The 55,687-nt window shown below is 67.9% G+C and carries 54 protein-coding genes and 1 tRNA gene (2 of these 55 cut by a window edge); 34 read left to right on the top strand and 21 right to left on the bottom strand.

What is annotated here, in order from left to right:
• Window positions 1-1,058 (top strand): IS3 family transposase gene (locus tag BM070_RS08970; RefSeq protein ID WP_245785156.1). Its coding sequence is split into 2 segments (ribosomal slippage): window positions 1-178 and window positions 178-1,058, totalling 1,359 coding nucleotides; it begins 300 nt to the left of the window's first position; the frame shifts between segments, so codons are not numbered across the junction.
• Between the two features lie 229 nt (window positions 1,059-1,287).
• Here the strand turns inward: BM070_RS08970 and BM070_RS08965 are convergent.
• The 4 genes from BM070_RS08965 to BM070_RS08950 form a co-directional block, all read right to left on the bottom strand.
• Entirely contained in the window at window positions 1,288-2,142 is an 855-nt protein-coding gene (locus BM070_RS08965) for an alpha/beta hydrolase (protein WP_092939232.1), read from the bottom strand.
• Window positions 2,143-2,187: 45 nt separating this feature from the next.
• Window positions 2,188-3,347 (bottom strand): IS3 family transposase gene (locus tag BM070_RS08960; RefSeq protein WP_245785155.1). Its coding sequence is split into 2 segments (ribosomal slippage): window positions 2,188-3,086 and window positions 3,086-3,347, totalling 1,161 coding nucleotides; the frame shifts between segments, so codons are not numbered across the junction.
• Window positions 3,348-3,534: 187 nt separating this feature from the next.
• Window positions 3,535-3,611, bottom strand: a tRNA-Pro gene (locus BM070_RS08955).
• A gap of 21 nt (window positions 3,612-3,632) precedes the next feature.
• On the bottom strand, window positions 3,633-4,616 hold the full coding sequence (locus BM070_RS08950) for a polyprenyl synthetase family protein (RefSeq protein WP_092939231.1): 984 nt from the start codon (window positions 4,614-4,616) through the stop codon (window positions 3,633-3,635).
• Window positions 4,617-4,851: 235 nt separating this feature from the next.
• Between BM070_RS08950 and rplU the strand changes: the two genes are divergently transcribed.
• The 4 genes from rplU to proB all read left to right on the top strand — a co-directional run bounded on the left by rplU (window position 4,852) and on the right by proB (window position 7,956).
• On the top strand, window positions 4,852-5,163 hold the full coding sequence (gene rplU, locus BM070_RS08945) for a 50S ribosomal protein L21 (RefSeq protein ID WP_092939230.1): 312 nt from the start codon (window positions 4,852-4,854) through the stop codon (window positions 5,161-5,163).
• Window positions 5,164-5,177: 14 nt separating this feature from the next.
• Window positions 5,178-5,435 (top strand): 50S ribosomal protein L27, encoded by a 258-nt coding sequence (gene rpmA / locus BM070_RS08940; RefSeq protein ID WP_092939229.1) that lies wholly within the window; start codon window positions 5,178-5,180, stop codon window positions 5,433-5,435.
• A gap of 163 nt (window positions 5,436-5,598) precedes the next feature.
• On the top strand, window positions 5,599-6,669 hold the full coding sequence (gene cgtA / locus BM070_RS08935) for an Obg family GTPase CgtA (RefSeq protein ID WP_092939228.1): 1,071 nt from the start codon (window positions 5,599-5,601) through the stop codon (window positions 6,667-6,669).
• Between the two features lie 105 nt (window positions 6,670-6,774).
• Window positions 6,775-7,956 carry a glutamate 5-kinase gene (gene proB, locus BM070_RS08930; RefSeq protein WP_092939258.1) on the top strand — a complete coding sequence of 394 codons (1,182 nt, stop codon included), beginning with the start codon at window positions 6,775-6,777 and terminating at the stop codon, window positions 7,954-7,956.
• A gap of 129 nt (window positions 7,957-8,085) precedes the next feature.
• On the opposite strand, the gene BM070_RS08925 is transcribed toward proB, so the two are convergent.
• Complete coding sequence (locus BM070_RS08925; protein ID WP_092939227.1) at window positions 8,086-8,727, bottom strand: RNA pyrophosphohydrolase; 642 nt, start codon at window positions 8,725-8,727, stop codon at window positions 8,086-8,088.
• Between the two features lie 90 nt (window positions 8,728-8,817).
• On the opposite strand from BM070_RS08925, the gene BM070_RS08920 reads away from it, so the two are divergent.
• Window positions 8,818-10,563, top strand: coding sequence for a proline--tRNA ligase (locus tag BM070_RS08920; RefSeq protein ID WP_092939226.1), 1,746 nt, complete (start codon window positions 8,818-8,820; stop codon window positions 10,561-10,563).
• A gap of 47 nt (window positions 10,564-10,610) precedes the next feature.
• Entirely contained in the window at window positions 10,611-11,267 is a 657-nt protein-coding gene (locus BM070_RS08915; protein WP_092939225.1) for a lytic transglycosylase domain-containing protein, read from the top strand.
• Between the two features lie 45 nt (window positions 11,268-11,312).
• Here BM070_RS08915 and paeA read toward each other — a convergent pair whose 3' ends face one another.
• The 7 genes from paeA to BM070_RS08880 form a co-directional block, all read right to left on the bottom strand.
• Window positions 11,313-12,629, bottom strand: a complete 1,317-nt coding sequence (gene paeA / locus BM070_RS08910) for a polyamine export protein PaeA (RefSeq protein ID WP_092939224.1) — start codon at window positions 12,627-12,629, stop codon at window positions 11,313-11,315.
• A gap of 91 nt (window positions 12,630-12,720) precedes the next feature.
• Window positions 12,721-13,749 carry an AAA family ATPase gene (locus tag BM070_RS08905; RefSeq protein ID WP_092939223.1) on the bottom strand — a complete coding sequence of 343 codons (1,029 nt, stop codon included), beginning with the start codon at window positions 13,747-13,749 and terminating at the stop codon, window positions 12,721-12,723.
• 292 nt (window positions 13,750-14,041) lie between these two features.
• Complete coding sequence (grxD, locus tag BM070_RS08900) at window positions 14,042-14,365, bottom strand: Grx4 family monothiol glutaredoxin (RefSeq protein WP_092939222.1); 324 nt, start codon at window positions 14,363-14,365, stop codon at window positions 14,042-14,044.
• Between the two features lie 105 nt (window positions 14,366-14,470).
• On the bottom strand, window positions 14,471-15,316 hold the full coding sequence (prmC, locus tag BM070_RS08895) for a peptide chain release factor N(5)-glutamine methyltransferase (protein WP_245785154.1): 846 nt from the start codon (window positions 15,314-15,316) through the stop codon (window positions 14,471-14,473).
• Window positions 15,317-15,398: 82 nt separating this feature from the next.
• Entirely contained in the window at window positions 15,399-16,307 is a 909-nt protein-coding gene (locus tag BM070_RS08890) for a prolyl hydroxylase family protein (RefSeq protein WP_092939220.1), read from the bottom strand.
• Window positions 16,308-16,361: 54 nt separating this feature from the next.
• Complete coding sequence (gene yaaA, locus BM070_RS08885; protein ID WP_092939219.1) at window positions 16,362-17,141, bottom strand: peroxide stress protein YaaA; 780 nt, start codon at window positions 17,139-17,141, stop codon at window positions 16,362-16,364.
• Window positions 17,142-17,331: 190 nt separating this feature from the next.
• On the bottom strand, window positions 17,332-20,676 hold the full coding sequence (locus BM070_RS08880) for an Rne/Rng family ribonuclease (RefSeq protein ID WP_092939218.1): 3,345 nt from the start codon (window positions 20,674-20,676) through the stop codon (window positions 17,332-17,334).
• A gap of 601 nt (window positions 20,677-21,277) precedes the next feature.
• On the opposite strand from BM070_RS08880, the gene BM070_RS08870 reads away from it, so the two are divergent.
• The 4 genes from BM070_RS08870 (at window position 21,278) to BM070_RS08855 (ending at window position 24,482) form a co-directional block, all read left to right on the top strand.
• A complete protein-coding gene (locus BM070_RS08870) occupies window positions 21,278-22,291 on the top strand; it encodes an RluA family pseudouridine synthase (protein ID WP_092939216.1) in 1,014 nt (337 codons plus the stop codon).
• Window positions 22,291-22,959, top strand: a complete 669-nt coding sequence (locus BM070_RS08865) for an HAD-IA family hydrolase (protein WP_092939215.1) — start codon at window positions 22,291-22,293, stop codon at window positions 22,957-22,959. Before BM070_RS08870 ends, BM070_RS08865 begins: the two co-directional genes overlap by 1 nt.
• A 74-nt stretch (window positions 22,960-23,033) precedes the next feature.
• On the top strand, window positions 23,034-23,432 hold the full coding sequence (locus tag BM070_RS08860) for a Rieske (2Fe-2S) protein (RefSeq protein ID WP_092939257.1): 399 nt from the start codon (window positions 23,034-23,036) through the stop codon (window positions 23,430-23,432).
• Window positions 23,433-23,435: 3 nt separating this feature from the next.
• Window positions 23,436-24,482: a S49 family peptidase gene (locus BM070_RS08855; protein WP_092939214.1), complete on the top strand. Its 1,047-nt coding sequence runs from the start codon at window positions 23,436-23,438 to the stop codon at window positions 24,480-24,482.
• A gap of 107 nt (window positions 24,483-24,589) precedes the next feature.
• Here the strand turns inward: BM070_RS08855 and BM070_RS08850 are convergent, their stop codons facing one another.
• Both BM070_RS08850 and BM070_RS08845 read right to left on the bottom strand, forming a co-directional pair.
• The gene (locus tag BM070_RS08850) at window positions 24,590-25,393 is read right to left on the bottom strand and encodes an SAM-dependent methyltransferase (protein ID WP_092939213.1); all 804 of its coding nucleotides are present in this window, start codon (window positions 25,391-25,393) and stop codon (window positions 24,590-24,592) included.
• A complete protein-coding gene (locus tag BM070_RS08845) occupies window positions 25,390-25,989 on the bottom strand; it encodes a Maf family nucleotide pyrophosphatase (protein ID WP_092939212.1) in 600 nt (199 codons plus the stop codon). The genes BM070_RS08850 and BM070_RS08845 overlap by 4 nt, the downstream gene beginning before the upstream one ends.
• 26 nt (window positions 25,990-26,015) lie before the next feature.
• Here BM070_RS08845 and BM070_RS08840 point away from each other — a divergent pair, with 26 nt between their 5' ends.
• From BM070_RS08840 to BM070_RS25020, 22 genes are all read left to right on the top strand, one after another.
• Window positions 26,016-26,567: a YceD family protein gene (locus tag BM070_RS08840; RefSeq protein ID WP_092939211.1), complete on the top strand. Its 552-nt coding sequence runs from the start codon at window positions 26,016-26,018 to the stop codon at window positions 26,565-26,567.
• A 136-nt stretch (window positions 26,568-26,703) separates the two neighbouring features.
• The gene (rpmF, locus tag BM070_RS08835) at window positions 26,704-26,886 is read left to right on the top strand and encodes a 50S ribosomal protein L32 (RefSeq protein WP_092939210.1); all 183 of its coding nucleotides are present in this window, start codon (window positions 26,704-26,706) and stop codon (window positions 26,884-26,886) included.
• 126 nt (window positions 26,887-27,012) lie between these two features.
• Window positions 27,013-28,065: a phosphate acyltransferase PlsX gene (gene plsX / locus BM070_RS08830; protein WP_092939209.1), complete on the top strand. Its 1,053-nt coding sequence runs from the start codon at window positions 27,013-27,015 to the stop codon at window positions 28,063-28,065.
• On the top strand, window positions 28,065-29,042 hold the full coding sequence (locus BM070_RS08825; protein ID WP_092939208.1) for a beta-ketoacyl-ACP synthase III: 978 nt from the start codon (window positions 28,065-28,067) through the stop codon (window positions 29,040-29,042). Before plsX ends, BM070_RS08825 begins: the two co-directional genes overlap by 1 nt.
• 61 nt (window positions 29,043-29,103) lie before the next feature.
• The gene (gene fabD, locus BM070_RS08820) at window positions 29,104-30,057 is read left to right on the top strand and encodes an ACP S-malonyltransferase (RefSeq protein ID WP_092939207.1); all 954 of its coding nucleotides are present in this window, start codon (window positions 29,104-29,106) and stop codon (window positions 30,055-30,057) included.
• Window positions 30,054-30,806, top strand: coding sequence for a 3-oxoacyl-ACP reductase FabG (gene fabG / locus BM070_RS08815; protein WP_092939206.1), 753 nt, complete (start codon window positions 30,054-30,056; stop codon window positions 30,804-30,806). The genes fabD and fabG overlap by 4 nt, the downstream gene beginning before the upstream one ends.
• A gap of 103 nt (window positions 30,807-30,909) precedes the next feature.
• Window positions 30,910-31,149: an acyl carrier protein gene (gene acpP, locus BM070_RS08810; RefSeq protein ID WP_003058049.1), complete on the top strand. Its 240-nt coding sequence runs from the start codon at window positions 30,910-30,912 to the stop codon at window positions 31,147-31,149.
• Window positions 31,150-31,207: 58 nt separating this feature from the next.
• A complete protein-coding gene (fabF, locus tag BM070_RS08805) occupies window positions 31,208-32,452 on the top strand; it encodes a beta-ketoacyl-ACP synthase II (protein WP_092939205.1) in 1,245 nt (414 codons plus the stop codon).
• Window positions 32,453-32,525: 73 nt separating this feature from the next.
• Window positions 32,526-33,032, top strand: a complete 507-nt coding sequence (locus tag BM070_RS08800; RefSeq protein WP_092939204.1) for a hypothetical protein — start codon at window positions 32,526-32,528, stop codon at window positions 33,030-33,032.
• Window positions 33,033-33,165: 133 nt separating this feature from the next.
• Entirely contained in the window at window positions 33,166-33,795 is a 630-nt protein-coding gene (gene rpoE, locus BM070_RS08795) for an RNA polymerase sigma factor RpoE (protein WP_092939203.1), read from the top strand.
• A 70-nt stretch (window positions 33,796-33,865) separates the two neighbouring features.
• A complete protein-coding gene (locus tag BM070_RS08790; RefSeq protein ID WP_092939256.1) occupies window positions 33,866-34,480 on the top strand; it encodes a sigma-E factor negative regulatory protein in 615 nt (204 codons plus the stop codon).
• Between the two features lie 274 nt (window positions 34,481-34,754).
• Entirely contained in the window at window positions 34,755-36,230 is a 1,476-nt protein-coding gene (locus BM070_RS08785) for a Do family serine endopeptidase (protein WP_092939202.1), read from the top strand.
• A gap of 503 nt (window positions 36,231-36,733) precedes the next feature.
• Window positions 36,734-38,542: a translation elongation factor 4 gene (gene lepA / locus BM070_RS08780; RefSeq protein ID WP_092939201.1), complete on the top strand. Its 1,809-nt coding sequence runs from the start codon at window positions 36,734-36,736 to the stop codon at window positions 38,540-38,542.
• 11 nt (window positions 38,543-38,553) lie between these two features.
• A complete protein-coding gene (gene lepB, locus BM070_RS08775; RefSeq protein ID WP_092939200.1) occupies window positions 38,554-39,519 on the top strand; it encodes a signal peptidase I in 966 nt (321 codons plus the stop codon).
• Window positions 39,520-39,662: 143 nt separating this feature from the next.
• Entirely contained in the window at window positions 39,663-40,049 is a 387-nt protein-coding gene (locus BM070_RS08770; RefSeq protein WP_245785153.1) for a DUF4845 domain-containing protein, read from the top strand.
• Between the two features lie 153 nt (window positions 40,050-40,202).
• Window positions 40,203-40,892, top strand: a complete 690-nt coding sequence (rnc, locus tag BM070_RS08765; RefSeq protein WP_092939254.1) for a ribonuclease III — start codon at window positions 40,203-40,205, stop codon at window positions 40,890-40,892.
• A complete protein-coding gene (gene era, locus BM070_RS08760; protein ID WP_092939199.1) occupies window positions 40,889-41,947 on the top strand; it encodes a GTPase Era in 1,059 nt (352 codons plus the stop codon). Before rnc ends, era begins: the two co-directional genes overlap by 4 nt.
• Before the next feature lie 250 nt (window positions 41,948-42,197).
• Window positions 42,198-42,983: a DNA repair protein RecO gene (gene recO / locus BM070_RS08755; RefSeq protein ID WP_092939198.1), complete on the top strand. Its 786-nt coding sequence runs from the start codon at window positions 42,198-42,200 to the stop codon at window positions 42,981-42,983.
• Window positions 42,980-43,777, top strand: a complete 798-nt coding sequence (locus BM070_RS08750; protein WP_092939197.1) for a pyridoxine 5'-phosphate synthase — start codon at window positions 42,980-42,982, stop codon at window positions 43,775-43,777. The genes recO and BM070_RS08750 overlap by 4 nt, the downstream gene beginning before the upstream one ends.
• Window positions 43,778-43,895: 118 nt before the next feature.
• A complete protein-coding gene (acpS, locus tag BM070_RS08745) occupies window positions 43,896-44,291 on the top strand; it encodes a holo-ACP synthase (RefSeq protein WP_092939196.1) in 396 nt (131 codons plus the stop codon).
• A gap of 86 nt (window positions 44,292-44,377) precedes the next feature.
• The gene (nagZ, locus tag BM070_RS08740) at window positions 44,378-45,469 is read left to right on the top strand and encodes a beta-N-acetylhexosaminidase (protein ID WP_092939195.1); all 1,092 of its coding nucleotides are present in this window, start codon (window positions 44,378-44,380) and stop codon (window positions 45,467-45,469) included.
• Between the two features lie 247 nt (window positions 45,470-45,716).
• Window positions 45,717-47,762 carry a DUF3300 domain-containing protein gene (locus BM070_RS25020; protein ID WP_217648938.1) on the top strand — a complete coding sequence of 682 codons (2,046 nt, stop codon included), beginning with the start codon at window positions 45,717-45,719 and terminating at the stop codon, window positions 47,760-47,762.
• A gap of 86 nt (window positions 47,763-47,848) precedes the next feature.
• On the opposite strand, the gene BM070_RS08730 is transcribed toward BM070_RS25020, so the two are convergent.
• The 4 genes from BM070_RS08730 to BM070_RS08715 all read right to left on the bottom strand — a co-directional run bounded on the left by BM070_RS08730 (window position 47,849) and on the right by BM070_RS08715 (window position 52,057).
• The gene (locus BM070_RS08730; RefSeq protein WP_092939194.1) at window positions 47,849-48,541 is read right to left on the bottom strand and encodes a mechanosensitive ion channel family protein; all 693 of its coding nucleotides are present in this window, start codon (window positions 48,539-48,541) and stop codon (window positions 47,849-47,851) included.
• 46 nt (window positions 48,542-48,587) lie between these two features.
• A complete protein-coding gene (locus BM070_RS08725) occupies window positions 48,588-49,622 on the bottom strand; it encodes a GGDEF domain-containing response regulator (protein WP_092939193.1) in 1,035 nt (344 codons plus the stop codon).
• Between the two features lie 93 nt (window positions 49,623-49,715).
• Window positions 49,716-51,260 carry a lysine--tRNA ligase gene (lysS, locus tag BM070_RS08720; protein ID WP_092939192.1) on the bottom strand — a complete coding sequence of 515 codons (1,545 nt, stop codon included), beginning with the start codon at window positions 51,258-51,260 and terminating at the stop codon, window positions 49,716-49,718.
• A gap of 164 nt (window positions 51,261-51,424) precedes the next feature.
• On the bottom strand, window positions 51,425-52,057 hold the full coding sequence (locus BM070_RS08715) for an LON peptidase substrate-binding domain-containing protein (RefSeq protein ID WP_092939191.1): 633 nt from the start codon (window positions 52,055-52,057) through the stop codon (window positions 51,425-51,427).
• A gap of 88 nt (window positions 52,058-52,145) precedes the next feature.
• On the opposite strand from BM070_RS08715, the gene BM070_RS08710 reads away from it, so the two are divergent.
• Window positions 52,146-52,694, top strand: a complete 549-nt coding sequence (locus BM070_RS08710) for a YggT family protein (RefSeq protein WP_092939190.1) — start codon at window positions 52,146-52,148, stop codon at window positions 52,692-52,694.
• Window positions 52,695-52,811: 117 nt separating this feature from the next.
• Here the strand turns inward: BM070_RS08710 and accD are convergent, their stop codons facing one another.
• The 3 genes from accD to trpB all read right to left on the bottom strand — a co-directional run.
• Window positions 52,812-53,684 carry an acetyl-CoA carboxylase, carboxyltransferase subunit beta gene (accD, locus tag BM070_RS08705; RefSeq protein WP_092939189.1) on the bottom strand — a complete coding sequence of 291 codons (873 nt, stop codon included), beginning with the start codon at window positions 53,682-53,684 and terminating at the stop codon, window positions 52,812-52,814.
• Window positions 53,685-53,862: 178 nt separating this feature from the next.
• Window positions 53,863-54,741 carry a tryptophan synthase subunit alpha gene (trpA, locus tag BM070_RS08700; protein ID WP_434803179.1) on the bottom strand — a complete coding sequence of 293 codons (879 nt, stop codon included), beginning with the start codon at window positions 54,739-54,741 and terminating at the stop codon, window positions 53,863-53,865.
• Window positions 54,738-55,687: the 3' portion of a tryptophan synthase subunit beta gene (gene trpB, locus BM070_RS08695; RefSeq protein WP_092939188.1), read on the bottom strand. 319 nt of this gene lie beyond the right edge of the window; the window shows 950 of its 1,269 coding nt (coding positions 320-1,269); its start codon lies off the right edge, out of view; it ends in the stop codon at window positions 54,738-54,740. Before trpB ends, trpA begins: the two co-directional genes overlap by 4 nt.

The following is a 55,687-nucleotide window of genomic DNA, read 5'->3' as shown; positions in this document are numbered from 1 at the left end:
GATCAAGGCCGCTGGCAAGCGCGCGAGAGGGGGAAAGAAGAGCAGCCCAAGATGAAGCCAGAACGGCGCTCTGCAGCACCGTCGAGCACGGTCGTTGCCGATGCGGAGAGAACCTTGCGGGAAGAGAACGAACGACTGCGCGCGGAGGTCGCGTACCTAAAAAAATTGCAGGCCTTAATTCGGTCGAAGAGGTCAGCTGCGCCGACAAAGCGCGCCTGATTGCCGGGTTGAGGCATGACCATAAGTTGGCGGACCTGTTGCACATAGCGGGCCTGCCGCGCAGCACGTTCTACTACCAATGCCAGGCGACCCAGCACGCCGACCAGCAACGCGCAGTGGAAGCCAGAATCCGCACCATTTACGACGAGCACAAGGGCCGCTACGGATACCGACGCATCACTGCGGTGCTGTGCAATTCAATGGCAGAACCGGTCAACCACAAGTGCGTGCAGCGTCTGATGCAGAAGATGGGGCTGCGCGCGTTGATTCGGGCGAAGAAGAGATCTCGGCATGTTCCGGGCATGAGCGATGAGCACGTGCCCAACGTTCTGCAGCGCGACTTCTGTGCGACCGCCCCGAACCAGAAGTGGGCGACCGATGTCACCGAGTTCAATGTGAGCGGCCACAAGCTCTACCTGTCGGCCTGTATGGACCTGTACAACGGCGAGATCGTCGCGTACCGCATGGCAAGGCGTCCGGTCTTCGAGATGGTTTCCAGCATGCTTGAAGCCGCGCTCTCACGGGCCAGTTGCGTCACCAACCTGATCGTGCACTCCGACCAAGGCTGGCACTACAAGATGCAGCCCTACCGAGCAATGCTCGCGCGACGCGGAGTCAAGCAAAGCATGAGCCGCAAAGGCAACTGCCTCGACAACGCGGCAATTGAAAGCTTCTTCGGCACTCTGAAGGCCGAGTATTTCCATCTCGAAAGGCCCGACAGCGTTGATGCGCTCGAAGCGGGCGTGCATGATTACGTCAACTACTACAACCACGAGCGCATCAAGCTCGGGCTGCAGGGGCTCAGTCCGGTGGGGTACCGATTGAGAAGCTCCGCCTGATCGGCGGAATCGTGACCGTCCAACTTCTGGGGGGCAGTTCAATGCCGGGGCGATTCATCCTGAGGTGCAGCCGTGGGACGGCCACCTGCCCTCAGGTTGTGCCTCACCCACGACCTGTGGCTTGCCGGGCAGGTATCTCACAACCCTTAACGAAAGCCTTCGACAGCAGACTTCCGAGATCGGCCGCCGAAATCCGAAGCAGCTTTTCACGCCAGCGATGCTACGGACGTCATTGCCATATCTCTCGAAGAAAACTGGCTTGACGCTCCAGGATGTTGTCGCGTGTGGGCCTGTCAAGCACGTGCCCCTGGCCTTCAAAGGTCACAAGGTCGCACCGACTTCCCAAACCCCGCGCTCGCTCGCAGAACAGCCTACTCCGCTCAATAGGCGTGGTTTTGTCTGCGTCACCCTGCGTGATGAGAGTGGGAACAATACTTTTTGATAAGGTGTGTGCGGGGGACAATGAAGCAGGTGCTGCATGCCCTTTCATCAGATCACGGAACAGGCCGTCTGAGACAGCGTCAACTACGGGTGAGACAAGCAGCAATGCGTCAGGGCCGCCATTGCCGGAGCTACCCTCTGCCGAACCGCATCCAACCGTCGCCGCAGACGTCACGAGTTGCCCACTGGAGGAAATTCCCCACAGTGCAATCCGTGATGGTGCGAGACCAAGCTTTTTCGCATTGCTTCTCAGGAACGATAGAGCGTTGCAAACGTCCGAGAATGATTCGACTGGAGAGTTTGTTTTATCCACCAACCTGTACTCAAGCACCACAGAAACAAAACCTTTGTCAGCGAATAGACGCGCGGGCCTGAAAAGCTGCTCAGGTCTGCCGCGCGACCATGCGCCGCCTTGCACAAAGAGAATCGCGGGCCGCGCGTTACCCGAGGCTCCTGAAGGAGCAAACTCAAAAATGCGAAGATCGCGGCCCGCAACGCTACGGTACACCGAAGAAATCTGTGCCGCAGTTTTATCCAGGGGATCTTCAGCAGTCTGTGCGAAACTTAATGCGGCTAAGGAACCAAAGAACACAGCGCAGAGTTTGCGAAGTGCGCGCGATGTACCTGGGCAGCTCACACTCATCGAATCTCTCCTATAGGGATAGCCTGCTCCCAATTGCCGTACCACTCATTGCGAGGGAGTCCTGGGGGTCAAGGGTATCGCCAGTGCGGCGGTTGAAGTTGAACCTTCATCGCCAGCATGCTGGCGATGAAGGCGTGCGAAGCACCTGGGTGGCATGCGGCCCATGCTCAAATGCGGCCGCACCTCGTTGTAGTCCTGCACCCAGTCCCGGATCACGACGCGGGCCTGCGCCAGTGTCTCGAACCAGTGCTCGTTGAGGCACTCGTCGCGGAACTTGCCGTTGAAGCTCTCGATGTAGCCGTTCTGCGTTGGCGCGCCCGGCTCGATGAGGATGTGCTTGATGCCGTGCCGCTGGGCACAGCCAAGGAAGGCTCGGCTGGTGAACTCCGGCCCGTTGTCGGTGCGCACCGCCTGCGGGTAGCCCCGGAACCGCGCCGCCTGGTCCAGCAGCCGCGTGACGTATTCGCCACCGATGCCGAAGTCCACCGCGATGTCCACGCACTCGTGGCTGAAGTCGTCGGCCACCGTCAGGCACTTCAGCCGGCGGCCATTGCACAGGCTATCCGAGACGAAGTCCATGCTCCAGGTGGCGTTGACGTGGCTGGCCGCCACCAACGGCGTGCGCGCCCCCACCGGGCGCTTGGCCTTGGCGCGCTTGCGCACGGCCAAGTCTGCCGCGCGGTATAGCCGGTACACGCGCTTGTGATTGACGCCGGGGTGGGTGGTGCGCAGCAGGTCGTGCACGCGCCGGTAGCCGAAGCCGCGGCGCTGCAGCGCGATGGTCTTGATGGCTTCGGTCAAGGTCTGGTTCTCCGTGTTCACCACGGGTGGGTGGCGATAGGCATCTCGGCTCAGCCCCACAAGGCGGCAGGCGCGGCGCTCGCTGAGGTGGTGTTCGTCCACCATGCGACGCGCGGCGTCCCGGCGCACTTGCGGGGCTAGCGCTTTACGCCCAGCACGCTCTTGAGCGCGTGCATGTCCAGGTGTGCCTCGGCCAGCAGCTTCTTGAGCTTGCCGTTCTCCGCCTCAAGCTCGCGCAGCCGCACCGCCTCGCTGACCTGCAGGCCGCCGTACTTGGCCCGCCACTTGTAAAACGTGGCCTCGCTGAAGCCTTCCTTGCGGCACAGCTCCTTGATGCCCATCCCGGCCGTGGCCTGGTTCAGCAAGCCAATGATCTGCTGCTCGCTGTACTTGCTGGTTCTCATGTCCGTCATTCTCCAAAAGGACGGACTCGCTCTCGTTTAGGTTGGTACGGCAGGGAGGGAGCGGGTCACCGACGTGGGCCATTCTTGGGCCATCGAGGACCAAGATTTACTCCGAATCGTCATTCATGACGACCAAAAGCAAAAAAGCCCAAGTGCTTGATTCACTTGGGCTTTTTGCATGGATTCCTGGTCGGGGTGAGAGGATTCGAACCTCCGGCCTCTACGTCCCGAACGTAGCGCTCTACCAGGCTAAGCTACACCCCGATGGTCTGGAGCGCGTGCGTGTCAGACGCGGCGCTCAAGCAGCTGAGACGCCAATTGTAGCAGCGCTTCAGAGTAATTATTGACTGGCAGGCGTCTTGCCGCGTCGATGGCCTGCTGGGCCTGCTCTGCCGCGGCCTGCCTGGTGGCCTGCAGCGCGCCGGTTTGCCGCACGATGTCGATGACTTTGGACAGCTCGTCGGTCGCGCCGGCCTCGATGGCCTGGCGGATCAGTTCGCGCTGTTCCTGCGAGCCGCGCTGCATGGCGATGATCAGCGGCAGCGTCACCTTGCCTTCGCGCAGGTCGTCGCCCAGGTTCTTGCCCATCTCGCCGGCGTCGCCGTCGTAGTCGAGCACGTCGTCGATCACCTGGAAGGCCGTGCCCAGGGCCTGGCCGTAGTCGGCGCACGCGGCTTCGATTTCCGGCGTGTTCTGCGAGAGCACGGCGGCCAGGCGCGTGCTGGCCTCGAAGAGCTTGGCCGTCTTGGAGCGGATCACCTGCAGGTAGCCTGCTTCGCTCAGCGAGGCGTCATGGGTGTTCATGAGCTGCTGCACCTCGCCCTCAGCGATGATGTTCGTGGCCTCGGACAGGATCTGCATGATGCGCATGTCGTCGGCATCCACCATCATCTGGAAGGCGCGCGAGTGCAGGAAGTCGCCCACGAGCACGCTGGCCGGGTTGCCGAAGCTTTCGTTGGCGGTGGGGCGGCCGCGACGCAGCGTGGATTCGTCCACCACGTCGTCGTGCAGCAGCGTGGCCGTGTGGATGAATTCGATCACCGCTGCGATGTTGAAGCGCTGCGCTCCCTGGTAGCCGAGGGCGCCGCAGGCCAGCAGCAGCAGCGCCGGCCTGAGCCGTTTGCCCCCGGCGGAGATGATGTACCGGGCGACCTGGCCCACCAGGGGGACAGAGGAGTCGAGCCTTTGGGCAATCACTTCGTCCACTTGCGACATGTCGTCGGCAATGAGTGCAAGGGCGGATGCGGTGCTGTGTGAGTTGGCGGCCAAAGCGTTCGATGGGTTCTGGAGGTAAGCGGCGATTATAGAAAGAGCAGGAGGCTTCGTCGGGGCGGGGACGCATGGGCCCTGCGCCAGATCGCATTGAGCGGTGGGTGCAAGGCTGCGCCGATGGCCTGCTGCCGGCATGTGGCGGAGCGCGGGGCCTTGCCTCTATCCAGGGATCGTGCTACATTCGCCGGCTCTGCAAAAATTCGTTTGCGGGACTCACACTCAAGAGGTTTACATGTACGCGGTCATAAAAACCGGTGGCAAGCAATATCGCGTTGCTGCTGGCGAAAAAATTAAAGTAGAACAGATTGCTGCGGACGTAGGCCAGGAGATCGTGATCGACCAGGTTCTGGCAGTCGGCAACGGCGCTGAACTCAAGGTTGGCACTCCCCTGGTGTCCGGCGCTACGGTGACGGCTACGGTCGTCGCCCACGGCAAGCACGACAAGGTGCACATCTTCAAGATGCGCCGTCGCAAGCACTATCAGAAACGCCAAGGCCATCGCCAGCAGTTCACCGAACTGCAAATCGGTGCGATCGCCGGTTAACAGGAGCTGATCTCATGGCACAGAAAAAAGGCGGCGGCTCTACGCGAAACGGGCGCGATTCCAAGCCCAAGATGCTCGGTGTGAAGGCTTTCGGCGGTGAACTGATCAGCGCCGGCTCCATCATCGTGCGCCAGCGCGGCACGCGCTTCCACCCCGGCACGAACGTCGGCGTGGGCAAGGACCACACGCTGTTCGCCCTGGTGGACGGCCACGTTTCCTTCGGCACGAAGGGTGCGATGTCCAAGCACACGGTCAACGTGACTGCCGCCTGAGCGCAAGTCATCTGACGCTGTACAAAGCCCCGCAGGTCGGGGCTTTGTCGTTTTCGGGAATGCCGGGGTGTACCTCGCCGGCGTTCCTCGATGCCCCGCGCTGCGGGGCTCTTGCGTTTTCGGCATGTGACTGCCCGAAGGCGCCTTTTGTAAACTGGATGCCATGAAGTTCGTTGACGAAGCCTTTATCGACATTGCTGCCGGAGACGGCGGCAATGGCTGTGTCTCGTTCCGCCACGAGAAGTACAAGGAATTCGGAGGGCCGAATGGTGGCGATGGCGGGCGGGGCGGCCACGTCTTCGCGGTCGCCGATCCCAACCTCAATACCCTGGTGGATTTCCGCTATTCGCGCCGGCACGAAGCCAAGCGCGGAGAGCACGGCATGGGCTCGGACATGTTCGGCGCCGCGGGCGACGACATCACGCTCAAGATGCCGGTGGGCACCATCATTTCCGATGCCGAGACGGGCGAGGTGCTGTATGAACTGCTCAACCCGGGCGATGTGATCACCATCGCCAAGGGCGGCGACGGCGGCTTCGGCAACATGCGGTTCAAGAGCGCCATCAACCGCGCTCCGCGCCAGAAGACGCCCGGCTGGCCCGGCGAGCGCAAGAGCCTGAAGCTCGAATTGAAGGTGCTGGCGGACGTGGGCCTGCTGGGCATGCCCAATGCCGGCAAGTCCACCCTCATCTCGGCCGTGTCGAATGCGCGCCCGAAGATCGCCGACTACCCGTTCACGACCCTGCACCCCAATCTGGGCGTGGTGCGCGTAGGCCCCGAGCAGAGCTTCGTGATTGCGGATATCCCCGGCCTGATCGAAGGCGCCTCCGAGGGTGCCGGCCTGGGCCATCAGTTCCTGCGCCATCTGCAGCGCACCCGCCTCTTGCTGCATGTCATCGACATGGCGCCTTTCGACGACTCTGTGGACCCGGTGGCGCAGGCCAAGGCCATCGTGGAAGAGCTGCGCAAGTACGACGCCGAACTGCACGCCAAGCCGCGCTGGCTGGTGCTCAACAAGCTTGACATGGTGCCGGAGCAGGAGCGTGCCGCGCGCGTCAAGGATTTCGTCAAGCGCTTCAAGTGGAAGGGCCCGGTGTTCGAGATCTCCGCGCTGACCCGCGAAGGCTGCGAGGCGCTGATCCATGCCATCTACAAGCATGTGCGTGCGGAACAGCAGGCGCTGATGGCGCCGGTCGAGATCGACCCCCGGTTCGCGGGCGACGCGCCCGAGTAGGGCGGAAGGCGGAGGGCGATCCCTCCGCGCTCTTGATGTTTGCTATCAAAAAGATAGCTATATGCGCTTGTCTTGCAAGCGCCAGATGCCTGGATGACCCTGAAAATGCTGCCCAATGTATTGCGTGATGCCCGCCGGATTGTGGTCAAGGTGGGTTCCAGCCTGGTGACCAACGAGGGCCGGGGGCTCGACGAGCAGGCGATCGGCGAATGGAGCCGGCAGCTCGCCGCGCTGGTGCGGGGCGACGGCGCCACCCGCCGCGAGGTGGTGATGGTCTCCAGCGGCGCGATCGCCGAAGGCATGAAGCGCCTGGGCTGGACCGCACGCCCGAGCGAGATCCACGAACTGCAGGCCGCGGCCGCCGTCGGCCAGATGGGGCTGGCGCAGATGTACGAAACCAAGCTGCGCGAGCAGGGCATGGGCAGCGCGCAGGTGCTGCTCACCCATGGCGATCTGGCCCACCGGGAGCGCTACCTCAACGCGCGTTCCACGCTGCTGACGCTGCTGCGCCTGGGCGTCGTGCCCGTCATCAACGAGAACGACACCGTCGTCACCGACGAGATCAAGTTCGGCGACAACGACACGCTGGGCGCGCTGGTGGCCAACCTGGTGGAAGCGGATGCGCTCGTCATCCTGACCGACCAGAAGGGCCTCTACACCGCCGACCCGCGCCGCGACCCCGCTGCGCAGTTCGTGCACGAAGCCCGCGCGGGCGATGTGGCGCTGGAGGCGATGGCTGGCGGTGCGGGTTCGAGCATCGGCAAGGGCGGCATGATCACCAAGATCCTGGCGGCCAAGCGCGCCGCTGGCTCGGGGGCTTCGACCGTGATCGCCTGGGGCCGCGAGCCGGACGTGCTGATGCGGCTGGCGCAGGGCGAGGCCATCGGCACGCTGCTGGTGGCCCAGACGGCCAAGCAGCAGGCGCGCAAGCAATGGATGGCCGATCACCTGCAGCTGCGCGGCTCGGTGTCCGTCGATGCCGGCGCGGCCGCCAAGGTGCGCGACGAGGGCAAGAGCCTGCTGCCCATCGGCATGGTGGCGGTGGAGGGCGAGTTCTCCCGCGGCGACGTGATCGCCGTGCGCGATACCGAAGGGCGGGAGATCGCCCGGGGCCTTGCCAACTACGCCAGCGCCGAGGCGCGCCTGCTGTGCCGCAAGCCTTCGGCGGAGATCGAGCGTCTGCTGGGCTACATCGCCGAGCCGGAAATGATGCACCGTGACAACCTGGTGCTGACCGGTGGCGCGAAGCCCCAGGCTGCCGTGGCGGCCGCAGCCCTGCAGGGCTGAAAGAGAAAGAGCCCTTGGCGGGCTCTTTGTGGGCTGTCTAAAGAAGGAAGGCCCGCCGGACTGGGTGCCTTGCGGGGCGTTCGGGCTGAAGCCGAAAGTGCCTGCCTCATCGCTGAGGCCGATGGCAACTCAGGTCCGTTCGCCTTGCGGGTCCGGATCGAAGCTGGCGCCGGGCGGCAGCTCGACACCAGGACTCAGCAGCAGCGAACCCGCACGATGCATGGCGCCGCCGGTGTTGCCGGCATCCGCACCATCGCGCGAGCGCATGCCGCTGCGCAGGTAGCGATTGCGCTGCTCCTGGCGTGGCAGGAAACGGGCCAGTTCGGTCAGCGCCATTTCATAGACGCCGCGCTTGAATTCGACCACCACGTCCAGCGGCACCCAGTAGTCGTTCCAGCGCCAGGCGTCGAATTCCGGATGGTTGGTGGCGCGCAGGTTCAGATCCCAGTCGTGGCCGACGAGCTGCAGCAAATACCAGATCTGCTTTTGGCCCTTGTAGTGGCCGCGCGCATCGCGCCGTATATACCGGTCAGGCACCTCGTAGCGCAACCAGTCCCGGGTTCGGGCGACCACGCGAACGTGATTCGGCTGCAATCCCACCTCTTCGTGCAGTTCCCGGAACATCGCCTGCTCGGGCGTTTCGCCCCTGTCGATGCCCCCTTGCGGGAACTGCCAGCTGTGGGTGCGAATGCGCTTGCCCCAAAATACCTGGTTTTTCTGGTTGAGCAGGATGATGCCGACGTTCGGCCTAAAGCCGTCCCGGTCAAGCATAATCTAACCCCAAATTTTTAAACTGTGTCCATTATGCACGTCGCTTTACGAGCGACAAGCGGAGTGGTCCCGGCTGCCTGAAATCGCCCGATGAAAGCTTCCCAATTTTTCGTTTCCACCCTCAAAGAAGCACCTGCGGACGCCGAGGTGGTGAGCCACAAGCTCATGATGCGCGCAGGCCTCATCAAGAAGCTGGGGGCCGGCATCTACAACTACATGCCCATGGGCCTGCGCGTGGTGCGCAAGGTGGAAGCCATCGTGCGTGAAGAGATGAACCGCGCTGGCGCCGTGGAATGCACCATGCCCGTGGTGCAGCCGGCCGAGCTCTGGCAGGAGACCGGCCGCTTCGACAAGATGGGCCCCGAGCTGCTGCGCATCAAGGACCGCCACGGGCGTGACTTCGTGATCCAGCCGACCAGCGAGGAAGTGGTCACGGACATCGCCCGGCAGGAGCTGCGCAGCTACAAGCAGCTGCCCAAGAACCTCTACCAGATCCAGACCAAGTTCCGCGACGAACGGCGCCCGCGCTTCGGCCTGATGCGTGGCCGCGAGTTCACCATGAAGGACGCCTACAGCTTCGACCGCGACATGGCCGGCGCCAAGGCCAGCTATCAGGTCATGGCGCAGACCTATCGCCGCATCTTCGATCGCTTCGGCCTGACCTACCGTGCCGTGGCGGCCGACAGCGGCGCCATCGGCGGCGACCTGAGCGAGGAATTCCAGGTGATCGCTGCGACGGGCGAGGACGCCATCGTCTATTGCCCGGCGAGCGACTACGCCGCCAACATGGAAAAGGCCGAGGCCCTGCCGCCGGCCGGCCCGCGCCCTGCCGCCGCGCAGCCGCGCACGCTGACCCCCACGCCGGGCAAGAGCACCTGCGCCGACGTGGCCGCGCTGCTGGGCGTGCCGCTCCAGAGCACGGTCAAGTCGCTGGTGCTGGCCACCGACGAGACCAATGCCGAAGGCGAGATCGTCAAGAGCCAGGTGTGGCTGCTGCTGCTGCGCGGCGACCATGACATGAACGAGATCAAGGTCTCCAAGGTGCCGGGGCTGGAAGCGGGCTTCCGCTTCGCCACCCTGTCCGAGATCGAAACCCACTTCGGCTGCAAGCCCGGCTACCTGGGCCCGCTGGAACTCAAGCAGCCCGTCAAGCTGGTGGTGGACCGCGAAGTGGCCGTGATGGCCGACTGGATCTGCGGCGCGAACCAGCCCGACTTCCACATCACCGGCGTGAACTGGGGCCGCGACCTGCCCGAGCCCGAACTGGTGGCCGACCTGCGCAACGTCGTCGCGGGCGACCCGTCGCCGGACGGCAAGGGCGAGCTGGCCATCGAGCGCGGCATCGAGGTGGGCCACGTGTTCTACCTGGGCACCAAGTACAGCCGCGCGATGAACGCCACCTTCCTCGGCGAAGACGGCAAGCCCGCCTTCTTCGAGATGGGCTGCTACGGCATCGGCATCACGCGCCTGCCCGCCGCCGCCATCGAGCAGAACCATGACGAGCGCGGCATCATCTGGCCCGACGCGATCGCACCGTTCACCGTGGTGGTCTGCCCGGTGGGCATGGACCGCAGCGAGGCGGTGAAGGCCACGGCCGAGCAGATCTATGCCGACCTGCTGGCTGCCGGCGTGGACGTGATCCTGGACGACCGTGGCGAGCGCCCCGGCGCCATGTTCGCCGACTGGGAACTGATCGGCGTGCCGCACCGCGTGACCATCGGCGACAAGAGCCTGAAGGAAGGCGTGGTCGAATACCAGCAGCGCCGTGACGCCGCAGTGACCAAGGTCGCCGTCGCCGACATCCTCGCCCACGTGAAGGGCCGAGTGGCGGTATGAGCCCGCTGGCCCCTCGCGGTGTGGGGCCGGAGCCCGCTGCGGCGGGCATGAGCCGCCGCAAGCTGCTGCGCATGGCATCGGTGTCCGCTGCGGGGCCGGCCGTCTGGCTGGGCCTGCCGCAGGCGGCCCATGCCGGCGGGCAGATCGAAGAGCCGCTGGCGGATTCCGTGCGCTCGGCGCTCAGCTTCGCGATCGCCTCCCAGGAGCCGCTGGAGCCCACCTTCGCCTCCACCGAGGCGCGGCTCGGCTACCTGCGCTGGATGGCGGCCATGAGCGACCGCCTGCGCTCGCGCAAGCCCGATGGGCAGGTCCGCCGGGATTTCCTGCAGACCGTCTGGTACGAGTCCAAGCGCGCGGGGCTCGATGTTTCCCTGGTGCTGGGGCTGATCCAGGTCGAGAGCGCGTTCCGCAAGTTCGCCGTCTCCAGCGTCGGTGCCCGGGGCTACATGCAGGTCATGCCGTTCTGGACCCGCGTGATCGGCGACGGCGATGCGAGCAAGCTGTTCCAGATGCAGACCAATCTACGCTTCGGCTGCGTCATCCTGCGGCACTACCTGGACCGCGAGCAGGGCGATCTCTACATGACGCTGGGCCGCTACAACGGCAGCCGGGGCAAGCCCGCCTATCCGAACGCGGTGTTCGCGGCGCAGCGCAACTGGTTCTTCCAGGAGCGCCTGGCGCACGGCGGTTCCTCGGCGGCCTGAGCCGGAAACCGCGCCGCACCGCACCGCTGCGGCGGCTGATCGATCTCAGTGCGCGTTGCCGGCCGCCGGGGCGCCGTCCACCAGCCGCGAGACCATCACCTGGTCGATGCGGTAGCTGTCCACGTCCAGCACTTCGAACTTGTAGCCGTCCCAGTTAACGCTGTCCGTGCGGCGGGGCACGCGGCGCAGCATGACCATCAGGAAGCCGGCGAGCGTCTCGTATTCGCCGGCATGGGGCAGGCTGTCGAGGTTCAGGGCGCGCAGCACGTCTTCCACGGGCGTCACGCCGTCGATGAGCCAGGAGTTCTCGTCGCGCCGCACGATCTGTTCTTCGTCTGTGGGGCTGATGAGGTCGCCCATCACGGTGCTCATCACGTCGTTGAGCGTGACCACGCCCACCACCAGGCTGTATTCGTTCACGATGACCGCGAAGTCCTCATGCACCTGGCGGAACTGCTCGAGCACCTCGCCCAGCGAGAGGCGGTCGGGCACGATGAGCACCTTGCGCACCAGGCCTTCGTCGGCCAGCGAGATGGGCTGGTTGTTCAGCACGCGCTGGAAGAGGTCCTTGGCATCGACATAGCCCACCACGTGGTCGATGTCGCCATCGCACACCGGGTAGGTCGAGAAGGGTTCTTCCGCGATGCGCGCGCGGATCACGGTGTCCGGGTCGTCGCGCAGGAAGTAGGCGATGCGGTCGCGCTGCGACATGGCGCTGGAGACGGTGCGGGTGTCGAGCTCGATCACGTTCTCGATCACCTGCTGCTCGCGTGCCGCCAGCACGCCGGAGCGCGCGCCCGCTTCCATCATGGCCAGGATGTCGTCCGCCGTGACGCGGTCGTCCCGCAGCGACGAGAGGCCCAGCATGCGGAACAGCAGGTCGGCGCTGCGGCTGTAGAGCCAGACCAGCGGCTGAAGGATGGCCATCAGCACCTTCATGGGCCGTGCCACGCGCAGCGCGAGCATTTCGGGGTTGGCCATGCCCAGCCGCTTGGGGAACAGGTCGGCGAACAGGATGAAGAGCGAGGTGATGATGGTGAACGACGCGAGGAAGCCCAGGGTCTGCGCCTGCGCATCGTCCAGCCAGAGCCCCAGCAGGCCGGTGAAATGCGGGCTCAGCGCGCCTTCGCCCACGATGCCGCCCAGGATGGCGACGGCGTTCTGCCCGACCTGCACCACGGTGAAGTAGTCGCCCGGCTGCTCCTGGATGCGCATCACCCGTTCGGCCCGGGGATCGCCCTCGTCCGCCATCTGCCGCAACCGCAGGCGGCGCGATGCCGCGAGGGAGATTTCTGCCAGCGAGAAGAACGCGCTGGCGACGATCAGCAAACCGATGACGAATAGGCTTTGGGAAAAATTCATGGACAGCGGACGGGCTGCGTGCGGTGCCGCACGGCGAGCCTGAGTGTAGCGGGGCGCAGCGGGCGGCCCGCCCGCTGCCCAGGCCGGCGGGCTACTGCACGAAGCCGATGCGCGTCTTGCGGGCCGTGCCGGGTGGCAGGTCGGCCACCTCCACGGCGCCGCGCCGGGCCAGGCGGGCGTTGCCGAAGCCGGTCATCCAGGCGCGCCGCATCTCGCGCGGCGGCATATGGGCGAGCGCGTCCAGCACGTCCGCTTCCGGCTCGGGGTCCAGCAGGCGGCCCCAGTCGTGGCTGGCGCGGATCTCCTGGTAGAGCTGCCGGGCGATGGAGCGGGCTTGGTCCGGCGTGGGCGCCGGCACCTCGAACACGTTCATGCGGTTGAGGATGGGGTCGGGGATGCCGCGCTCGTCGTTGGCCGTGGTGATCCAGATGACCTGGCTGGCATCGATGGCGACCTCGGCGAACTCGTCGGTGAAGCTCTGCGCGGTGTCGTGCTCCAGCAGGCCGTAGAGCGCGCCCAGCGGGTCGTACTGCGCGTCGCACGCGGCCTTGTCGATCTCGTCGATGACGATGACGGGGTTGGCGTATTCGCCTTCGACCAGCGCCTCGAACACCTTGCCGGGGCGTGCGCCCTTCCATTGCGAGGACGAGCCCGAGAGCAGCCAGCCCGCCGTCATGGAGCTCATCGGCACCAGGTTCATGCCCGTGCCCAGCAGCTGGGCCAGCTGGCGGGCGAAGTGCGTCTTGCCGATGCCGGGTACGCCCAGCAGCAGCATGGGTGTGACCTCCAGGCCGTCGCTGCAGTCCTGCGCCAGGGCGACGTGGCGCTTGACGTCGTCCAGCACCTCGGTGAAGTTGGGCAACTGCTCGTAGAGGCCGGCCATGTCGGGCACGCCCGCCGGCTTGACCTGGAAGCGTTCGGGCCCACGCTCGAGCATGCGTTCATAGACGGCGCGCAGGCCGTCGTGGTCGCGCTGGTTGCCGGCATCGTTCAGGCGCCTCAGGCGCCGCTCCACATCGCCGGGCTGGAACACGTTGCGGACCCGGGCCACCGGCAGGCTCAGTGCCGAAGGCTGCGGGACGAGGCTGTGCGAGGAAGATGTACTGCTGCTGGTGCTCATGTCGCGCTGCTCCCGGTTGAAGAAGACACGGATTCATTCAAGCACACAACATGCCGGCAGTGAACGCTGGAAAAACCCGGTCAACCTGTCGGTGATGAGCGCATTGCCCGCGCTTGCGGCCGGGCATGAAAAAAGCCGCCCGGAGGCGGCTGGCTGGCAAGCGGGGGGATGAGCGCCTGGGAGCGGCTGACACAACCCAGCGAAGCGGTTCTGGCGAGGCGCCGCATCGAAGGCAGTACGGCTGGTACGACGAGATGCGGCAACGACGCCAGAAGGGCTGTGTCGGCCGCTCTTACTGGGGCGTGCCCAGCACTTGCTTGAGCTCGCCCGACTCGTACATCTCCATCATGATGTCCGAGCCGCCGATGAATTCGCCCTTGACGTAGAGCTGCGGGATGGTGGGCCAGTTGCTGTATTCCTTGATGCCCTGGCGGATTTCCGGATCTTCCAGCACGTTCACGGTGGCCACGCTCTTGGGGTCCACGCCGCAGGCTTTCAGGATCTGGATGGCACGGCCGGAGAAGCCGCACATCGGAAAGCTGGCGCTGCCCTTCATGAACAGCAGGATGTCGTTGGATTTGACGAGGGCGTCGATGCGTTGCTGTGCGTCGCTCATGGGTGAATCTCCTGAAGGAATGGGCTGTGGCCAGGGCGCCGCAGCGAATGCATGATTATTTCACTGTCTGCGGCGCGGCGTGCGGCGCACGGCCGGGGCGTCTTGTCACAGGGGGCGCATGCCGCCCGTGCAGCGCGCCACGCCCGCCAGGTCGGCGCGGCTTTGCACCTGCGCGAAGCCGGCCGCGCTCAGCAGCGCCTGCACGGCTTCGGCCTGGTCCCAGCCGTGCTCCAGCAGCAGCCAGCCGCCTGCCGCGAGCCGGGCCGGGGCCTGCTGCACGATGGTGCGGATGTCGTCCAGACCGTCGGCGCCGCTGGCCAGGGCCTGGGCAGGTTCGTGCGTGAGGGCGGCCAGATGCGGGTCGCCCTCGGCGATGTAGGGCGGGTTGCTCACGATCAGATCGAAGGGGCCCTCGATGCCGTCCAGCCAGTGGCCGTGGCGCATCTGCACGGGCAGGCCCAGGCGCTGGGCGTTGCCGCGGGCCACTTCCAGCGCATCGGCGCTGGCGTCCACGGCCGTGACCTGTGCCGTGGGGCGCTGCCGCTGCAGGGCCAGGGCGATGGCGCCGCTGCCGGTGCCCAGGTCCACCACGCGTGGGGCGGGCAGGGGGGCGATCGCTTCGAGCGCCCAGTCCACCAGGGTTTCGGTGTCGGGGCGCGGGTCGAGCACGCGTGCATCCACCTGCAGGGGCAGGCCGTAGAACTCCTTGGTGCCGGTGAGGTAGGCGACGGGCTCGCCGGCCGCGCGGCGGCGGCACAGGCGTTCGAAGCCCTCCTGGGCTGCCAGGCCGAGCGGATCGGTGTCATGCACCAGCAGCCAGGCGCGGTCGCCGTGCGGGCGGCCCAGCGTGTGCAGCAGCAGCAGTTGCGCATCGATGCGGGCCAGGCCTTGTGCCTGGGCCTGGGCGAGTGCCTGGGCGACGGTCTGCGGGGTGGTGGGGTTTGGTATCAATTTGATAGCGCAGTGCGCAGATGCAGGGCGGGCTGCAGGCCATTTTGGGGTCGATCCATGGCCTGAGGCACACGGGAAGGCTTCAGCGGAATTCCCGTTCGCGCAGCCACTTGGTGGCGATCCATTTCTCGCCGCGGATGACGGGCGCGCCGCCATGCAGGCTGCGGGTGCCGGGGTGCGGCCGGTCGTAGCTGAAGAACACGGCATTGCCGCGACGCGGGGCCACTTCCAGCTGCACGTCGGGGAAGGTGGTGCCGCCGCCTTGCTCGGGGTCGTTCAGGTAGATCACCAGCGTGGCCACGCGCTGGCCGCCGCGCCGCAGGATGGTGGGCGTGCCGGGCTCTTCGGGATCGAAATAGTCGTAGTGCGGCTTGTACTCGGCGCCCGGGCGGTAGTGCAGCACCTGCAGGCCTTCGCCGTTCTCGACGGGCCAGCGCACGAGTTGCGCGATGCGCGCCTCCAGCCGCGCGACGACGTCGTTCTCTCCACGCTGGAAGAACATGCCGTCGCTGGTGCGGTCGTCGTTGACCTCTTCGCCGCCGGTGCGCGTCGCCACAGTCAGCGAGCGCGCCATGCGCGGCTCGGCGGCGGCGATGAGCGCATCGCATTCCTCAGGCGAGAGCAGGTTGCCGAACAGCACGACGCGGGGCGCATGCAGCGACATCAGCACCTCGACCTCGCGGTCGCCCACGTCGATGCGGGCGGGCGACTGGCTCAGGTCGGGCTCGGGGATGGGGCGCTGCGCGGTCTTCGGCGCCGCTGCGCCGGCAGAGCCGGGCTGGGTCTTGTCGCGCAGCGCATCGGTCAGCACCGTTTCCATGGCGTGCACGGCGACGGCCTCGTCCCAGCCCGCGTCCAGCATGGACTGCAGCACCACCGGGCCGGTGAAGCCGGCCTCGGCCTGTTCGATGATCCAGGCGCGCAACTCCGGCGTGACGGGCTGGCGCAAGGTGGTTGCAGAGGCAGAGGCAGAACGGGATTGGGAAGACATGGCGGTCGTCGTGCGTGCGTTGGCGTGGAACGGAGGCGGCCCGTGCCCTGGCGCTCAGCCGGCGGTCTTGCGGCGGAACACCAGGCGGTCGGGCGCGGACGCGGCAGGGGCAAAAGCATAGCCCTCCGCATCAAAACCCTCGAGCTGGCGCGGGGTTGCCACCCGGTGCTGGATGGCGTGGCGCGCCATCAGCCCGCGCGCGCGCTTGGCGTGGAAGCTGATGATCTTGTAGGTGCCGCCTTTCCAGTCCTCGAACACGCATTCGATCACGCGGGCCTTGAGCACCTTGCGGTCCACCGACTTGAAGTATTCCTGCGAGGCCAGGTTGACCACCACCGGCGTGGCGTCGGCCTGCAGCCGGGTGTTGAGGTGCTCGGCGATGCGCGAGCCCCAGAACTGGTAGAGGTTGGCGCCGGCATCGGTGGCCAGGCGCGTGCCCATCTCCAGCCGGTAGGGCTGCATGCGGTCCAGCGGGCGCAGCACGCCGTAGAGGCCGCTCAGGATGCCCAGGTGCTGCTGCGCCCAGTCCAGCTCGTCCGGCGTGAGGCTCTGCGCCTGCAGGCCCTCATAGACGTCGCCGTTGAAGGCCATCACGGCCTGGCGCGAATTGGCGGCCGTGAACTTCGGTTCCCAGGCTGCATAGCGGCCCACGTTCAGCGCGGCCAGCGCGTCGCTGATGTGCATGAGCGATGCGATCTGCTGCGGCGATTGTCCGCGCAGCACCTCGATCAGCCGGGTGGAGTCGGCCACGAACTGCGGCTGCGTGTGCGGCAGGCCTTCGGGCAGCGGCGTGTCGTAATCCAGCGATTTGGCGGGGGACAGCAGAAACAGCATGGCGGTGCGGGCCTGTCGTGAGTGATCGGTGGGAGCGGGGCGGGCGATGGAGGCGCCCCGCAATGGGCTGCGGCCCGTGAAGGGCCGCAGAAAGGGAACGAGGAGGCAGTGTGCCTCAAGCGCGGGCCGGCCAGCAGGGCAGGGGGCTTGCCCCTGGCTGCTGGCCGCCTGCGCGGCCACTACCGCGGCATCACGCCGTGGTGGATGGCTGATGCGGCGCTTGCTGTTGCTGCTCGAACGGCAGCGTCAGGTCGCGCAGGTCGCGGCGGGTTTCCACCAGCACCAGCGGGCCTTCGTCCAGCACCACCACCGGGGGCCGTTCGCGCGGCACATGCACCGGGCGGGGTTCGGCGGCGATGGCGGCCTGTGCGGCAGCGATCTTCTCGGCGTCGGAATTGACCCATTCCAGGCCGGAGCCTTGGGCCACCGAGATCAGCTCCTGCACGGGCAGCTCGAAGGTCTGCACGCGGGGCATGGCGCTTTCCGCCGGAGCAGCGGCTGCGGGAGCCGGTGCTGCTGCTGCCACGGGTGCCGGAGCCGGTGCGGGCATGGGCGCCGGTGCGGCCGGGGCTGCCGCGACCGGTGCAGCTGCCACGGGAGCGGCGGCAACCGGAGCGGCGGCAACCGGAGCGGCGGCAACCGGAGCGGCTGCGGGCTCGGATGGCTGAGCTTCGGCTGCTGCGGCAGGCGCTGCCACTTCTGCCGTGGCCTGCGCTGCCGGGGCGGCAGCAGCGGCCGCTGCATTGAAGTAGCTGCGGCGCGGCGCGTCCTGCGCGGCGTCGGCGCCTGCCTGCGGCTGTGCGGCTGCGGCGGGGGCATCGAAGGCTTGCGCTGCGGCGGCTTCTACCGGTGCCTGCTGGCCTTCGCCGGCTGCGGCCTCGGCGTCGCGCGGGGCGCGGTCGCCACGGTCGGCGCGATCGCGGCGGTCACGGCCATAGCGGTCGCGGGAGCGGCGCTGGCGGCCTTCCTCGCCGCCGTTGGCGGGGCCGGCGCTGGGGGCTGCCGTTGCGGAGTCGGGACTGTTCAGGTCCAGATCGGGCAGGGCGGCCAGGGGCGACACGGCTTCGGCGAAGTCGCCTGCAGCGGGGGCTGCGCCGTCGCCTTGGCGCGGTGCGCGTTCGCCACGTCCACCACGTTCGCCTCGGCTGCCGCGCTCGCCGCGTTCACGGCCTTCGCCGCCACGCTCGCCACGTGGGCCGCGCTCGCCGTTGCGTTCACCATTGCGCGGTGCGCGCTCGGTGCGGGCTTCGCCGTTCGCGTCGTCCAGGGCCACGCCTGCGGCAGCGGCCACCGCTGCTGCGGGCATGCCGTCAGCGGGCAGTGCGGCCGATGCGCTGCGCGGCTCGCCGCGTTCGCCTCGTTCGCGGCCACCGCGGCCTTCACGGCCCTCGCGGCGGGCTTCGCCTTCGGGGCGGTCGCCACGGCTCTCGCGGCCTTCGCGGCCGTTGCGGCTTTCACGGCCTTCCAGGCCTTCGCGGGGCGGACGGCTCTCGCGTCCCTCGCGGGCCTCGCGACCTTCACGGCCCTCGGCGGCGCGGCCTTCGCGGCCTTCGTTGCGGCGGCCACGGCCTTCGCCGGTGCCATTGCCGTTCGTGCCGTTGCCGGCGGCGTCGCGCTGGCCTGGGCGGCCATCACGGCCTTCGTTGCGGCGGCCGCGGCCATCGCGGCGGGCTTCGCCGCGTTGGCCGTTACCGGCTTCGGGCGTGGCAGCGGGTGCCGGGGCGGGGGCTGCGACCGGCGCAGGCGCCGGGCCGAAGCCGAACAGGCTCTTGAGCCAGGCGAGGAAGCCTTGCTCCTGCACCGGCGCCGGGCGCACGGGTGCGGCCGGTGCCTGGGCCGGGCGGGCCGCGGCGGCAGGCTGCGCAGGGGCCGCAGCACCGTTGCGCGGTGCGCGGGTGGCGCCTTCGGGGCGGGGTTCGGCCACCGGAGCGGGCGCGTCGGGCAGCACGCCCTTGATCACCGGGGTCTGGCGGTTGGTGGGTTCCTGCGAGCGGCGCGTGACGGCGGTCGGGTCCTCGACTTCCTCGGCGAGCTTGTAGCTGGCTTCGATGTGGTCCAGGCGCGGGTCGTCGTGCTTGAGGCGCTCGAGCTTGTAGTTCGGCGTTTCCAGCGTCTTGTTGGGCACCATCAGCACGGCCACGCGCTGCTTGAGTTCGATCTTGGCGATCTCGGTGCGCTTTTCGTTCAGCAGGAACGAGGCCACTTCCACGGGCACCTGGCAGTGCACGGCGGCCGTGTTGTCCTTCATGGACTCTTCCTGGATGATCCGCAGGATCTGCAGGGCGGAGCTTTCCGTGTCGCGGATGTGGCCGGAGCCGCCGCAGCGCGGGCAGGGGATGGACGAGCCTTCCGACAGCGCGGGCTTGAGGCGCTGGCGGCTCATTTCCATCAGGCCGAACTTGCTGATCGTGCCGAACTGCACGCGGGCGCGGTCCTGGCGCAGCGCGTCGCGCAGGCGGTTTTCCACTTCGCGGCGGTTCTTCGACTCTTCCATGTCGATGAAGTCGATCACGATCAGGCCGCCCAGGTCGCGCAGGCGCATCTGGCGGGCCACTTCGTCGGCGGCTTCCAGGTTGGTGCGGGTGGCGGTTTCCTCGATGTCGCCGCCCTTGATGGCGCGGGCCGAGTTCACGTCCACGGAGACCAGGGCTTCGGTGTGGTCGATCACGATGGCGCCGCCGGAGGGCAGGGTCACGGTGCGGGCGTAGGCCGACTCGATCTGGTGCTCGATCTGGAAGCGGCTGAAGAGCGCCGCGTCGTCGCGGTAGCGCTTGACCTTGGAGGCATGCTCGGGCATGACGTGCGCCATGAACTGGTGCGCCTGCTCGTAGATGTCGTCGGTGTCGATGAGGATGTCACCGATGTCGTTGTTGAAGTAGTCGCGGATGGCGCGGATGACCAGAGACGATTCCTGGTAGATCAGGAAGGCGCCCTTGCCGCCCTTGGCCGCGCCGTCGATGGCGGTCCAGAGCTTGAGCAGGTAGTTCAGGTCCCACTGCAGTTCGGGCGCCGAGCGGCCGATGCCGGCGGTGCGCGCGATGATGCTCATGCCCTTGGGGTACTCGAGCTGGTCCATCGCCTCCTTGAGCTCGGCACGGTCCTCGCCCTCGATGCGGCGCGAGACGCCGCCGCCGCGGGGGTTGTTGGGCATCAGTACCACGTAGCGGCCGGCCAGGCTCACGAAGGTGGTGAGGGCCGCGCCCTTGTTGCCGCGCTCTTCCTTCTCGACCTGCACCAGCAGTTCCTGGCCTTCGCGGATCACGTCGTTGATGCGTGCCTGATTGGGCGAGACGCCTTCGGCGAAGTACTGGCGGGAGATTTCCTTGAACGGCAGGAAGCCGTGGCGGTCTTCGCCGTAATCGACGAAGCAGGCTTCCAGCGACGGCTCGACGCGCGTCACCACCGCCTTGTAGATGTTGCCCTTGCGTTGTTCGCGTCCCTCGATCTCGATCTCATAGTCCAGCAGCTTCTGGCCGTCCACGATGGCAAGACGCCGTTCTTCGGGCTGCGTGGCGTTGATGAGCATCCGCTTCATGATGCGATTCCTTTTCGTTGTCGTTGCGGCGCGCCCGGCAGCTGCTGGCTTGTCGTGCTCAAGCTGCTGGCCGCGCGTGCCGCGGATTTCCAAACCAATGACGGGCTCTAGAGGAGCCGTGATTGCCTGGACTGACGCATCGAAACGAAGGGAGGAATGGCCGGATGCCGCGCGGCTGCAAAGCGTCTAGCTTCGCAGGCGAGGTGGTGGCGCGTGGATGGGGGCGAGCCGGGCTGCGCAGAGGACCGCTACGAAAGGTATAGCGGCTGGCACTTGCCGGACGGGCGCTGCGGGCATGTCACGCACCCATGCCAGAGGCGCATGCCTCTGCCAAAGGGTCGCAATCCAAGCCAGCAATGCCCACATAGTTGTCGCTTCGATCCGCCGACCTGTGGTGCCCGTGTGGGGCGACCGGCCGGCTTGGGGATTCCGTGTTCAGTGTTTCAATTCGTCAGCCTGCCGCGCGACATGTGGGCTGCACAGGCATCCAGGCCTGCAATCCGCGCACACGACGCCCGTGGGCAATCGACCTCCTGCGCAGCATGCCGGGTTGGGTGGACTAAACTCCAGACAAATCAACCACTTACACAACGTAGCGCAGGTGAAACACATTATAGGGGGCAAACCGGTCCCAGACTCTGCCCCGGCCGCGACAGTACCGTCGGCCCGCATCGTGCAGGTCGATGCGGAGTCGGCCGGCCAGCGGCTCGACAACTTTTTGATACGCCATTTGAAGGGCGTTCCCAAGACCCACGTCTATCGCATCATCCGCAGCGGCGAAGTGCGCATCAACAAGGGCCGCGCCAGCGCCGACACCCGCGTGGAGGACGGCGACCAGGTGCGCCTGCCGCCGGTGCGCGTGTCCGACAAGGTGGCCGAAAAGGCCGAGCGCCCGGCGCCCGCGCGCGAATTTCCGGTACTGCTTGAAGACGACTACCTCATCGCCATCGACAAGCCCGCCGGAACGGCGGTGCATGGCGGCAGCGGCGTGAGCTTCGGCGTGATCGAGCAGCTGCGCCAGGCCCGGCCGCAGGCGAAATTCCTGGAGCTCGTGCACCGGCTGGACCGCGAGACCTCGGGCATTTTGCTGGTGGCCAAGCGGCGCTCGTCGCTGGTGGCGCTGCAGGACCAGTTCCGCGAACGCGAAACGGGCAAGACCTATCTGGCCCTGGTGGCCGGCACCTGGCCGGCCAACAAGAAGGTGATCGACACGCCGCTGCACAAATACCTGCAGGCCGATGGCGAGCGGCGCGTGCGCACCACCACGGCCGACGACCCGGACGGCATGCGCTCGATCACCCTGGTCAAGGTGCGCTCGGTGCTGCCGCCGCGCCCGCAGCAGGGGCTGCCCGCCATGAGCCTGCTCGAAGTCACCATCAAGACCGGCCGCACGCACCAGATCCGCGTCCACCTCTCCAGCCAGGGGCACGGCATCGTGGGCGACGACAAATACGGCGATTTCGACCTCAACCGGCGGCTGCAGAAGCTGGGCCTCAAGCGCATGTTCCTTCATGCATGGCGGCTACAGTTCACCCACCCGGCCAGTGCCGAGCGCGTGGAATTGCGCGCCGAACTGCCGCCCGAACTGGCCGACTACGTTTCCGGACCCGCCTGATGAATACCTCCCGCCCCCGCCGTTTCGACCTGATCGCCTTCGATTGGGACGGCACGCTCTACGACTCCACCGCCATCATCGTGCGCTGCATCCAGGAAGCGGTGCGCGACGTGGGTGGCACCGTGCCCAGCGACCAGGCCGCCGCCTGGGTGATCGGCATGAGCCTCTCTCAGGCGCTGGCCCACGCCGCGCCCGACGTGCCGCCGGCCAAACATGCCGAGCTGGGCAACCGCTACCGTTACCACTATCTGAAGCACCAGGACGACCTGAGCCTCTTCGACGGCGTGATGCCCATGCTGCAGGCGCTGCGCGAGCGCGGCCACCTGCTGGCCGTGGCCACCGGCAAGAGCCGCCGGGGGCTGGACGAGCTGCTGCACACCGACGCGCTGCGCGGCGTGTTCGATGCCTCGCGCACCGCCGACGAGACCGCCGGCAAGCCGCATCCGCTGATGCTGCAGGAGCTGATGGCCGAATTCGGCGTGCCGCCCGAGCGCACGCTGATGATCGGCGACACCACCCACGACTTGCAGATGGCGCTGAACGCCGGCTGCGCCAGCGTGGGCGTGAGCTACGGCGCGCACGAGCCCGCGAGCTTCGAGCCACTGAATCCGTTGTTCGTGGCCCACGACCTGCGCGAACTGCACGAGGGCCTGCTGCAGCAGGCCTGACCGGGCGCGGCCCATCGAGCAAGACAGAACAGAAGGAAGCAGCCGTGGACCCGTCCACTCCCGCACCCGCTCCGCTGCCGCCCGGCGCAGGCCCCGACGCCGAGCCCGCGCCGCGCGAGATCGAGCTCTGCCCGTCGGCCGATCTGGTCGAGGGCGGCCTCGCCGTGGCGTTCGACGTGGTCCGCTACGGCCAGGTCAGCCGCGCCTTCGCCGTGCGCTACCAGGGCCGCGTGCATGCCTATCTGAACCGCTGCACCCATGTGCCGATCGAGCTGGACTACCAGCCCGGCCGCATCTTCGACGACACCGGCAACTGGCTGCTCTGCGCCACCCACGGCGCCGCCTACCGGCCGGACAATGGCCATTGCGTGGGCGGCCCCTGCCGCGGCGGGCTGGTGAAAATCGCCATCTCCGAAAGCGGCGGCATGGTCCGCTGGCATACTGCGCCCCACCTCCAACCCGTAGAGTTCTGATTCATGACCGATCCCACCCGCACCGATCCAACGGGTCCCGCGGAGAATCCGTCCCCCACGCCCGATCTGTGGGCGCAGGGTGCTCCTGAAAAAGTAGCGAAGCCCGCCGCTGCCGTCGCCGATCGCCCCGGCTGGGAGCGCGACGTGCTCGAAAAGCTCGTTTTCTCCACGCTGTCCGAGCAGCGCTCGGCGCGCCGCTGGCGCACCTTCTCGCGCCTGGCCTGGCTGGTCTTCGCCATCGCCATCGCCTGGGTGGTGCTGCAGCGCGACGCCGCCACCGTGAGCAAGTCCACGCCCCACACGGCCGTGGTGGACATCAAGGGCGAGATCGCCGCCGGCGCCGATGCGAGCGCCGAATTCGTCGTGGCCGCCATGCGCAGCGCCTTCGAGGATTCCGGCTCGCAGGCCGTGGTGCTGCTCATCAATTCGCCGGGCGGCAGCCCGGTGCAGGCGGGCATCATCAATGACGAGATCGTGCGCCTCAAGGCCAAGTACAACAAGCCGGTCTATGCCGTGGTGGAAGAAAGCTGCGCCTCGGCCGCCTACTACATCGCCTCGGCGGCCGACGAGATCTACGTGGACAAGGCCAGCATCGTCGGCAGCATCGGCGTGCTGATGGACGGCTTCGGCTTCACCGGTGCCATGGACAAGCTGGGCGTGGAGCGCCGGCTCATCACCTCCGGCGCGAACAAGGGCTTCCTCGACCCGTTCAGCCCCATGTCGGAAAAGCAGCGCGCCTTCGCGCAGCAGATGCTCGACCAGATCCACGAGCAGTTCATCGCCGTGGTCAAGAAGGGCCGCGGCGCCCGCCTGAAGGTGACCGACGAAACCTTCAGCGGCCTGTTCTGGACCGGCCAGCAGGCCGTGGAAATGGGTCTGGCCGACCACCTGGGCAACCTGGACTACGTGGCCCGCGAAGTGGTCAAGGCCGAGGACGTGATCGACTACACCCGCCGCGACAACGTCGCCGAGCGGCTGGCCAAGAAGTTCGGCGCGGCCATGGGCGAGACGGCGGTGCGCGCACTGCAGGCCGTGCCGGCCATCCGCTGATCGGCGGCATGTGGTGGGCAGGGCGCAGGCCCTGCACGCAGCACACATAGAAAAGAAAAAAGCGTGGAGCCTTCGGTGGCTGCCACGCTTTTTTGTTGCCCTGGCGGCTATCGCCCGATCAGGAACACGGCCGGCGTGCGGTTGTCCGGCGGCTCCGGCTGCTGGCGCCACTGCCGCACCAGCCGGCTGGCCGTGCGCGCCGTCGCCAGCGTGAGGCCGCTGGCGATCGCCAGCCGCGTGTTGGGCTGCAGCGTCTGCAGCAGCGCCTGCCAGAGGACGGCGTTGCGGTAGGGCGTTTCGATGAAGAGCTGGGTCTGGCCCTGCTTGAGCGCCAGCGATTCGAGTTCGCGGATGCGCTGGGCGCGCTCGCCGCCGTCCTGCGGCAGATAGCCGGTGAACGCGAAGCCCTGTCCGTTGAGGCCGCTCGCCGCCAGCGCCAGCAGCAGCGACACCGGGCCTACCAGCGGCACCACTGGCAACCCCAAGTCGTGCGCGGCGCGCACCACAGAGCTGCCCGGGTCGGCCACGGCCGGCATGCCGGCTTCGCTCACCAGGCCGATGTCGTGGCCTTCCAGCGCGGGCGCCAGCAGCGGGCGGGCGTCGAAGGGCGCATGGCCGGCCGCGCCGTGGTCGCCTTTCTTGTGGACTTCGCGCGGCAGCTCGGTGATCTGCTGGGCCTGCAGCGGCGCGGCCAGGGGGTGGAGGGCATCCACCCGCTTGAGGTAGGCGCGGGTGCTCTTGGCGTTCTCGCAGATCCAGTGCGTAAGGCCCGCCGCGGTGCGCAGCGTGGCGTCCGGCAGGGCAGAGCCCAGCTCGGCCTGCGTGTCGCAGCCGAAATCCAGCGGCGCGGGCACCAGATAGAGCGTGCCCTTGGCGGCGGCTGCCGCGGTGGTGGTGGCCGGCGCGTTCATGGCAGCACCAGGCCGGCGGCCCGCAGCAGGCGGCAGGTGCGGATCAGCGGCAGGCCGATCAGCGCGGTGGGGTCGTCGCTCTCGATCGCGTCGAGCAGGGCGATGCCCAGGCCCTCGCTCTTGGCGCTGCCGGCGCAGTCGTAGGGTTCTTCGGCGCGCAGATAGCGCTCGATCTCGGCGTCGTCCAGGTCGCGGAAGCGCACGCGCACCTCGGCCAGCTCGGCCTGTTCGAAGCCGCTGGCCTGGCAGACCACCGCCACGGCGGTCTGGAAGATCACCGTCTGGCCGCGCATGCGGCGCAGCTGCGCGGTGGCGCGTTCGTGGTCGCCGGGCTTGCCCAGCGGCTCGCCCGCCAGGTCCGCCACCTGGTCGGAGCCGATCACCACCGCCTGCGGGTGCTGCGCGGCCACGGCGCGGGCCTTGGCCAGCGCCAGGCGCAGGGCCAGGTCGCGCGGCGCCTCGCCGGTGTGCGGGGTTTCGTCCACGTCGGGGGCGGCGACGTCGAAGGGCAGGCGCAGCCGGCCCAGCAATTCGCGTCGATAGCGGGAGGTGGAGCCCAGGATGAGCGTGCGGGAAGAGGGGGTGAGGTCAGGCATGCGGGCGATTCTCTTACACTGCATCCATGACCAAGGAATACTCCCCGAACCGTCTGGATGTGAAGGCTTTCGCCCTGGCGGGCGGGCATCTGTCGCACCGCGATTCGCTATTGAAATACGAGCGCCTGGCCCAGGAAGCGCAAGGGCTGCACCCTGATCTGATGGTCGATTGGGAGGCTCATGGCGAAGTGCGCAGCACCCACGGCATCGGCGGCCAGGTGTGGCTGTGCCTGAAGGTGCGGGCCACCGTGCCCATGGTGTGCCAGCGCTGCCTCACGCCCGTCGATGTGCCGCTGGAGGTGGACCGCGAATTCCGCTTCGTCGCCGACGAGGCCACCGCCGAGGCGCTGGACGACGAGAGCGAGGAAGACCTGCTCGCGCTCAGCCGCGAATTCGATCTGCACGAACTCATCGAGGACGAGCTGCTGATGGCCCTGCCCGTGGTGCCGCGCCACGATGTCTGCCCCACGCCCGTGGCGCTGGCGTCCAGCGACGAAGACTTCGAGGAGGCCAACGCGCAAAAGCCCAATCCTTTCGCTGCGCTGGCGTCGCTCAAGAATGACAAAGCAGGCGACTGAACGGCCCTCTGGCCGCGAAAAAGCAAGTCGGCTATAATCGAGGGCTTCGCGCGAATCCCCTCGTGTCTATTCAAGAAGATGGGCTGGGTGGCTGGGTCGCGTTTTACCAACCCTCTCCAAGACTCAGGAGCCGACCATGGCTGTTCAGCAAAACAAGAAATCTCCCTCCAAGCGCGGCATGCACCGTTCGCACAACGCCCTGACGACGCCGGGCACCGCCGTGGAAACCACCACCGGCGAAATCCATCTGCGTCACCACATCAGCCCCAACGGCTTCTACCGTGGCCGCCAGGTGCTGAAGAACAAGTCCGAAGCCTGACCGGACTAGGCGCCTCGCAGGCCGCCTGAGGCCCGTTGCTACATTCAGCGTAGCGCGGGCCTTTCTTGTTTCTGCCTTCCATTCATCTCATCAACGGATCGCTTCGCCGGTCCAGACAAGTCGCCCATGATCACACTGGCTGTTGACTGCATGGGGGGTGACCACGGCCCCAGCGTCACGCTGGCGGCGTGCCGCCGATTCCTCGAACAACACTCCGATGCCCGCCTGCTGCTGGTCGGCACTGCCGACGGCCTGAAAGGGCTGGAGCACGAGCGCGCCACGCATGTCCTGGCGACCGAAGTCGTGGCCATGGATGACCCGGTGGAGGTGGCGCTGCGCCGCAAGAAGGATTCGTCCATGCGCGTGGCCATCCAGCAGGTCAAGGACGGCGCGGCGCAGGCGGCGGTTTCCGCCGGCAACACCGGCGCCCTGATGGCCATCGCCCGCTACCTGCTCAAGACGCTGGACGGCATCGACCGGCCGGCCATCGCCACGCAGATGCCCAATGCCAAGGGAGGCGCCACCACGGTGCTGGACCTGGGCGCCAACGTCGATTGCACGGCAGAGCACCTGCTGCAGTTCGCCGTCATGGGCTCGGCCCTGGTGTCGGCGCTGCAGGAGGGGGGCGAGCCCTCCGTCGGCCTGCTCAATATCGGCGAAGAAGTCATCAAGGGCAGCGAAGTCATCAAGAAGGCGGGCGAGCTGCTGCGTACCGCCGGCAAGAGCGGCGATCTGAATTTCTACGGCAACGTGGAAGGCAACGACATCTTCAAGGGCGTCGTCGATATCGTGGTGTGTGACGGTTTCGTGGGCAATGTGGCGCTCAAGGCCAGCGAGGGCGTGGCGTCGATGATCGTCGGCGGCCTCAAGCAAGAGTTCAAGCGCAACATCTTCACGAAAATCGCGGCGATCGTGGCCTATCCGGTGCTATCTGCGCTCATGCGGCGCATGGATCACCGGCGTTACAACGGCGCGGCGCTGCTGGGCCTGCGCGGCCTGGTGTTCAAGAGCCACGGTTCGGCCGATGCGCTGGCTTTCGAGCAGGCTTTGAGCCGGGCGTATGATGCGGCCCGCAACAACCTGCTTGACCGCGTCCGGACGCGGGTGGCGCACGCAGCGCCGCTTCTGGCCCCTGCCGAGACGCCGCCAGTGCCCGGAATGGCCGCGGCCACACATTGATGAGACGCTATTCCCGCATCACAGGCACCGGCAGCTATCTGCCTCCGCGCCGCCTGTCCAATCAAGATCTGGTGGCCGAACTGGCCCAGCGCGGCATCGAAACCTCGGACGAATGGATCGTGGAGCGCACCGGCATCCGTGCGCGCCACTTCGCCGAGCCCGATGTCTGCAGCAGCGACCTCGGGCTGGAGGCTTCGCGCCGGGCCATCGAGGCCGCCGGCCTGCAGCCGAAGGACATCGACCTGATCATCGTCGCCACGTCCACTCCGGACATGGTGTTCCCCTCCACCGCCTGCATCCTGCAGAACAAGCTGGGCGCCAACGGCTGCCCGGCCTTCGACGTGCAGGCCGTGTGCAGCGGCTTCGTCTATGCCCTGACGGTGGCCGACGCCATGATCCAGTCCGGCGCCGCCAGCCGCGCGCTGGTGGTGGGGGCCGAGGTGTTCAGCCGCATCCTCGACTTCAATGACCGCACGACTTGCGTACTGTTCGGCGACGGCGCCGGCGCCGTGGTGCTGGAGGCTTCCGAGCGGCCCGGCATCCTCGCCAGCGACCTGCATGCCGACGGCAGCCATGTCGGCATCCTCTGCGTGCCGGGCAATGTCTCCGGCGGCCAGGTGCTGGGCGATCCGCTGCTCAAGATGGATGGCCAGGCCGTCTTCAAGCTCGCCGTCGGCGTGCTGGAGAAGGCCGCCCGGGCCGCGCTCGACAAGGCCGGCCTGACCGAAGCCGACATCGACTGGCTGATCCCTCACCAGGCCAACATCCGCATCATGCAGAGCACGGCCCGCAAGCTGAAGCTGTCGATGGACAAGGTGGTCGTCACCGTGGACCAGCACGGCAACACCTCGGCCGCGTCCATTCCGCTGGCGCTCGACCACGGCGTGCGCTCGGGGCAGGTCCAGCCGGGCCAGCACGTGCTGCTCGAAGGGGTGGGCGGCGGCTTCACCTGGGGCGCGGTGCTCCTCAAAATGTAGCGGCATGCGCTTGCCTGGCAAGCGCTGCAGCCACTTTCTTTTTCGAAAAACCCAAGTGAACATGTCGAAAACCTTTGCTTTCGTTTTTCCTGGCCAGGGCTCGCAGTCCGTCGGCATGCTGGACGGCTGGGGCGATCACCCGGTCGTGGCGCAGACGCTGCAGGAAGCCTCCGACGCGCTGGGCGAAGACGTCGCCCGCCTGATCCATGAAGGCCCCAAGGAGGCGCTGGCCCTGACCACCAACACCCAGCCGGTGATGCTGGTGGCGGCCGTTGCCGCATGGCGCGTCTGGCGCGCCGAGGGCGGTGCTGCGCCTGCCGTGCTGGCCGGCCATTCGCTGGGTGAATATTCCGCGCTGGTGGCCGCCGAGGTGCTGAGCCTCGCCCAGGCCGCGCCGCTGGTGCGTCTGCGCGCCGCCGCCATGCAGGAGGCCGTGCCCGTCGGCACGGGCGCCATGGCCGCCATCCTGGGCATGGATGCCGCCAAGGTCATCGCCGGCTGCGCCGAAGCGGCCGCCACGTTCGGTGCGGGCTCGCCCGAAGTGGTCGAGGCGGTCAACTTCAACGACCCCATCCAGACCGTGATCGCCGGCACCAAGGCGGCGGTGGACAAGGCCTGCGAAGTGCTGAAGGCGGCCGGCGCCAAGCGCGCGCTGCTGCTGCCCGTGTCCGCGCCGTTCCACTCCAGCCTGATGAAGCCCGCCGCCGAGAAGCTGCGCGCGGCCCTGGCTGGCCTGGAACTCGCCGCGCCGCGCATTCCCGTGGTCAACAACGTGGACGTGGCCGTGCAGCAGGACGCAGACGCCATCCGCGACGCCCTCTACCGCCAGGCTTTCGGCCCCGTGCGCTGGGTGGAATGCGTGCAGGCCCTCAAGGCCCGCGGCGCCACCCACCTCGTCGAATGCGGCCCGGGCAAGGTGCTCGCAGGCCTGGCCAAGCGCATCGACCCCGAACTGGTCGCCGCCTCCATCTATGATCCGGCCACGCTGGCTGAAACCCGAGAGCTTCTGGCATGAGCACCCAAGACAACACCGCCTCCTCCCCACAAATCGCCCTGGTGACCGGCGCCACGCGCGGCATCGGTGCGGCCATCGCCGCTGAGCTGTCCGCACGCGGCATGCGCGTGATCGGCACGGCCACGACGGAAGACGGCGCGGCCCGCATCCAGCAGGCCCTGTCGGCCCACGGCGGCAAGGGCGTGGCCCTGAACGTGACCGATGGCGCCGCCGTCGATGCGCTGGTCGATGCCATCGTCAAGGAATACGGCGGCCTGCACGTGCTGGTCAACAACGCCGGCATCACCCGCGACACGCTGGCCATGCGCATGAAGGACGACGACTGGGATTCGGTGATCGACACCAACCTCAAGGCCGTGTTCCGCTGCAGCCGCGCCGCCATACGCCCGATGATGAAGCAGCGCTACGGCCGCATCATCAACATCACCAGCGTGGTGGGCGCCTCGGGCAATCCCGGCCAGGCCAACTACGCCGCCTCCAAGGCCGGCGTGGCCGGCATGACGCGCGCCCTGGCACGCGAGCTGGGCAGCCGCAACATCACCGTGAACTGCGTGGCGCCCGGTTTCATCGAGACCGACATGACCGCCAAATTGCCGGAAGAACAGCAAAAAGCACTGCAATCGCAGATCGCGCTGGGCCATCTGGGCCGTCCTTCCGACATTGCGAATGCGGTCGCCTATCTGGCCTCGGCCGGCGCCGGCTATGTGACGGGGCAGGAATTGCACGTCAATGGCGGCATGTACATGTAATTGAAGAAAGTTGACGCCGGTTCTCCGTGCGGCGGGTCGTTCAGGGGCTTTCCCCTTAAGCGGCTAGAATCGCGGATTCATTCACAACCCCCTGAGGGAAACCATGAGCGATATCGAAGCACGTGTCAAAAAAATCATTGCCGAACAACTCGGCGTTGAAGAGTCCCAAGTGACCAACGAAAAGGCCTTCGTGGCCGACCTGGGCGCTGACTCGCTGGACACGGTCGAGCTGGTGATGGCGCTGGAAGACGAATTCGGCATCGAGATCCCTGACGAAGACGCAGAGAAGATCACGACGGTGCAGAACGCCATCGACTACGCGAACACCCACCAAAAAGCCTGATCCTTTTTGCGCGATGGCGCCCGGCCGGGCGCTGTGAACCCCTAGAAAGTTTGAACGCATGAGCCGTCGTCGCGTCGTCGTGACCGGCCTGGGATGCATCAGCCCCGTGGGCAACACGGTGGCTGATGCCTGGGCCAACATCCTCGCCGGAAAGTCCGGCATTGACCTCATCACCAAGTTCGATGCGTCGAACTTCGCCTGCAAGATCGCGGGCGAGGTCAAGGATTTCGACCTGAATTCGTTCATCAGCGCCAAGGATGCGCGCACGATGGACACCTTCATCCACTACGGCATCGCTGCCGCGCAGGAAGCCATCCAGGACTCCGGCCTGCCCACGGGCGAGGCACTGAGCGAGGATCTGGCCACGCGCATCGGCTGCATCATCGGTTCGGGTATCGGCGGCTTGCCGCTGATCGAGAACACGCATGCCGAGCTGTCCAGCCGTGGTCCCCGCCGCATCACGCCGTTCTTCGTGCCGGCTTCCATCATCAACATGGTGGCAGGCCAGGTGTCGATGCGGTTCGGCTTCAAGGGCCCCAATCTTTCCGTGGTGACGGCCTGCACGACCGGCCTGCACTGCATCGGCGAAGCTGCGCGCAAGATCGAATACGGTGACGCCGACGTCATCGTGGCCGGCGGCAGCGAAGCCACCGTGTCGCCCCTGGGCGTGGGCGGTTTCGCGGCCATGCGTGCGCTTTCCACCCGCAACGACGATCCCCAGGCCGCCTCGCGTCCCTGGGACAAGGGCCGTGACGGCTTCGTCCTGGGCGAAGGCGCCGGCGTGCTGGTGCTCGAAGAGTACGAACACGCCAAGGCGCGCGGCGCGAAGATCTATGCCGAAGTCGCTGGCTACGGCATGAGCGCCGACGCCGGCCACATGACGGCACCCAGCATGGACGGCCCCCGCCGCGCCATGCTGGCCGCCCTGCGCAATGCGGGTGTGAATGCCGATCAGGTGGACTACCTGAACGCGCACGGCACCTCCACGCCGCTGGGCGACCTGAACGAGACCAACGCCATCAAGGCGGCGCTGGGCGACCACGCCTACAAGACGGTGGTCAGCTCCACCAAGTCCATGACGGGCCACCTGCTGGGTGGCGCCGGCGGCATCGAGAGCGTGTTCACCGTGCTCGCGCTGCGCGACCAGAAGGCTCCGCCCACCATCAACCTGGTGGAGCAGGACCCGGATTGCGACCTCGACTACTGCGCCAACACGGCCCGCGACATGAAGGTGGACGTGGCGGTGAAGAACAACTTCGGTTTTGGCGGCACCAACGGCACGCTGGTCTTCAAGCGCGTCTGACGCGGGCAGTACCGCTGCCGCCGCGTCCCACGGACTGCCCTCCATCGCTCGGCCCTTGACCCGTGCCGCTGCGATGGACGCTTCCCACCCCGCTTCCTCTTCCTATCACCACCCGCCGGCGGTGCGCTTCCCCGTGGAGCGCAGCGCGCGAGCCGGGCTGGCCCTCGCGGCCCTGATCGTTGCCGGCGCCATGGCGCTGGTGGGTTGGGGCATGGCCGGCGCGCCGACCCATCCGTGGGCACAACCGCTGGGTTGGGCCCTCTGGGTGGTGACGGCCGGGCTGGCTGCCATGCCCTGGTGGCGCAGCCCGCGCGGTACGCTGCAATGGGATGGGGCGCAGTGGTGGTTCCTACCTGCAGGGCAGGCGCTGCCCCTGGCGGCGCGGACCGCGCCCGAAGTGCATCTGGATCTCCAGCGTTGCGTGCTGGTATGCCTGCCGCTCTGCGATGCACCCCGTGTCTGGCTGTGCCTGGAGCGGAATGCCTCGGCGCAGTTGTGGCCGGCATTGCGGAGGGCGTTATATTCGCGCGCCCGGATGGCCGGCAGCACGGCTCCCGCCGGCACCGTATCGGAATCCTGAACGTGCAGGCGATGCGTCATGTCCCTTCGCGCGGCCGCCGGCGGCCAGCCGGCCCGGCCTTTGCGGTGCGGGTCTTGCCCGTCTTTCTTCCAATTCCGCTTGCCGACGTCCGGACAGCCCTTCTTCCTCAAAAATGACAGCATCTCCGCTCCCGTCCAACGGCAATGACAGCGATCTGCAGCTCGTCGAGCGCACGGTGGCGGGCGATCAGCGCGCCTACGAACTGCTGGTCATCAAGTATCAGCGCCGGATCGAGCGCTTGATCGGCCGCATGGTGCGCGACGTCGATCTGGTGCAGGACATCGCCCAGGAGACCTTCATCCGCGCCTATCGCGCGCTGCACCAGTTCCGCGGAGAGGCCCAGTTCTACACCTGGCTCTACCGCATCGCGGTGAACACCGCCAAGAAGGCGCTGGTGGACATGAAGCGCAATCCCGTCATCACCGACAGCGCTCTGCGCGGCAGTGACGATGACGATGAAACTTCCCGCGTCGGCAGCGAACTAACCACCGAAGAAACGCCCGAGACGGTCCTGGCCGCCCGGGAAATCGCCGAAGCCGTGAATGCGGCGATGGAAGCGCTGCCCGAGGATCTGCGCCAGGCCGTGACGCTGCGCGAGATCGAGGGCCTGAGCTACGACGAGATCGCGGCGGCGATGAGCTGCCCGATCGGCACCGTGCGGTCGCGGATCTTCCGTGCGCGCGAGGCGATCTCGGCGCGCGTCAAGCCGCTGCTGGACAAGCAGACGGGCAAGCGCTGGTGAGCTGCGGGGCAGCGGCCGGCGGGTGGTGGGTGGTGGGTGGTTGGTGGGCACAAGCAGCAGGGTGATGGACATGAATACGAATGACGATGTGATGATGCGCGAGCAGTTGTCCGCTCTGGCGGACGGGCAGCTGCAGGGCGAAGACTTTGCGCGTGCGGTGGCTTTCGCCTGCACGGAGGCCGGCCGCGAACAGTGGCAGATGCACCACCTGGTGGGCGACGTGCTGCGCTCGGCCGAGCTGGCCGCGCCCGCCCGGCCGCTGCTGCTCGACCGATTGCGCGAGCAGCTGGCGCAGGAGCCTCTGCCCCAGGCGCTGGCAGCCGGCGAGCTGACGCAGGTGGCGCCCCAATCGCCGGCCCTGGCCGATGCCAAGGTTGCCAATGCCGGGGTGTTCCAGTGGAAGATGGTGGCGGGGCTCGCCTCGATGGCCGCCGTGGCTGCCATCGGCTGGGGCACCTACGCCGGTTCCGTGGCCTCGCAGGGCGGCGGCGCGCAGCTGGCTTCGGCCTCGTCCTCCACGCTGGCGGTGGCGGACGGCAGCAACGGCAGTTCGCAGCAGGTCATGCTGCGCGACCCGCGCCTGGATGAATTGCTGGCAGCTCATCGGCAGTTCGGCAGCACCTCGTCGCTGCAGATGCCGGCCGGTTTCCTGCGCAACGCCAGTTTCGATCCCCCGGCACGCTGAGCCCGTGCAGGGCAGGGCCCACGGCGCCGGGCGCTGGCCTGCCGTACCGGCCGCCTCCCCCAGCGCGGCTTGCGGTGTATGGCGCTGCATTCAAGCCGCCACGCACCGCTGGCTGGCCGTGTCTGCGATGCGGCCCGTTCTCGCGGCATCATGTCGGCCGGGCATGTCCCCACGGCTTTGCCGCCCTTGCAGGGCGGCCACCGCACTTGGCGCGTTCGCGCTATCGTTTTCACTTTCCTCCCCGCACCGAATGTCGCAATTAGAAAGGTCGAAGATGCCCCTGATCGATTGGAAGAACCTGCATGCCCTGGCCCTGGCGGGCGCGATGGCTCTGTCTGGCAGCCTGGCGGTGCTTCCGGTGCAGGCGGCCCGCGCGCAGCCTGCCGCGTCCGTGCGCGGACTGCCGGACTTCACCGATCTGGTGGACCAGGTGGGGCCCTCCGTCGTCAACATCCGCACGGTCGAGAAGGTCTCCGACCGTTCCGGCGGCAATGCGATGGACGAGGAGATGCTGGAGTTCTTCCGCCGTTTCGGCGTGCCGATACCCAATCTGCCGCGCCAGCAGGCGCCGCAGCAGCGCGCACCGCAGCCTGAAGAGCAGTCGCGCGGCGTGGGCTCGGGCTTCATCCTGACCTCCGACGGCTACATCATGACCAACCACCATGTGGTGGACGGCGCCGAGGAGGTCATCGTCACGCTGACCGACAAGCGCGAATTCAAGGCCAGGATCGTGGGCTCCGACAAGCGCACCGACGTGGCCGTCGTCAAGATCGATGCCACCGGCCTGCCTGCCGTGAAGATCGGCGACGTGAGCCGCCTGCGCGTGGGCGAGTGGGTGATGGCCATCGGCTCGCCCTTCGGCCTGGACAACAGCGTCACGGCGGGCATCGTCAGCGCCAAGCAGCGCGACACGGGTGACTACCTGCCCTTCATCCAGACCGACGTGGCGATCAACCCCGGCAATTCCGGCGGGCCGCTGATCAACATGCGCGGCGAGGTGGTCGGCATCAACAGCCAGATCTATTCGCGCTCGGGCGGGTTCATGGGCATCTCCTTCGCCATCCCGATCGACGAAGCCATCCGTGTGAGCGACCAGCTGCGCGCGACGGGCCGGGTGAGCCGCGGCCGCATCGGCGTGCAGATCGAATCCGTGGCCAAGGACGTGGCCGAATCCATCGGCCTGGGCAAGCCGCAGGGCGCGCTGGTGCGCGGCGTGGAAGCGGGCTCGCCCGCCGACAAGGCCGGCGTGGAGGCGGGCGACGTGATCACGCGCTTCGACGGCAAGGCCGTGGAGAAGGCGGCCGACCTGCCGCGCCTGGTGGGCAATACCAAACCGGGCACCAAGAGCACGGTGAGCGTGTTCCGGCGCGGCGTGATGCGCGACTTCCCGATCACCATCGCCGAGGTCGAGCCCGATGACAAGCCGGTGGCCAAGGCGGCCGACAAGGATGCGGGTCCCAAGTCCTCCGCTGCGGCCAAGCAGGTCGGCCTGAGCGTGGCCGAGCTGACCGACGCGCAGAAGAAGGAGCTGAAGGTCAAGGGCGGCGTGCGGGTGGTGGCTGCGGCCGATGCCGCCGCGCGCGCCGGGCTGCGCGAGGGCGACGTGATCGTCTCCATCGCCAACACCGAGGTGGGCAGCGTCAAGGAGTTCGACGCGGTGCTGGCCAAGGCCGACAAGGCCAAGCCGATCAACGTGCTGTTCCGCCGCGGCGAATGGGCGCAGTACGCCCTGATCCGGCCCACCCGTTGAACGCCCTGGGGCCGCTGCGCCGGTGCCATGCCAAGACCCTGGCGTGTGCTCGGGATAGCGGGCGGCCCGGCCGGCGGATGGGGGGTGTTACAAATTCGCTGTGCCGCCGCTCTGGAGCCTCGCCATCCGGGGCGCGGCAGGGCTATGTATGGTTTTCGGTAGAATGCGGGGCGCTCTTACCTGCCTGCGGGCATAAAACCGATGCGGCACACCATGATGTGGGACGCATCTTTTTCATGCACAGGTGTTCCACAGATCGCCCACAAGTTGTTCAGCAAGTTGTTGGCGGTTCTGTGAATAAGCTGTTGATAAAATTCTCGTTGCAAGCCGGCAACGCCTGGGTGGCACCGCTGGCCGGGCTTTCCCGAAAGCCCTTTTTGCCTACAATGAAGTCCCAACTATCGCAGTTGCCAATGATTGTTGGTTCAGGGCGCGTCGCCATTTGACGCGCCCTTTTTTCTTGTGCGCGCCGTTTTAATTCAATCACTTGACGCTTTCCGTTGATGAATCACATCAGAAATTTTTCCATCATCGCGCACATCGACCATGGCAAGTCGACCCTTGCCGACCGCCTCATCCAGCGTTGCGGCGGCCTTGAGGAGCGCCAGATGGAAGCGCAGGTGCTCGATTCGATGGACATCGAAAAAGAGCGTGGGATAACCATCAAGGCCCAGACCGCCGCGCTGCAATACAAGGCCAAGGACGGGCAGGTCTACAACCTCAATCTGATCGACACGCCCGGCCACGTTGACTTCTCCTACGAGGTTTCGCGTTCGCTCTCCGCCTGCGAAGGCGCGCTCTTGGTGGTCGATGCCTCGCAGGGCGTGGAAGCCCAGACCGTGGCCAACTGCTACACCGCGCTCGACCTGGGCGTGGAAGTGCTGCCGGTGCTCAACAAGATGGACCTGCCTCAGGCCGACCCGGACAACGCCAAGGCCGAGATCGAGGACGTGATCGGCATCGACGCGGGCGACGCCATTCCGTGCTCGGCCAAGACCGGCATGGGCATCGAGGAGATCCTGGAGCTGATCGTCGCCAAGGTGCCCGCGCCGCGCGGCAACCCCGACGCGCCGCTGCGCGCCATGATCATCGACAGCTGGTTCGACTCGTACGTGGGCGTGGTGATGCTGGTGCGCGTGGTCGATGGCCGCCTGCTCAAGGGCGAGCGCTTCAAGATGATGGCCTCGGGCGCGGTGTACAACGCCGACAACCTGGGCGTCTTCACCCCCGCCAACGAGCCGCGCAACGCGCTGAACGCGGGCGAGGTGGGCTTCATCATCGCGGGCATCAAGGAGCTGAAGGCCGCCAAGGTGGGCGACACCATCACGCTCGAAAAGAAGCTGCCCAACAACCTGGGCCCTGCCGAGCAGGCGCTGCCCGGCTTCAAGGAAATCCAGCCGCAGGTGTTCGCGGGCCTCTACCCGACCGAGGCGAGCGAATACGACCAGCTGCGCGATGCGCTGGAAAAGCTCCAGCTCAACGATGCCTCGCTGCATTTCGAGCCCGAGGTGTCGCAGGCGCTGGGCTTCGGCTTCCGCTGCGGCTTCCTGGGCCTCCTGCACATGGAGATCGTGCAGGAGCGCCTGGAGCGCGAGTTCGACCAGGACCTCATCACCACCGCGCCCAGCGTGGTCTATGAAGTGGTCAAGGGCGACGGCGAGGTCATCATGGTGGAGAACCCCTCCAAGATGCCCGACCAGGGCCGCATCCAGGAGATCCGCGAGCCCATCGTGACCGTGCATCTCTACATGCCGCAGGACTACGTCGGCCCCGTGATGACGCTGGCCAACCAGAAGCGCGGCGTGCAGCTGAACATGGCCTACCACGGCCGCCAGGTGATGCTCACCTACGAGCTGCCGCTGGGCGAGATCGTGCTGGACTTCTTCGACAAGCTCAAATCCGTGTCGCGCGGCTATGCGTCCATGGACTACGAGTTCAAGGAATACCGCGCCTCCGACGTGGTGAAGGTGGACATCCTGCTCAACGGCGAGAAGGTCGATGCGCTGTCCATCATCGTCCACCGCAGCCAGTCGGCCTACCGCGGCCGCGCCGTGGCGGCCAAGATGCGCGAGATCATCAGCCGCCAGATGTTCGACGTGGCGATCCAGGCCGCCATCGGCGCCAACATCATCGCCCGCGAAACCATCAAGGCCCTGCGCAAGAACGTGCTGGCCAAGTGCTATGGCGGCGACATCACCCGCAAGCGCAAGCTGCTCGAAAAGCAGAAGGCCGGCAAGAAGCGCATGAAGCAGATCGGCTCCGTCGAAGTGCCCCAAGAAGCGTTCCTGGCCATCCTTCAGGTCGAAGACTGAGAAGAGAAACGATGCAAATCATCACATCCCTGGTGCTGGCGGCTTTCGTCGGCTACGTGGGCGCCTGGTACCTGGGCGCCATCGAAGGCAATTTCGCGCTGCTGCTGTTCCTGGCCACCGTGGTCACGGGCTGCTACTGGCTGGCCGAGCGCTTCTACTTCCTGCCGCGCCGCCGCCGTGCGGCCCAGGCCATCGAGGACGCCGCCGTCCAGCGCCGCGCCGAGCTCGACCGCATGGGCATCGCCAAGGTCGATGTGGACGTGGAAGAGGCCAAGGGCCGCATCCTCATGCAGCCCTGGTGGCTGGACTGGACGGCCGGGCTCTTCCCGGTGATCGCCATGGTGTTCCTGCTGCGCTCGTTCCTCTTCGAGCCGTTCAAGATCCCCTCGGGCTCCATGATCCCGACGCTGCACGTGGGCGACCTGATCCTGGTGAACAAGTTCGTCTATGGCATCCGCCTGCCGGTCATCAACAAGAAGATCACCGAAGGCCATGCGCCCGAGCGCGGCGACGTGATGGTGTTCCGCTTTCCGCCGCAGCCCAGCGTGGACTACATCAAGCGCGTGGTCGGCGTGCCGGGCGACGAGGTGGCCTACCTCAACAAGCGGCTGACCATCAACGGCAAGCCCGTGCCCACCACCGAGCTGCCCGACTACTTCGACGACGACGCGATGGCGTACTTCAAGCAGTTCGAGGAGCAGCTGGGCGAGCACCGCCACGGCATCCTGAACAACCCGCAGGTGCCGGCCTTCGTGCAGGGCGCGAGCAACTTCAAGTTCCGCGAGAACTGCCGCTACAGCGTCGAAGGCGTGACCTGCAAGGTGCCCGAGGGCTACTACTTCATGATGGGCGACAACCGCGATAATTCGCTGGACTCGCGCTACTGGGGCTTCGTGCCCGACGCCAACATCGTCGGCAAGGCCTTCTTCATCTGGATGAACTTCAGCAATCCGCGCCGCATCGGTTCGTTCAGCTGACCCGGGCCGCCCGCGCCGCCGCCATGGCGGCGCGCTGCCCGGCGGCAGGCTGGTGGCCGGCCCCGCCGCGAGTCGCCGTGCAACGCTCGTCATCGAGCCGCCGGCCATTGTTCAACCGATCCAGCACCGAGGGAGTCCACGCCATGACCATGCCCATCTCCGCCGTCCTGCCACGCCGCACGCTGCGTTCGCGCCAGCGCGGCATGTCCTTCATCAGCGTCGTGCTGCTGGGGGTGATCGTGGTGGCGCTGTTCGCCATCGGGTCGCAGTCGGTGCCGATCTTCCTGGAGAGCCAGGCCATCCACAAGGCGGCCGCCAAGGCGGCCCGCGAGAGCACCGTGGCCGAGGCGCGAGCCGCCTTCGACCGTGCGGCAGCCATCGACAGCATCGAATCGGTCAAGGCCAGCGACCTCGAAGTGACTAAGGGCGCCAACGACAGGCTGGTCGTCTCGTACAACTACTCGCGCGAGATCCACCTGATCGGCCCGGCCTATCTGGTCTATCGCTTCCAGAATTCGACGGCGCCCTGAAGCTACATCGCGCGGCCCAGGCCGCGCTCGGCGCCCGGGCCGGCCGCGCTTTCGCAACCCGCCCTGACGCCCCCCGACACGCCGGATACCCACCGGCTCCATCCCCGCCTTCTGTTGTCAACGCACCCCCGACCTAGCTCCCCCCACTCAGTGCTGCCACCCCTTCTTTCCCAGCTGCAGGACCGCCTGCAGCACACGTTCTCCGACGCCTCCCTGCTGCAGCGCGCCATCACGCACCGCAGCTTTTCCGCCGACCACAACGAGCGCCTGGAATTCCTGGGCGATTCGGTACTGAACCTGGCCGTCTCCAGCCTGCTCTACCGCCGGCTGGCCGACCAGCCCGAGGGCGATCTCTCGCGCGTGCGCGCCAACCTCGTGCGGCAGGAGAGCCTGCACGGCCTGGCGCTGCGGCTGAAGCTGCCCGAGGTGCTGCGCCTGGGCGAGGGCGAATCCAAGTCCGGCGGCAAGCAGCGGCCGTCCATCCTGGCCGACGCGCTGGAGGCCGTGATCGGCGCCGTCTATCTCGATGCCGGCTATGCCCCCGCCGAGGCGTTGGTGCACCGGCTCTTCGAGGGCATGGATGTGAACCCGCAGATGCAGGCCGCCGCCAAGGACCCGAAGACCGCATTGCAGGAGTGGCTGCAGGGCCGCAAAATGAAGCTGCCCGTCTACCGCGTGGTGGGCACCGTGGGCGCAGCGCACAGCCAGACCTTCGATGTCGAGTGCACCATCCCTGAATTGGGCCTGACCGAACGCGGCACCGGCGGTTCGCGCCGGGCCGGCGAACAGGCTGCAGCCGCCGCGCTGCTGGCCGCCCTCAAGAAAGCGAAGAAGCAAGCATGAATTCCCAGGACGCTACCAAAAACGTAGCTGGTGGCGCAGAGAACACGGGCGCTGCCGGCCAGAATGATCTGGAGGCGATGCTCGCCGCCGCCAAGCCGGGCGCAGGCCCGGTGCTGGCCGGCGCCAGCGCGTCCGGCGCTGCTGCTGCCGCCAGCACGGCCGGCCAGCGCTGCGGCCTGATCGCCATCGTGGGCAAGCCCAACGTGGGCAAGTCCACGCTGATGAACGCGCTGGTGGGGCAGAAGATCTCCATCACCTCGCGCAAGGCGCAGACCACGCGCCACCGCATCACCGGCATCCGCACGCGCGAGGCGACGCAGTTCGTCTTCGTCGATACGCCGGGCTTCCAGACCAAGCACAGCACGGCGCTGAACAAGTCGCTCAACAAGACGGTGATGGGCGCCATCGGCGACGTGGACCTGATCCTCTTCGTGGTGGAGGCCGGCAGCTTCACGCTGGCCGACGCCAAGGTGCTGTCGCTCTTCAAGCCCGGCATTCCGACGCTGCTGATCGCCAACAAGCTCGACGAGGTGCATCGCCGCGCCGAGATCGCGCCCTGGCTCAAGGGCATGCAGGAGCGCCATCCGTTCGCCGAGTTCGTGCCCATGTCGGCCAAGAACAAGGGCGACATCGAGCGCCTGTTCGGCATCTGCGAGAAGTACCTGCCCGAGCAGCCCTTCTGGTACTCCGAGGGCGAGCTGACCGACCGCAGCGAGAAGTTCCTCGCCAGCGAGACCGTGCGCGAGAAGCTCTTCCGCTTCACGGGCGACGAGCTGCCCTACACCTCCACCGTCGTCATCGACAAGTTCGACGAAGAGCCCAGCAAGACCCACAAGCGCTTCCTGCGCGTGGCGGCCACCATCGTCGTCGAGCGCGACGGCCACAAGGCCATGGTCATCGGCGAGAAGGGCGAGCGCCTCAAGCGCATCAGCACCGAAGCCCGGCAGGAGATGGAAAAGCTCATGGACGCCAAGGTGTTCCTCGAAGTCTGGGTGAAGGTGCGCTCGGGCTGGGCGGACGACGAGGCGCGGGTGCGCTCCTTCGGGTATGAGTGACGAACACCCCCCTGAGGCGCTGCGCGCCTTCCCCCCTCTCCTGCGGGAGGGGGGACGACGCCGGCGGCCGGGCCAAGCCCGCTCCGCGGCGTCTGCTGGCGTGGCCTGCTCCGCGGCCTGCTGACGGGTGAGGCCGGTGAATGTGCGGAGCGCCGTGCTCCCGGCGGGTTCCTTCATCCTCCCTTCCAAGGAAATCGGCCTCTTGCGCGCATCCAGTCTGCGCAAGCAGCTATTGATTGCATAGCAAACCATGCCTGCGCGCCGCATTGCCGAAGAGCCTGCCTATGTGCTGCACCGCTACGACTGGAGCGAGTCCAGCCTGATCCTGGACGTGTTCACTCGCCACTATGGCCGGGTGGCGCTGGTGGCCAAGGGGGCGAAGAAGCCGACCTCCAACTTCCGCCCCGTGCTGCTGCCGCTGCAGCCCCTGCGGGTGGGCTACACCGTCACCGCCGAAGGGCTGGGCGAGGTGCATCCGCTCAAGGGCGCGGAATGGGTGGGCGGCCACGTCATGCCCACGGGCGACGCGCTGCTGGCGGGCCTTTACCTGAACGAGCTGCTGATGCGCCTGGTGGCGCGCGAAGACGCCCATGCGCCGCTCTTCGATGCCTATGCCGGCGTGGTGCGCGTGCTGGGCAGCGGCAGCCACGGCGATGCGCTGGAGCCGGTGCTGCGCAGCTTCGAGCTGCTGCTGCTGCGCGAGATCGGCCTGCTGCCCGCGCTCGATGCCGAGACCATGACCCTCACCCGCCTGCAGCCCGCCGCCCGCTATGCGCTGGTGCCCGAGGCCGGCCTGCGCGCCGCTTTGCCGGGCGACCGCGCCACGCTGCCCGGCGCGCAATGGCTGGCGCTGCAGCGCGCGCTGGAGCCCGGCGGCGCGGGCAGCTACACCCCCACGCTGCGGGCGATCGCCGCCCCCACCGACACGCCCATGACCGCCGACCTCAAGCCCCAGCTGCGCACCCTGCTGCAATACCATTGCGGCAGCCCGCTGCTGCGCACGCGCCAGCTCATGATGGATCTGCAACTGCTATGACCACGACCACTCCCGTCCCCCACGCCACCGCCCACGACGCTCCCGGCCGCACGGCCCTTTCGGTCAACGTGAACAAGGTGGCGCTGGTGCGCAACACCCGGCACCTGGGCATTCCCAGCGTCACGCGCGCGGCCGAGCTGTGCCTGCAGGCGGGCGCGCAGGGCATCACCGTGCATCCACGCCCCGACGAGCGCCACATCCGCGCCACCGACGTGCATGCGCTGGCCGAGCTGCTCCAGGCCTGGCCCGGCCGCGAATTCAACATCGAGGGCAACCCTTCGCAGAACCTGATGGAGTTCATCCGCACGGTGCGGCCCCAGCAGGCCACCTTCGTGCCCGACAGCGAAGACCAGTTCACCAGCGACCACGGCTGGAGCTTTCCGCAGGACGCCGAGCGCCTCGCGCCCCTGGTGGCCGAGTGCCGCGCCCTGGGCGTGCGCGTGAGCCTCTTCATGGACCCGGAGCCCGGGCAGATGGCCGCCGCCCGCGCCGTGGGCGCCGACCGCGTCGAGCTCTACACCGAACCCTACGCCGCCGCCTGGGGCACGCCCGAGGCCGCCGCCCAGCTGGCCCGCTACGCCGCCGCCGCGCAGGCCGCGCTGGATGCGGGCCTGGGCGTGAACGCCGGGCACGACCTGAACCAGGACAACCTGGCGGCCTTCGTGCAGGGCGTGCCGGGGCTGCTCGAAGTCTCCATCGGCCACGCCCTGATCGCCGATGCGCTGGAACTGGGCTATGCCGCCACCGTGCAGGCCTACCAGCGCTGCATCGACGAGGGCATGGCGCGGCGCTGAAATCGCCAGCCAGCCCGCCGGCCGGCCGGGCACCGACTCCATCACTCATATTTCGATAGCTGATGATGCAGGCACAGCCTGCGCCAGCGGCCTCTACGGCACTGAAAGCCTTCTTCACATGATCTACGGCATAGGCACCGACATCTGCGACGTGCGCCGCATCCGCGCCAGCCTGGAGCGCCACGGCGACCGCTTCGCCGAAAAGGTGCTGGCCGAGGGTGAGCTCGCCATCTGGCGCCGCCGCAGCGAACGCTGGCCCGACCGGGGTCTGCGCTACCTGGCCACGCGCTTTTCGGCCAAGGAATCGTTCAGCAAGGCGATCGGCCTCGGCATGCGCATGCCCATGACCTGGCGCCACTGCGAGATCGCCAACCTGCCCAGCGGCCAGCCGCAGGTGGTGCTGCACGGCGCGCTCAAGGAATGGTTCGAAGCGCAGGGCCTGCACTGCCACATCACCCTGACCGACGAGAGCGACTACGCGGCCAGCTTCTGCGTGGTCGAGAAGAAGGCCTGACGCAAGACCCGATGGATACCATCCCCAGCAGCCGGCAGCGCTTGTAGATCAAGCGCCGGCCGCTATCGATAAAGTAGCAAATCACCATGACCGAACACACCCCCCTCATCCTCGACGTCGCCGGCACCACGCTGACGGCCGACGACCGCCGCCGCCTGGCGCACCCGCTGGCGGGCGGCGTCATCCTCTTCGCGCGCAACTGGGAAAGCCGCGCGCAGCTGCTGGAACTCACTGCCGCCATCAAGGCCGTGCGCAGCGACCTGCTGATCTGCGTGGACCACGAAGGCGGCCGCGTGCAGCGCTTTCGCACCGACGGCTTCACCCACCTGCCGCCCATGCGCGCCTTGGGCCAGCTGTGGGACGACGACGGCCAGGGCGCCCGGGCACGCCAGGGCGCGGGCGCCATGCGCGCCACCAATGCCGCCACGGCGGCGGGCTACGTGCTGGGCAGCGAGCTGCGCGCCTGCGGCGTCGATTTCAGCTTCACGCCCGTGCTGGACCTGGATTACGGTGAGAGCGGCGTCATCGGCGACCGCAGCTTCCACCGCGACCCGCGCGTGGTCGCGCTGCTGGCCAAGAGCCTGATGCACGGCCTGCTGCAGGCCGGCATGGCGCACTGCGGCAAGCACTTTCCGGGGCACGGCTTCGTCCAGGCCGATTCGCACACCGACATTCCGGTGGACCGCCGCAGCCTCAAGGCCATCCTGGCCGACGACGCGGCGCCGTATCCGTGGCTCTCCAGCACGCTCGCCAGCGTCATGCCGGCCCACGTCATCTACCCCAAGGTGGATGCGCGGCCCGCGGGCTTCTCGCGCCGCTGGCTGCAGGAGATCCTGCGCGGGCAGCTGCGCTTCGACGGCGCCATCTTCAGCGATGACCTGAGCATGGAAGGCGCCCGCCGCATCGACGGCCAGCCCGTGGGCTACACCGACGCGGCCCTGGCCGCGCTCGATGCCGGCTGCGATCTGGTGCTGCTGTGCAACCAGAGCCTGGGCGGCAGCCGCGTGCTCGACGAGGTGCTGGAAGGCCTCGAAGCCGCCGCTGCCGACGGCCGCTGGCAGCCCAGCGCCGACAGCGAATCGCGCCGCCTGGCCCTGCTGCCCGAAACCCTGCCCCAGCCTTGGGACGAACTCATGCTGCAGCCGGCCTACATGGCCGCGCTGGACTGCCTGCCCTGAGAACGTGAACACGTTCTGAGCGGCTGCCTACCGCCGCCGGCGTGAAGGCCGCAGCGGCGGGGCAGGGCGCCTGGCCGCTATCGGGTATCGGCAAGGTCAAGGAAGCGTAAGTGGATGTCACGGCGGTGTGGTGTGGCAAGGGTTCGGGCCTGGCGGCCTGCCCCGGGTCAACGCTGCCCGGCCCCCGGCGCGTTGGAGGAGCGGGAGGCATGCATTCGCGGCTCCCGCTTCGCCGGAGTCTTCCTTCATGCAGCAGCCCCTCGCTTCCGCCGCCCAGGGCGGTGACATCCCAGCCCTGACCAGCCGCCCCGCGCGCCCATCGGTGCCCCACTCCGTGCGCCTTTCCGTGCGCCGCCACGCTCCGCGCTATGCGCTGGCCCTGCTGGCCGCCGCCGTGCTCACCGCCTGCCAGCGGCCCAGCCCCGACGCGGCGGCCGCGCCGCAGGCCGCCGCCCAGGCCCCGGCCGCCGCCGCATCGGCCCCGGCCGCCGCCGCATCGGCCCCGGCCGCCACGTCGGTGGCCTACACGCCGCCTTCGGCGCAGAACCTCTACCAGATGGTGGCGCCCATTGCCCTCTACCCGGACCGGCTGGTGGCCCAGGTGCTGGCGGCCTCCACCTATCCCGACCAGATCACCGACGCCGCAGGCTGGCTGGGTCGCAACCCCGGCCTGCGGGGCGATGCGCTGGTGCGCGCCGTCAACGACCAGCCATGGGACCCGAGCGTGAAGGCGCTCACCGCCTTCCCGAACGTGCTGGAGCAGCTGGCGGCCAACCTGCCGTGGACGAGCGCGCTGGGCCAGGCCTACTACCATGACCCGTCCGACGTGATGAACGCCATCCAGGTGATGCGCGAGCGCGCCACCAAGGCCGGCACGCTGCGCAGCTCGCCCAAGCTGCGGGTGGTCACCGCCGCCGCGCCGGCGCCGCAGCCCATGCCTGCCACGGTGACGCCGGCCGTGCCGCTCTATGCCGGCCCGGCCGTGGTGGCGCCGCCGCCCAGCGTGATCGCCATCGAGCCGGCCGAACCCGCTACCGTCTATGTGCCGCACTACGACCCGCAGGTGGTCTATGGCACGCCGGTGCCGGTCTATCCCGGCTACCGCTGGGCCGCGCCGGCACCGGTGCTGGTGGCGGCCCAGCCCGATCCGTCGCAGACCTGGCTGGCCTTCGGCGCGGGCGTGGTGGTGGGCGCGGTGGCCGGCTGGGCGGCGCATTCGCCTTCCTGGGGCTGGAACGCCTGGAACGTGCATTGGGGCGCGCCGCGCCCGCCGGCCTGGGTGGAGGGCGCGCCGCCGCCGCCGCCCCCCGTGCCGCCGGCCGTGGTGTACCAGGGCGCGACCTATGTCTCGCACTCGCGCACCGTGATCGAGAACATCCGCAACGTCACGGTCAACAACAACCAGCACTACACCACCGTCAACAACAACAACTACCAGGGCGGGGCGCCGGGGGCTCCCGCGGGCGCCGCCGCAGTGGCGCCGGCCGCACTCGCCGCACCCATGGCGGCCTTCGCCGCGCCACAGCGCTCGGCCCCTGTGCAGCCGCAGGCGGGGCATGCGCCTGCGATGGTGCCGCCCAAGGCGCTCTCCCTGGCCACGGCGCTGTCGCCTGTCCAACGCCCGGCGCAGGAGCATGGAATGCCGGCCACGCACATGCAGCCTGCGGCCCAGTTCCTGACGCCGGGCGGCGTGCCGGCGCAGCCGCACCGCGTGCCGCAGGAGCGCGAGATGCGGGCGATGGAGGCCTCGGCCCGGCAGGCGCAGGGCCATGCGCCCAACGCGGCCCTGGCCGCGCCCTTCATGAGCGAGCGGCCCGGGCAGGCGCAGCAGCCGCCGGCCCGCGAGTCCCGCCAGGAAGCGCACGCGCAGCAGCATCTGCAGCCGCAGGCCACTTTCCCGGCCCCCGCGATGGCGGCTGCACCCCGGGCCGATGCGCGCGAGGCGGCGATGGCGGCGCCTGCGGGGCACGACAGGGCGAGAGGCGGAGAGCGCGAGCGCGGAGATGCGATGCGCCAGCGCTGGCAGGATGCCGCGCCCCCAGCCCACGCGCAGCGCGCCGAGGAGGCGGCGATGCGGGCGCAGCAGCTGCAGCAGCAGCATGTTCCGCATGCCGCGATGCAGCAGGCCATCCCGCAGGCCCAGCCCCCGCGTCGCGCCGAGATGCCGCAGGAGCCGCATCGCCCGCAGGTGCAGGCCCCGCGCGCAGCGTCACCGGAGGTGCACCGCGAGCAACCGCACCGGGAGCCGCAGCACCAGGAGCCGGGGCAGCGTCACGCACACGAGCGCAGCTGAGAGGGGCTGAACGGGGCTGAACGGGGCCTGCATCGGCGGCCCCGCATGAGCCGGCAAAAGCGGGCAGAAGCCCGCACGATGCCCGCTCAGACCGCTGAGGGGCTGCGCGAAGAGGCCGCGAGCGGCGGCGGCGTTTCCGCCGGTGGCGACGCCGACGCGTGCGGCTCGGCCACGACTATCGGCTGGGGCCTGGGCGGCGGCGGGCCGCCCCGCCAGCGGCGCACCACGCGCTGGAACATCAGCGTGTTGGGGATCTGCAGCAGCGCGGGGTGGTCCTGCCCCCCGTCATAGTCTTCCAGCGTGGTGTAGAGCAGGTTGATGTCCACCACGCGGCCCTTGGCGCCGGGCTTTTCGGCGGTGTCCAGCACCTCGATGTAGTCGCCCAGGCGGAACGGGCCCACGGTGAAGATCAGCAGCGCGCAGAACAGGTTGGAGAGCACGCTCCACGCGGCGAAGAAGGCCACCGCGCCCACGGCGGCGAAGCCGGTGAAGGCCGTCCACAGCACGGTGGCCGACACGCCCAGCCGTTCGAGCACCAGCAGCACCGCGCTGCCCAGGATGATCCAGCGCAGCACGCCGTTGATGGGCACCATCAGCTCCAGCGGCCAGTGGTAGTGCTGGCCGGCGCGGCGGATCAGCCGGCGCAGCGCGCGCTGCAGCAAGAGGGCCACGGCGACGATGGCCACGATCTGCAGGGCGGGGACGATGATGTCGAGCCATTCCTGGACCCAGGCGGGCAACATCTGGTGGATTCGGAGATGCAGTTGCTGGCTGTTCATTCGGTACAAAAAGGGTCGGCAGGGTGCGGCAGGGGCGGCACGCTCTTCAGAAGAGGCGCTGCTCCACGGTGTCCATCTGCATCTCGAAGCTGAAGAAACGGTTGCGGCCCTGTTCCTTGGCCGCGTAGAGCGCCTGGTCGGCGCGCATCAGCATGGTTTCGGCGCTGGTGCTCTCGTCGGGCATGCAGGTGGTGATGCCGCCCGAGAGGGTGAGCAGGCTGCCCAGCGGCGAGTCGGGGTGGGGGATGGCGCGGCTCTTGAGCAGCTGCCCGAGCGCGCGGGCGAAGGTCATGGCGCCCGAGCGCGGCGTGTTGGGCAGGATCAGCGCGAACTCTTCGCCGCCGTAGCGCGCGGCCATGTCGCGCGGGCGCACGCAGACCTCGCGCAGCAGGCTGCCCAGCTGCTGCAGGCAGCGGTCGCCCTGCACGTGGCCCACGGTGTCGTTGTAGCGCTTGAAATGGTCCAGGTCGCACAGCATCAGCGTGAGCGGTGTGCATTCGCGGCGTGCGGCGACCAGTTCCTGGTGCAGGATGCGGTCGAAGCCGCGCCGGTTCACCAGGCCCGTGAGCGCGTCGGCCTCCACCATGGCGTTGAGCTGCTGGTTCGCCTGGTGCAGTTCTTCGGTCAGCGCGACCAGCCGGCGGCGCATGTCCAGCAGCCGGCGCATGGCGCGCAGCTTGGCCACCAGCACGATGGGCCGCACGGGCTTGACGATGTAGTCGTCCCCGCCCGATTCGATGCCGCGCCACACGTCCACCTCGTTGTCCAGGCCCGAGAGGAAGATGATCGGCGTCCAGCCGCCCGGCTCGGCCTCGCGCATCTGCTGGGCGACCCAGTAGCCGTCCTGGCCGGGCAGGCGGATGTCCAGCAGCACCAGGTCGGGCCGGTGCGTGACGAACTGGCGCAGCGCCGAATCGGCCGAGTCGGCTTCGTGGATGACGGGCACCTTGGCGCGCTGCAGTTCGGCCACGGTGACGGCCCGCACGGAGTGCTGGTCCTCGACCACCAGGACCGAGAAGGTGTCGTCGGCCGGCAGATACTTGGCGGTGGGCCGGGCTGGGGCGCTGGCCGGTGATGTCATGAGATGCTCCGATGCGCCGCGACGCAGTGAGAGTTGAGGTGGACGCCCGGGTTCACCAGGCGACTCACCCGTCGCTCTCGATTCTGCGTGTTTTCAATGTTCCCGGCGAAGTGCCGGGAATAGGATCACATCGCGGATGCTGGCGCTGTCGGTCAACAGCATCATCAGGCGGTCGATGCCGATGCCGCAGCCGCCGGCCGGCGGCATGCCGTATTCGAGCGCACGCACGAAGTCGTGGTCGAAGTACATGGCTTCGTCGTCGCCCGCGTCCTTGGCCGACACCTGCGCGTTGAAGCGGGCGGCCTGGTCCTCGGCGTCGTTCAGTTCGGAGAAGCCGTTGCCGAATTCGCGGCCGGTGATGTAGAGCTCGAAGCGTTCGGTGACCTCGGGGCGCAGGTCGTTGGCGCGCGCCAGCGGGCTGATCTCGGTCGGGTGCTCCATGATGAAGGTGGGCTCCCAGAGCTTGTCCTCGACCAGTTCCTCGAAGTAGAGCACCTGCAGGCCGGCCAGCGTGCGGGTGGAGAGGCGGTCCTTCTCTTCCGAGAGGCCCAGCTTCTTGAGCGCGCTGGTCAGCCAAGCGGCGTCGTCCACGTGCGCGCCGGCTTCGGTGTGCTGGAAGATGGCTTCGCGGATGGTCAGGCGCTGGAAGGGCTTGGACAGATCGACGGCGCGGCCGCCGTAGGTCAGTTCGAGCGTGCCGACGGCCTTCAGGGCGGCGTCGCGCACGAGCTGCTCGGTGAAGTCCATCAGGTCGCGGTAGTTCCAGTAGGCCGCGTAGAACTCCATCATCGTGAACTCGGGGTTGTGGCGCACCGACACCCCTTCGTTGCGGAAGTTACGGTTGATCTCGAACACGCGCTCGAAGCCGCCCACCAGCAGGCGCTTGAGGTAGAGCTCGGGCGCGATGCGCAGGTACATCTCCTGGTCGAGCGCGTTGTGGTGCGTGACGAAGGGCTTGGCGTTCGCGCCGCCGGGGATGGGGTGCAGCATGGGCGTCTCGACTTCGAGGAAGCCGTGCTCGACCATGAATTCACGGATGCCCGAGACGGCCTTGCTGCGCGCGATGAAGCGGCGGCGGGCCTGCTCGTCGGTCATCAGATCGACGTAGCGCTGGCGCACCTTCTGCTCCAGGTCGGCCATGCCGTGGAACTTGTCGGGCATGGGGCGCAGGCTCTTGGTGAGCAGGCGCAGCGTGGTGACCTTGACCGACAGCTCGCCGGTCTTGGTCTTCATCAGCGTGCCTTCGGCGCCCAGGATGTCGCCCAGGTCCCAGTGCTTGAACGCGGCGTAGAGCTCCTCGCCGAGCGCATCGCGCGTGACGTAGATCTGCAGCCGGCCGCCGGTGGTGCCCAGCGAGCCGTCCTGCAGCGTGGCGAAGCTGGCCTTGCCCATCACGCGCTTGAGCATCATGCGGCCGGCCACGCTGACGGTGACGGGCGTGGCTTCGAGCGTCTCGGCGGTGGCGTCGGCGTACTGCGCCTGCAGGTCGGCCGCGTGGTGGGCGGGATGGAAGTCGTTGGGGAAGGCCACGCCCTTGCCCTGCGCCTGGGCCTCGCGCAGCGCCTTGAGTTTCTCGCGGCGCTCGGCGATGAGCTGGTTGTCGTCAGGAGCGGTGGAAGGCGTGTGGTGTTCGGACATGGACTGCAAAGGGCGATGAGGGCGGCGCGCAGTGGCGCAGCCCGGTGGGAAAGGCCAAAAGCCTCGATTCTAAGTTTGCCGACCGCCGCAGGCTGCGGCGATCCGGTGGCGACCCGGCGGCGGTGTGCCGGAGGATGCCTCGGAAGGCCGGATTCAGCACGCCGTCACGGCGCGATGCCGGTGCGGTCCAGCACGTCGCCCACCAGCTCCAGGCGCAGCAAGGGGTTGTCCAGCGCCATCAGCTGCTGCTTGAGTTCGGGCGGCACCGGCAGCAGCTCGCACCAGCGGTTGGCGACCCAGCCGCAGTCGGCCAGCTGTTCGGGCTGGGGCAGGGCTTGCACGAAGTCCGGGTCGCGCTGGCGCAGCTGGGCGATCACCTGGGCCAGCGCGGTGGCGATGCGCTCCAGGTCGGCGGGCACGGCCACGGGCTGGTCCGGTGGGCACTGCTCCACGTCGGCCACCCAGAGGCCGTGCGGCAGCTGGCTGCGCGACTGGATGCGGAAGCGCTCCGTGCCCCGGCATTGCAGGTGGATCAGGCCGGACTGCGGCGAGGCGAGCTGCTCGATCACGGCCAGCGTGCCCATGTCGTGGAACTGCTCCTGCGGCGCGCCCGGGCGGCGCACCTCGTCGCCGCTGCGCAGCGCGACCACGCCGAAGGGCGCGCCGGCCTGCTGGCACTTGCGCACCATGTCGAGGTAGCGCACCTCGAACACGCGCAGCGCCAGCTGGCCGCCGGGAAAGAGCACGGTGCCCAGCGGAAAGAGCGGCAGCGAAGACAGCGCAAGAGGGCGGGTCATGGGCCAAGGCGGCAAAGTGTGGCCGCTATCATCCCACGCCATCGGGCGGCGCGTCTGCCGGCCCCGTTCATCCCATCGAATGCCCTCCATGTTCTACGAGATTCTTTCCTTTCTGCTCAACGTCGTGGCCGGGCTGGTCACCGGGGCCTGCCTGCTGCGGTTCTACATGCAGCTGCAGCGCGTGCCGTTCTCCAATCCGGTTGGCCGGCTGGTCTTCGCCCTGAGCGACTGGCTGGTGCTGCCGCTGCGCCGCGTGCTGCCCGCCGCCGGCGGCATCGACTGGGCGAGCCTGGTGGGCGCGTTCCTGGTGCAGCTGGCGCAGCTGCTCATCCTCTGGCTGCTGGGCGGCATGGGCCCGGGCGTGGTCTGGCTGATCTGGCTGGCGGTCTTCGGCGTGGCCCGCGTGGCGGTGTCGGGGCTGATGGGCCTGCTGATCGTCTATGCCGTGCTGTCGTGGGTGCAGGCCCGCTCGCTGATCGGCGACGTGGTGGCCCGGCTGTGCGAGCCCCTGCTGCGGCCCATCCGGCGCGTGGTGCCGCTGCTGGGCGGGGTGGACCTGTCGCCGCTGGTGGCGCTGATCCTGCTGCAGGTGCTGACCATCGTGCTGGGGCATATCCAGGGCGCGGTCATGTTCTGAGCTGGCCGTACCGCCGCATCGCCCATTGAAAAAGCCCCTGGCGCTCGATGCACAAGCGCCAGGGGCTTTTTTTTTGATAGCGCCTCGCGGGCGCCTGTCTTGCGTGTCTGACGTGTCTCAAGCCACGGCGTCGGCAGGCAGGCGCTGCAGCATGGCGAGGCTGCGGGCCAGCGTGTCGCGCAGCTCGCGGCGGTCGCAGATGAAGTCCACGGCGCCCTTGGTCTGCAGGAACTCGGCGCGCTGGAAGCCCTCGGGCAGCTTCACGCGCACGGTGGATTCGATCACGCGCGGGCCGGCGAAGCCGATCAGCGCCTTGGGCTCGGCCACCACGATGTCGCCCACGAAGGCGAAGCCGGCCGAGACGCCGCCCATGGTCGGGTCGGTCAGCACGCTGATGTAGGGCAGGCCCTTCTTGGCCAGTCGGGTCAGCGCGGCGTTGGTCTTGGCCATCTGCATGAGCGAGAGCAGGCCTTCCTGCATGCGCGCGCCGCCGGTGGCGGTAAAGCAGATGAAGGGCACCTTCTGCTCGATGGCGGCTTCCACGCCGCGCACGAAGCGCTCGCCCACCACGCTGCCCATGGAGCCGCCCATGAACTCGAACTCGAAGCAGGCGACGACCACGTTGACGCTCTTGATCGCGCCGCCCATCACGATGAGCGCATCGGTCTCGCCGGTGTGCTCCAGCGCTTCCTTCAGGCGCTCGGTGTACTTGCGGCTGTCCTTGAACTTGAGCGCATCGACCGGCAGCACTTCCTGGCCGATCTCGTAGCGGCCTTCCGGATCGAGGAAGGCGTTGAGCCGGGCACGCGCGCCGATGCGGTGGTGATGGCCGCAATGGGGGCAGACGTTCTGGTTCTGCTCCAGATCGGTCTTGTAGAGCACCGTCTCGCAGCTGGGGCACTTGGTCCACAGCCCCTCGGGCATCTGGCGCCGCTCGGTCGGATCGGTTTGCTGGATTTTGGACGGCAGGAGTTTTTCGAGCCAGGACATGAGAATTCCTTTGACTGGGTATGAATGGGCCAGCGAGCGCAGCGTTCGATTGGGGCGCGGACCAGGCGCAGGCCGCCGCGCAAGGGCCGCCCCGACGCGCTGGCGGTGTCCCCCTTCCCGCGCCTTGGCGCGAGAGAAGGGGGAAGCGGCGAAGCCGCCCAGGGGGTAGCCTTCTATTCTATGCGTCGAGCGCCTTGCGGATGCCGCGCAGGAAGTCCACCGTCACGGCGACCACCTTCTCGTGCGGCTGCTCCTCGATCAGCTGGATGATGCGGCTGCCGATGACCACCGCGTCGGCCACGCGGCCGATGGCCTGGGCCGTGGCCGCGTCGCGGATGCCGAAGCCCACGCCCACCGGGATCTCGTCGCCCAGCTGCCGCCGGATGCGCGGCAGCATGGCCTCGACGGCGGCGGTGTCGAGCGCGCCCGAGCCCGTCACGCCCTTGAGCGAGACGTAATAGACATAGCCGCTGGCCACGCGCGCCACCTGCCGCATGCGCTCTTCGGTGCTGGTGGGGGCCAAGAGGAAGATCAGGTCCATGCCGTGCGCGCGCAGGCTGGCGGCGAAGGCCTCGCATTCCTCGGGCGGGTAATCGACGATGAGCACGCCATCGACGCCGGCCGCTGCCGCATCGCGCACGAAGGCGCCCGCGCCGTGGCGCTGGTCGTAGCGCTCCACCGGGTTGGCGTAGCCCATCAGCACCACGGGCGTGGCCTGGTTGCGCTGGCGGAAGACGCGCACGTGTTCGAGCACCTGTGCCATGCCGATGCCCAGCGCCAGTGCCTTTTCGCCGGCCTTCTGGATGACGGGGCCGTCGGCCATGGGGTCGGAGAAGGGCACGCCCAGCTCGATCACGTCGGCACCGGCCTCGACCATGCCGTGCATCAGCGCGGGCGTGATGTCGGCGAACGGAAAGCCGGCCGTGACGTAGGGAATCAGCGCCTTGCGGCCCTGCTGGCGCAGGGCGGCGAAGGTGGTGGCGATACGGTTGCGCGGCGCGGCCGGGGCTGCGGCGCCGGTGGCTGCGGTGGCAATGTGGTTGGCGGGGGCGTTCATGCTGCGGGCCCTCCCTTGACGGTATGGCCCCGCATGGAGGGGCGGTCGTAGAAATCCGCGCCGGAGAGGTCGGCCACCGTGCCGATGTCCTTGTCGCCGCGGCCGGAGAGGTTCACCAGGATGGACTGGTCGGGCCGCATGGTGGGCGCCAGCTGCATGGCATAGGCCATGGCGTGGCTGGATTCGAGCGCGGGGATGATGCCTTCGGTGCGGCAGAGGGCGTGGAAGGCCTCCAGCGCCTGGCGGTCGGTCACGCCCACGTATTCGGCGCGGCCGAGTTCCTGCAGCCAGGCGTGCTCGGGGCCGACGCCGGGGTAGTCCAGGCCGGCGCTGATGCTGTGCGTCTCGGTGATCTGGCCGTTGTCGTCCTGCAGGATGAAGGTGCGGTTGCCGTGCAGCACGCCGGGGCTGCCGCGCTGCAGCGAGGCGGAATGCTTGCCGCTGTCCAGCCCTTCGCCGGCCGCCTCCACGCCGATCAGGCGCGTCTTCGGGTACGGGATGTAGGGGTGGAAGATGCCCATGGCATTGCTGCCGCCGCCCACGCAGGCGACCACCACGTCGGGCTGCTCGGAGGCGATGCGCTGGGCGGCCAGCAGCTCGGGCATCTGCGTGATGCATTCCTTGCCGATCACGCTCTGGAAGTCGCGCACCATCATCGGGTAGGGGTGCGGGCCCGCCACCGTGCCGATGATGTAGAAGGTGTTGTCCACGTTCGCCACCCAGTCGCGCATGGCTTCGTTGAGCGCATCCTTCAGCGTGCGGCTGCCGGATTCGACCGGCACCACCGTGGCGCCCAGCAGCTTCATGCGGTAGACGTTGGGGCTCTGGCGCTTGACGTCTTCCGCGCCCATGTACACCACGCATTCCAGGCCGTAGCGGGCGCAGATGGTGGCTGTGGCCACGCCGTGCTGGCCGGCGCCGGTTTCGGCGATCACGCGGGGCTTGC

The organism is Paracidovorax wautersii (assembly GCF_900113035.1).
Classification (GTDB): Bacteria; Pseudomonadota; Gammaproteobacteria; order Burkholderiales; family Burkholderiaceae_C; genus Paracidovorax; species Paracidovorax wautersii.
The sequence above is the reverse complement of the archived record's forward strand: the minus strand, read 5'-3'. Positions and strand labels throughout refer to the sequence as shown.

Excerpts from the sequence above, each read along its gene's own strand:
- BM070_RS08730 (WP_092939194.1), bottom strand. The coding sequence starts at position 48,541 with ATGAACAGCCAGCAACTGCATCTCCGAATCCACCAGATGTTGCCCGCC.
- lepB (WP_092939200.1), top strand. The coding sequence starts at position 38,554 with ATGCAAATCATCACATCCCTGGTGCTGGCGGCTTTCGTCGGCTACGTG.
- rpmF (WP_092939210.1), top strand. The coding sequence starts at position 26,704 with ATGGCTGTTCAGCAAAACAAGAAATCTCCCTCCAAGCGCGGCATGCAC.
- BM070_RS08790 (WP_092939256.1), top strand. The coding sequence starts at position 33,866 with ATGAATACGAATGACGATGTGATGATGCGCGAGCAGTTGTCCGCTCTG.
- BM070_RS08890 (WP_092939220.1), bottom strand. The coding sequence starts at position 16,307 with ATGTCTTCCCAATCCCGTTCTGCCTCTGCCTCTGCAACCACCTTGCGC.
- BM070_RS08845 (WP_092939212.1), bottom strand. The coding sequence starts at position 25,989 with ATGCCTGACCTCACCCCCTCTTCCCGCACGCTCATCCTGGGCTCCACC.
- BM070_RS08750 (WP_092939197.1), top strand. The coding sequence starts at position 42,980 with ATGACCACGACCACTCCCGTCCCCCACGCCACCGCCCACGACGCTCCC.
- BM070_RS08725 (WP_092939193.1), bottom strand. The coding sequence starts at position 49,622 with ATGACATCACCGGCCAGCGCCCCAGCCCGGCCCACCGCCAAGTATCTG.
- grxD (WP_092939222.1), bottom strand. The coding sequence starts at position 14,365 with ATGAGCGACGCACAGCAACGCATCGACGCCCTCGTCAAATCCAACGAC.
- BM070_RS08710 (WP_092939190.1), top strand. The coding sequence starts at position 52,146 with ATGTTCTACGAGATTCTTTCCTTTCTGCTCAACGTCGTGGCCGGGCTG.
- BM070_RS08825 (WP_092939208.1), top strand. The coding sequence starts at position 28,065 with ATGAGACGCTATTCCCGCATCACAGGCACCGGCAGCTATCTGCCTCCG.
- accD (WP_092939189.1), bottom strand. The coding sequence starts at position 53,684 with ATGTCCTGGCTCGAAAAACTCCTGCCGTCCAAAATCCAGCAAACCGAT.
- fabG (WP_092939206.1), top strand. The coding sequence starts at position 30,054 with ATGAGCACCCAAGACAACACCGCCTCCTCCCCACAAATCGCCCTGGTG.
- BM070_RS08925 (WP_092939227.1), bottom strand. The coding sequence starts at position 8,727 with ATGCTTGACCGGGACGGCTTTAGGCCGAACGTCGGCATCATCCTGCTC.
- plsX (WP_092939209.1), top strand. The coding sequence starts at position 27,013 with ATGATCACACTGGCTGTTGACTGCATGGGGGGTGACCACGGCCCCAGC.
- rpoE (WP_092939203.1), top strand. The coding sequence starts at position 33,166 with ATGACAGCATCTCCGCTCCCGTCCAACGGCAATGACAGCGATCTGCAG.
- lysS (WP_092939192.1), bottom strand. The coding sequence starts at position 51,260 with ATGTCCGAACACCACACGCCTTCCACCGCTCCTGACGACAACCAGCTC.
- BM070_RS25020 (WP_217648938.1), top strand. The coding sequence starts at position 45,717 with ATGCAGCAGCCCCTCGCTTCCGCCGCCCAGGGCGGTGACATCCCAGCC.
- BM070_RS08905 (WP_092939223.1), bottom strand. The coding sequence starts at position 13,749 with ATGAGCACCAGCAGCAGTACATCTTCCTCGCACAGCCTCGTCCCGCAG.
- BM070_RS08920 (WP_092939226.1), top strand. The coding sequence starts at position 8,818 with ATGAAAGCTTCCCAATTTTTCGTTTCCACCCTCAAAGAAGCACCTGCG.
- BM070_RS08770 (WP_245785153.1), top strand. The coding sequence starts at position 39,663 with ATGACCATGCCCATCTCCGCCGTCCTGCCACGCCGCACGCTGCGTTCG.
- nagZ (WP_092939195.1), top strand. The coding sequence starts at position 44,378 with ATGACCGAACACACCCCCCTCATCCTCGACGTCGCCGGCACCACGCTG.
- fabD (WP_092939207.1), top strand. The coding sequence starts at position 29,104 with ATGTCGAAAACCTTTGCTTTCGTTTTTCCTGGCCAGGGCTCGCAGTCC.
- acpS (WP_092939196.1), top strand. The coding sequence starts at position 43,896 with ATGATCTACGGCATAGGCACCGACATCTGCGACGTGCGCCGCATCCGC.
- recO (WP_092939198.1), top strand. The coding sequence starts at position 42,198 with ATGCCTGCGCGCCGCATTGCCGAAGAGCCTGCCTATGTGCTGCACCGC.
- era (WP_092939199.1), top strand. The coding sequence starts at position 40,889 with ATGAATTCCCAGGACGCTACCAAAAACGTAGCTGGTGGCGCAGAGAAC.
- proB (WP_092939258.1), top strand. The coding sequence starts at position 6,775 with ATGCTGCCCAATGTATTGCGTGATGCCCGCCGGATTGTGGTCAAGGTG.
- BM070_RS08715 (WP_092939191.1), bottom strand. The coding sequence starts at position 52,057 with ATGACCCGCCCTCTTGCGCTGTCTTCGCTGCCGCTCTTTCCGCTGGGC.
- trpA (WP_434803179.1), bottom strand. The coding sequence starts at position 54,741 with ATGAACGCCCCCGCCAACCACATTGCCACCGCAGCCACCGGCGCCGCA.
- BM070_RS08915 (WP_092939225.1), top strand. The coding sequence starts at position 10,611 with ATGAGCCGCCGCAAGCTGCTGCGCATGGCATCGGTGTCCGCTGCGGGG.
- BM070_RS08850 (WP_092939213.1), bottom strand. The coding sequence starts at position 25,393 with ATGAACGCGCCGGCCACCACCACCGCGGCAGCCGCCGCCAAGGGCACG.
- BM070_RS08865 (WP_092939215.1), top strand. The coding sequence starts at position 22,291 with ATGAATACCTCCCGCCCCCGCCGTTTCGACCTGATCGCCTTCGATTGG.
- BM070_RS08965 (WP_092939232.1), bottom strand. The coding sequence starts at position 2,142 with ATGAGTGTGAGCTGCCCAGGTACATCGCGCGCACTTCGCAAACTCTGC.
- lepA (WP_092939201.1), top strand. The coding sequence starts at position 36,734 with ATGAATCACATCAGAAATTTTTCCATCATCGCGCACATCGACCATGGC.
- paeA (WP_092939224.1), bottom strand. The coding sequence starts at position 12,629 with ATGAATTTTTCCCAAAGCCTATTCGTCATCGGTTTGCTGATCGTCGCC.
- BM070_RS08800 (WP_092939204.1), top strand. The coding sequence starts at position 32,526 with ATGGACGCTTCCCACCCCGCTTCCTCTTCCTATCACCACCCGCCGGCG.
- yaaA (WP_092939219.1), bottom strand. The coding sequence starts at position 17,141 with ATGCTGTTTCTGCTGTCCCCCGCCAAATCGCTGGATTACGACACGCCG.
- rpmA (WP_092939229.1), top strand. The coding sequence starts at position 5,178 with ATGGCACAGAAAAAAGGCGGCGGCTCTACGCGAAACGGGCGCGATTCC.
- fabF (WP_092939205.1), top strand. The coding sequence starts at position 31,208 with ATGAGCCGTCGTCGCGTCGTCGTGACCGGCCTGGGATGCATCAGCCCC.
- BM070_RS08855 (WP_092939214.1), top strand. The coding sequence starts at position 23,436 with ATGACCGATCCCACCCGCACCGATCCAACGGGTCCCGCGGAGAATCCG.
- BM070_RS08880 (WP_092939218.1), bottom strand. The coding sequence starts at position 20,676 with ATGAAGCGGATGCTCATCAACGCCACGCAGCCCGAAGAACGGCGTCTT.
- cgtA (WP_092939228.1), top strand. The coding sequence starts at position 5,599 with ATGAAGTTCGTTGACGAAGCCTTTATCGACATTGCTGCCGGAGACGGC.
- acpP (WP_003058049.1), top strand. The coding sequence starts at position 30,910 with ATGAGCGATATCGAAGCACGTGTCAAAAAAATCATTGCCGAACAACTC.
- BM070_RS08840 (WP_092939211.1), top strand. The coding sequence starts at position 26,016 with ATGACCAAGGAATACTCCCCGAACCGTCTGGATGTGAAGGCTTTCGCC.
- rplU (WP_092939230.1), top strand. The coding sequence starts at position 4,852 with ATGTACGCGGTCATAAAAACCGGTGGCAAGCAATATCGCGTTGCTGCT.
- BM070_RS08785 (WP_092939202.1), top strand. The coding sequence starts at position 34,755 with ATGCCCCTGATCGATTGGAAGAACCTGCATGCCCTGGCCCTGGCGGGC.